This window comes from bacterium (assembly GCA_016786595.1).
In the GTDB taxonomy this organism is placed as follows: Bacteria; Bdellovibrionota_C; UBA2361; order SZUA-149; family JAEUWB01; genus JAEUWB01.
The window spans coordinates 1-45,205 of record JAEUWB010000023.1 but is presented as its reverse complement, the minus strand read 5'-3'; the positions used below and the strand labels follow the sequence as shown (position 1 = coordinate 45,205).

Below are 45,205 nucleotides of genomic sequence, written 5' to 3'. Positions count from 1 at the left end.
GTTGATTTAGACATCCTTCAACAATTTCAAAATATCTTTGTGCCTCAGTTTTCATAGATGTCATAAAATATTAGAGACTTACTTTTTTTCTATATTTTTAAATTCGAGCCACTCGTCCGCAAACTGGCGTATAGTTTTATTTTAACTTTTGGTACAGGGTTACTTTTCAGGACCCTACCCAAGCTGAAAGATTACACTTCCAGTTACATTATCGTCCAGTTTCATCTATTTGTTGCGTACAATTAGAAATATTTATGGGGGTACTGCTGCCTTGGAATATGTGCATTTGCTTAGGAAAGTAGCCCTGTACCAAAAGTATTATTATCTTAATGTAAGGGGGATGACACCAGTTAGTGCGCACTAGTTAGTTACATTTTGGTCAAGCAGGATCAAATTTGATATTCTTTTTTTCAGGTAAAGCTCGTAATTTCCTAAGAATTTTCTCGACCTCAACCTTGCCCTGTTCATTCAAATTAATTTTACCGCTACCATCATCCACCTTCACATATTGTGCCGATTCAATAATACCAACATACTCTTTTTTTATGGCATCCAGCTCCGGATAATAATATATATCAATGCAAATAAACTCGTCTTGAGTATATGAATCATCATTTCCGTTTAATGCGGCTTGCAATTGCTCTTCAACGTACCTGACGGATGGTCGATAGTAATGCTTGGTATGCCAAACATTAAAAAACAAAAACACAATAAAAGCTATCAATAATATTATTAAAAGATAATTCATTGTAACTTATTAATATTAACTTTAATCATTTACTTGTCTATTAGTGGCACTCTAAGATCGATATGTTTATTCGTCTTCCACCAGTCTGATAACTCTTGCCTATTAGGCCCAATAGAGATGCGGGGGACATTGCCGCCGGTTTTCCCGAAACGAGGTTTGATATAACCGTTGCCAATTCTGAACCACCTTTGCTTATTGAAAAATTTGCTTAAAGTCTTTGTATTTCCAAGTGCGGCCAAAGTACGTGCGGTAACAACCTGGCCAGCGCAGTCTCTAGAAATATTAAGTAACGTCATGATAGATGCAAATTCTTGTCGCTTAGCAATTTCAGATCTAGCTTCAATCCATCCAAAACTACCAGCCTCAATTGCTGCTTCGCCTGTAACATCTAGTCCATCTATTATTCCATCTAGCGCGAGGTCTTTCATTGCGTCTGAAGAGTCTCCATCTCCAGTGATAATCAAGTTCAATAAGCTCCAAAATCCCAAAGGATCCACAAACATTATTGGACTATTCCCTACATACCCATACAAATTCACCCCACCCTTATACCCAATCGGGTCCCTACTCGCCCACCTCCCAAGCTTAGGCGCAAACCACCTAAAAGTTGCAAGTTGGAGGTTTAATCGCGGCTCATGGTAGTACCCATACTTTCCACCATAACGATAAGGATTTGCAATTGCACCAGTTGAAGCCACCTGGTCGCCAAAAGCTGTATAATTATAACTAGCTAATATAGCCGTAACTCTTCGTGTAGGCGTTAGTACCTGTACGTACATCACTTGTTAACCTGTAAAGCGCGTCATAACCGTAATCAACAAGAGGACCACTTGCGTCTTCAGTCACACGGGTCAGGTTTCCTACTGTGTTCGTATTGGGAAAGTAACCCGTACCAGTTTTAAAAATCTAACTCAGTTCGTTCATTGAAATGCATAACCACTTTGATTAACTTCTTCAGAGACATTTCTCAATAATTTATCCTGAGAAGGAATTAACTTAAAGGCCTTCGCTTTGGTGCAATTGCTTTTTGCATACGTTATTTCAGCATAATTTAATGCCCGTTTTCTATTAGATATCAGTGAATCTACTCTATCCATGCATATACCAAAGTTTATGATTCCAAGTGCAAAACATACGCCTGGTTTGTCATCTAAAAGTAATTCTGAAGTTTTGGATTTTGAAGTATCAAAGCTTTTGCAAATACTATGAAATTTCTTAAACGCCCTTTGATGATTTGTAGCTACCACTAGTAGAAACTGTCTGTCCAAAAAACCACTAGGATTTTTTGTATTCACTTTATCTTTATAAGTGTAGAACAGTGCTATTTCGGCCCAAAACCAATATTGCTTTTTGTTCACTTTAGTGCCCTTGCCTTTAGTCATTTTACTTTTTTCCCTTTATCCCCGCGGGGTCCTCTACAAAAATCTTTCCATGTCTCCCTGAATGCATGAGCTCTCTTCGGATTAGGATCGCTTTGAGCAGCTTTAAGTAACCATTTACATATGTCTTTAAAATCTTTTCCAGCGCTTGATCTCGCTTCAGCCATTGGCTTCTGGTACGGGGTTACTTTCTAGCGCTCTTTTTAGAACCTGAAATTACACCTCCAACTACATTATCGTCCAGATTCGTCTATTTGTTGCGTGTAGTCCTAAATATTTTAGTTGTTACTATCGTTTGTAATGATGACAACTGCTAGTTACGGCAACCTTGCTTTACCTAGCAGAGCATGTTTTTCATAAATAAAATTCATTAGTCCTATTTCAATGCCAACAACCCAACTGTAAGTCCAAAATGGAGCGAGCAAAACTGCCTGAAAAGAGTCAGTATTTAAAAAGACTTCAAAATCCGGTCTTTTAAGATATTCCATTAATGTATAGGAAATCATCCCTACAACAATACTTAATATGAATCCCTTTACAAAAAACAATTTTTTCAATGAAAAACTAGGTATTAGCAAATACAAAACACAATATATGAAAACGAACGAGGCATTAAAATAGAGTCCGTGAAAGCTTCCTTTAAGTTGCCAAGCTGGGTAATGCAAAGGTGGTAAAGGCAAAACAATGCATATGAGCAAGAATACTACAATTCTAACAATTTTATTATATTGATTCATAATTAATATAAATTATTACTTTCGGCGTATTCGATCAACTTGTTCGTGCAATTTATTTGGAAGATTTAATTTTTTGGTACGGGGTTGCTTTCGAATTGAATCATTTAGTTTACTTGAGACTAACCATTCTTGAATTTTGTTTTCGGTTAAAGATTTCATGGGATTATCCCCACACTTGGTCGTACAAATACAATTGCAGTTCTCTTAAATGACGCCCCCAATGACACCTGAAACCGAATTGGAAATGATAAAGTGCATTTGAAATAGAAGTATTATCGGAATACCAAATAACAGCAGACAAAGCCTGAGCTATTTCAGTAACATCATCGATCGCATCACCCACATGTATCTCTGACTCACAGAACTTCTCTCCGATATCAGCAACAATATTATAATAACCCAATGAAGGAAATCGTTTACAAACTTTCTTTCTCAATTCAAGAGCATCCAGATTCGGAGCATCAGGATGCTCTGCCACATCAAATTCATATGTGACCGAATGGCTCACTAAAGCAAGCTCATCCAACGAAAGCATAAGGTTATTAATTGCTTCTTCATTTGAACAATTTGATTCGATAATAGCTAAGAATTTGCTGATCGTGTTAATTATTTCTTTCACTGATGTTTAATAGGTTGCTGCAATCTGATATGGGATTTTTAACTTTTGGTGCGTGGGTAACTTTCTAGCGCTCTTTTTAGAACCTAAAATTACACCTCCAACTACTTTATCGTCCAGTTTCATCTGTTTGTTGCGCTCAGTTCTAAATATTTTAGTTTTATTGCTGCTGGTGATTTTGCTCATTTGCTTGGAAAAGTAACCTTATACCGGCTTGAAAACCTTATACCAGCTTGAAAAGGCATCATCGGGTGCTATATAAATTGGATTTGACTCGGCCGGCGGACTTGATGTCGCACTCCCAGCTATCTCAAATAATATGTCCGGGTTCTGAGCAAAACTGAAACTTGGAGATAGAAAAATCGTAGTCGATGCTAGAATAAACTTGCTGAGCTTCATTTCAGTTGCCTCCAAGAGATCTTGACGCTCGATTTACGCCGACCATCCTAATTGTCAAGCTCATCACATCACTTTTGTGTTAGTTATCGATTCATTGCTTAGGTGGCCAGTCTTGTATACAAGTTCGATTTGCTACTAACTGAGTCATCATCCCGTGTTAATGCCCGAAATCTTTAGATAAAACTAGATAATTATCGGATTCAAGTAATAAATGCCAACCGTTTTTAAGTAAGATTTTACTAACAAAAGTCTGCCTCGGAAATAATGCGTAATCAACATGATACTTTTCTGCGAATTCCAGTATTCGTCTTGGATCAGCATTTAACTCGGCTGCTTCTTGCAGTTTTTCCTCGCCAGTCACAAGCGTGCGCCCATCCAAAACTATTCTCAGCAGCGGATCGTCTGGCATCGACCGCAAGTACTCAGCCAGTATCAACCAGCCACTGTCATTAAAGTGACTAATCACATTGCTATGACTGAGTGTGTGAACCTTGCCCCATAAACTAAGAATTGATTGAGCGCGATCTGATAAAAGAGGGGTCGATATAATTGTAATAAATAAGTTTAATGTCAGAAGCACTTTAAACCCAATCAAATAGCTAAGTCCTTTAGTGTCAACCCTAAGCTCCTTGCGATCTACTTCCTCACTAGCTAACTTGCCAAGAAGAGTCAGCGCCGCCAAAATCGCATAGAATGGCAATATTTTAACGCGCACAAATGATCCAGCAAAAAAAATAAGTAGCAATACGCGACGAAAAGAACTGAGCCTTCTAAATGTAAATGCCAAAGCCAGAGTAAAGAGTGCAAATAAACAAAGCGCTAAGCCACTACTCTCGTAAATCGGCGCAAACTCATGAATCATTAAGTATGCATTTGTATGCGCGGTTGCATAATTAAATATCACCTCCCAGAGTTTGTAGCCATATGGATTAACCAGTGAGCACAACACCAAAGAAAAACTACCTAGAGTTCTCTGTTTTAAACTCCCCTCCTCCTTAAGTAACCAAAGCAGAGGAATAAAAACCCAAAATACGTGGATATTAGCCGCTACTATTGTAAGTATGCTTAAAATTAAAAGTGAGTGCTTAGAGTGGCTATTTGCATATCTAAGAGCAATCACAAAAAAGATAAGACTTAGCATTTGCGGCCTAAGCGACCAGACTCCATACGTTGCAAGTATGGCAAGGCCTAGTAAAACAAGAAAACGGCTGTGAGCTACGCGATTAAATGCCTGATATACTAAGGCGACTAAGATCGCTGGTAATAGCGCTTGCGCTGCAATTAAGCCTTTAAAGCCTGCAAGTGAGTAAACGCTCGCAATCAATAAATCAAATAACCACGAGTAATCAATCCACGGTGTAACACTAATTGAGAAGGGGTCAGCCCATGGGACTTGTTTGTGTTTAATGATCCATAGCCCGCTTGCTAAATGCCAACCCAGGTCTAGATCAGACAAAGATTGATAGCCAAGACCTAGGGCGAGTAAAATAAATACGACGAGGACGTGCTGGGCCAGAGCTTGAGGAATAATTTTAGTTGCTGTGAGGTTCACAAAATAATCACACTTTAAGCTCTGTCTTAGTAAGCTTTCGCGCGAGCATAATACAAAATAAACCAAGACAAATCCCGGCTAAAAGATCACTGACATAATGCCATTCGAAAACTAAAGCCGCATAAAAAGTAAGCATCATAAATAGTATTGATGCTGCACCGACAATGCGATTGACTCTCAATAAATAGTAAGTAGCAAGAGTCGGCACAGCAATGTGTAAGCTCGGTAGTCCGGAGATCATATAAGCTGCATTCTGCCTGAACGGATTCTCACCCAGCAAAATCATCCAGCGATAAAGCTTCTCTTGCATGTCATGCACACCACTTGGGTAGATTAAGTGCTCAGCCGGCCAGTCATAAAAACAAGGTCCTAAGGTCGGTAGCGCATACACAACAAGAATTCCTATAAACCAAACGAGCACAAATGCCGTAACAAATTCATGCGTGATCTGCTGTCTTCCATGCAAAAGTACTATTAAAACACTTAGTCCCATATACGAATAAAAAAATGTATAGACCGTGCTCCAGTAAGATGCGGAATCAGCTGTAAGTGTTGAACCTAGCGCGGCAGTCAGTGGAAAGCCAAAGACAAAGGCCTCGAGGTCGATGATATATTGATCATAAACATTTGGATTGATCAGCGGAATTAAATCCTTAAGATTTACATAAACTGTAAAGGTGCAGGCAATTACTAGAAGTAGTCGCAGATCACATAAAATGCGTGAGTAAGAGAAGCTCGTACGTAGAGCCTGCCTAGAGAAATCATTAAATGCTAGCTGCGTTTTACTTTGCCGACACTCTTGGATTGACTTAAGTCGCGCACAAAGAAAAACTACGAAAAGGCTAAGCGCATAGTAGCAGCAAATAAAGCTAATACGCCTCAGTGCATCTTCAAGACCTAGCACAGCGGGGCGACCGACAATAAATGCGAGTAACAAGTAGATGCAGGTTGCGAAAAACAGTACAATTTCAGGAACTAGTAAATTCAGCCGCACAATTTTTCTTGGCCAGAATCTTAAGTTAGCTATTTACCCAGCCGAGAAAGATCGATAAAGACTCGCCCACCCTGCCCACGCTGGGAATTTGACGCAAGCGAACGCTCCGCTACACGTCGATCAATTTCCTGAGTCGGCAAGTAAGTTGATGGTCCCTCTTCTTTGGTTGTCGCAGCCTGATTACCACGTTGGTAAATAATAACGCTTGCTCTAGATTTCTCCATTAGCTGTGCACCCTGTAGACGTGGCTCTAAATACTTAGGGTCAACACCAAGCGCTTGTGCAGTGAGATAAAATTGTCGCATCTGACCAGCATTAGCTTGCGCCTTGGCCTGGTCTCCTAAAAATACTTGCTGCGCAGCTAAGTCGTATAAGGCGTTCTTCGCAATTGTATTTTGTGGTTGCACTTTAAGTACCTGTTGCAAAGCTTCAAGGGCATTTGCACCAGCTGGTTGCACAATTTCATTCTGATCAATATGCAGCTGAGCTTTTTTCAGAAGTTCTTCTATTTTTCCGGAAAGATCAGACAAGATGTTGCCAATTTCCTTAAGTCGCGCTTGCGCTTGCTGGTGAGTTGAGTCAATTTTTAGGACTGCCTCAAACACTTCCTTAGCGTTACGTCCTGGAGGTGAAATGTAATCTCCAGCTTGGAAGTAGCGCTCTCCATCAGCAAGCATGTTGCCAATCTTCTGATCAAGTTCTTGGCGACGTCGTTTTGATTCATCAAGTACAAGCAAGCGTTCATCAATCTCCTGCAAGCGTCGCTTGGCATAGCCATCATTCTCACTCAGTTCAAGGACTGCACGAAAGCGCTCTTTGGCATTTGCACCCGGAGGCTCAATCAGCGCGCCTTCCTTGAGGAAGGTGTCGCCTTCGGTCTTGAGCTTAGCCATTAGCTCATCGCGCTCTTTTGCCTTTTTACGGTTTTCAGCTTCTTTCTTAGATTTAGCAATATCGGCGTTATGCAAATAATAGTAAACGCCGCCGCCTGATAGTAATAAAAACACAACTCCAAGCGCTACAAATACTTGTGGTAACTTACTTGGTGGGCGATCAATTACTCGGTCTGCGACATCCTCTTTAAAAGTAAAGACTTCACCGGGTGCGACAAAGCGCAGATCAATAACGCCGACAGAGATCATGTCACCACGCTGTAACTGATGTTCCTGTTCATCCTCAAGTTGATGGCCATTCACCGTTACGCCAGTCGTGCCAAAAGAGGATAAGAAATAGTGATTATTGCGCTCGGTAATAATAAATGCGCGCATCGGCATCGCAGATTCACTAAGTGGAATAGCACAGGACTGATCGCGTCCACCGATTGACTGCTGTTGGGACAGGGTAAACTTCTTACCCTTATCTTTGCCGGTTAGCTGCACGAGACTTGCTTGCTTCTTCTGGCCAACTGCTTGCATGCCAATCGCAGTCTGTGCCATCTCGTCGCTATCAGTGACTGGCTGAGTGTCTTTAACTGCAGCTCTACCCATTAAAGTCGAGCTGCTATCATCCTCAACTTGCTCACGCTTGGGAGCATGTGTTGATAAGATTTTCTGAATAGTTTCAACCGACATTGAAACAGGCATTGTCTGAGATACATCGCCCAAACCTTCGACTAAAGTTTCAGGAGTAAGGCCAGCAAAAGGATTTTTCACCATACCTTTTCCGCCACTTAAAGCATCGATAAACTCTGCACAATTACTGAATCGTTCAGCTGGATTTTTCGACAAGGCACGCATCACAGCTGCATCAACCAATGGTGAAATATTCGCATTGATTTTCGCTGGTGACGGAATTTTATCTTGCACATGTTTCATCGCAAGCTGCAGCGGATTATTTGAAGTGAAAGGTTTCTGTCCAGTCATGATTTCAAAAGCCAAGACCCCTAAGGCATAGATATCAGCACGTGCGTCGATTTTATCCGGAGCCGTAACCTGTTCAGGTGAAATGTAGGCAGGGTCGACAATTAGTCGTGAATCTGAGGTCAGCATTTTGTGTATTTTTTCAATTACACGCGGGTAGTAGCCAGAGATCCGTGGAATCTGCGCCTTAAAAATAATCGCACGACTGTCTAGGTGCCCATGCACTGCTCCCTGCGAGTGCAATTCTGCAAGACCATCAGCAAGGTCCTTAACAATTCCTAACGCGCGCGGTAGATCGAACCCACTAGGATTATCTTTTAATAAATCCTTGAGGGTCACTCCCTCAATGTACTCCATCGCAATGAAAAACACCCCGTCTTCTGCCCCACCAGCCAGAATCGGAACTAGCGTTTCATGCGTGCAACGCTTAAGTAGTTCAACTTCGTTCTCAAACTCTTTAATTAGCGCTGGGTCATCCTGAGGTTTTTCTACATAGATCTTAATCGCAAGTTCACGCCTACCTAGCTCGCGATCATAGCCTTTATAGATATGCGCACTGGGACGCTCAACGATTAAATCGCCGGTTTCAAATCTATTTCTAAATACTTTAGGTAATGCCATAATTATTTACTCGTACAAAGCGAGCGCCTCTTTACATCCAGATAATTTCATTTCATCAAGAAATGAAGGTTTGTTGTCAGTTACAATATGTTTGCCTGAAATTTTGCCTGACTGATCTCGTCCAGTATGCTCAAATACGAACAAATCCTGCACGTTGTAACGACCTTGGTCATCTAAGGGCAAGACTTCGCTAATGTGGGTGACCTTACGTGAATGATCAGGCAAACGCGATGCCTGAACAACGATGTTTATTGCCGTTGAAACCTGCTCGCGTAGTGCACGCAGTGGAATCTCAACACCGGAAAACAAAGCCAATGTTTCTAGTCGCGTCATCGCTTGATCCGGAGAGCTGGCGTGGACGGTTGCCATCGAGCCGGAGTGACCAGTGTTCATCGCTTGAAGCAAATCAAGAGCCTCACCACCTCGTATTTCACCAACTACAATTCGGTCCGGACGCATACGTAGTGAAACCTTGACGAGGTCACGGATTGTAATTTGTCCCTTGCCGCGCTTATCCGGAGGTCGGGTTTCCATCGGCAGGACATGATCTTGGGAGAGCTGTAACTCAGCAGCGTCTTCGATTGTTAGAATTCTCTCATCAGTTGGAATTAACCCAGAGATTACGTTGAGTAATGAGGTTTTTCCTGAGCTCGTGCCCCCGGAAACAATAATATTTTTTTTCAACAAAACTGCAGCTTCAAGAAAAACGATCATCTCCTGCGAAAGACTGCCAAATTCAAATAATTTTTGAAGCGTGAGTTTTTCCTTGGAAAATTTTCGAATGGCAACTGCTGTACCTTTGCGAGAACAGGGAGGCATTAAAACAGCGACACGCGACCCGTCTGGCAACCGCGCGTCTAGGTAGGGTTCTTCTTCGCTGATGCGGCGGCCAACATACTGACTAACATTAATGACCAGCGCGTCTAGCTGACTTGGGCTAATTTCTGCATCCAGTTTCTGCAAACGTCCCTTCGACTCAATATAGATATCCTTTGGTCCATTAATCATTAACTCCGAAGTGTTGTCGTCTGTAATATAATCCCAAAGTGGACCAAAAAAGCTCCGCAAAGACTGCATGAAAAACTGATCTGAAGTCTGCGCTGGCTTCTCAACTACTGCTGAAGGTTTCTCAGCAGCTGTTTCTTCGCGCGTAAGCACCTGAGCTGCTAGAGGTTGGCGCTCACCTTGCGTCTCGGCCGTTGAATTTTGCTCCAGCCCTTCAGTCGCAACCAAATTACACGTAATTAAAACTGTACCAATTGTAATTTTATCTTTCGCAGTTACAACTTGCTTCTGAATACGCTTAGCGTTGACATAAGTACCATTCGTACTGCCCACATCTTCGATTTCAATCGTCTCTTCGTCGACCGTAATGCGCGAGTGAAAGCGTGAAACGCTCTCGTTTGAGAGCACAATATCATTCCCCGGCGCCTTACCGATCATGATCGATGTTTTATCGAAACTAAGTTCGTTTTTGTTGCCGCTTCCATCATGAACAATAATTTTTAACATACTAATTCTTGCGATATTTCTCTGGTTTTAGTCGAACTTTTTTAGGTACAATTTTATCATCAGAAAAGAGCCGCTGTGCAATCACCCAGCGCTCATCGGACTCATCGGGGATCATGGCTTTAACTGCTACTAAGTGATCATATGCATCGATGTAATTCTTCGCTTGCGATGCAAGCTTTGCCTTAATAAAACGACTCTGCGCACGTCGCCAAAGTTCAGAATCTAAATCAGCAAGGAGTGCGCTTGCTTGCTTTATAATCTGAGTGGGAGAAAGTGTTGCATTGTTGAAACCTTGTAATAAAGAATCGATCCGGGCACGGAGCTCCACAGCACTTGGCAATGTCGACTCGGTAGAAATTTTAATCAGTGAAGCATCCACACGAAAGTGCGTGAGTAGTTCAATCACGAGGCGCTGTGCCGCACGAATTGTATTAAATAATGCATGCGCACTTGTATCCATCGTATCTAGCGAAGTTCTTAGTGTAGCAAGTCGTTGTTCTACAGTGTCTGTAGGCATGCGACTCAAGGGTGTGGCCCGAGTGCTGCGCACACCATAACGCTTTGGAGTCTGTCCATCTTGCTGCTTTTTAAAGGGATAAGAAGTGTTATCAAAAACAAGCTTGCGGTCCTTACCAGTCAGTGAGTCACGAATTAGAATGGCAAGCTTGGCCCAGCCTTTAGTATTCGGGTCAATTGATTCGATTGTGCCTTCATCAAGCTTAATATCAAGAACTGCCTCATTGATGTACTCAGCTTCAACTAACAAATCTGAAGCTGGTAAAGTAAAGACTGCCTTATCTGCACGTGATTGGTCACTCTGGCCCTTTCCTCCGCCAGCATTGATAAAACCAATTACTGCGTCACTTGGAACCTGCACTGCAAGGTCACTATGTTGCGTAGGTAACGCAGATTTTTTCTCAGCAGGCATGACCAGTAAGGCCGCAAGTGCCAAGGCTGCAAGTACAATCAAGGGGTAGAGAATTTTTTTATTCTTAAATTTGATTCCTAAATTAGCACGAGCTGCACTTAAACCTTGCTGCGGGCGCTCGTCCTGAGCCTCCTTGGGGGCGTTATAACCTACGCAAAAAATAGTATCGCCAATTTTGAATTCATCGCCACTCTTTAATACGCGCCCTGATTGATCACGCGGCGGGACTTGAAAGCCCATGTGAAAAGTTCCATGTGAACTGCCCACATCGACAAGCACAAGCTTATTCTCAAGTAAACGCACTTCGGCGTGTTTACGTGAGACGGCTTGGTCGTCTAGCACTACGTCATTATCCTGAGCGCGGCCGATCTTGACACTGCTTCCTGAATCGAGGTTAAAACGGAAAATATCCCCGCTACTTACTCCTGAGACTACTTTGATTTGAACTTCAGCCACGCATTACCTCCTATTCACCTGAGAACCATTGAATCAGTAGTGGCGTAAAAAGAATAATAAAAGACGCTGGGAAAATAAAAACAACAAGTGGTCCAAGCATCTTCATTGGTAATTTATTGACAACCGTCTCAGCAATTTGCCAACGACGCTTACGCGCCATTTCACTTTGCACTTTCAGGATCGGTCCAATACTTGCGCCGAGCTGATCGGCTTGGATCAAGGCTAAAACAAAAGTATTAATATCGGGCATTTGCAAACGAGTCGCAAAATCGCGCAAGGCCTCCTGGCGTGTGCGCCCTAAGCTCATATCACGCTCCACCCGCTCGAGTTCATACAATAATGGACCGGGTCGACCTTTTTCCACTACCACTCCCATCGCAGAGCCAAAATCCATTCCGGCATCAACCGCAAGCCTGAGCGTGTCCAATGTGTCAGGTAAGTCTCTAAATATCCTACGTTTCCGTTTTTCAATATAGCCACGTAGCCAAATATCAGGATAAAAAATTCCCAAAACTGAAAGTCCAAGCATTAATGCAGGAGTGAGATCCATTTCGAAATCGATGTAAGCACCAGATAAGCCCAGTACCACTACTGCAATAATTCGTGCGGCATGGAATTCATCAACTGACAAACCGCCCGGGCTGCCAGCTTGAATCAACTTCTTGCGTAACTCCTCTCGGTTCTTCTCGATCGGTAGCGTCGCAATCACTTCGCCCAGAGTTTTAATCGGCCCTGCAAAAATTCTCAGTAAGATTCCGCGATTAGCTCTACGCTCCTGGGCATCACGTTCAGAAATAAAGGCTGAAAAGTCGTCGGTTCTCCCAAACAGCGACGAATAAAGTAATCCTGCGGCGGCGGCAAGCGGGAGCGAGACTAATAGCGTTTGTGGTTCCATTGATCTTACCCTCTAGACATCGATTGCTAATAACTTGCGGATCCACAGTTGAGCTAAACAAACCATCACGATCACAGCAAAAAATGCAATCAGTCCAAGTTTAAAGCCAAACAAGATCTCAACATGTCCACGGTCGACAAAATATAAAATTACAATCAAGGCAAAGGGCATAATACTTAAAATTAATCCCTGAAAGCGTCCTTGAGCTGTCACAGCATTGAGTTTGCCTTCAATTAATGCCTGTTCACGAATCGTAGCAGCGATATTTTGAAAAATTTCAGTTAAGTCTCCTCCGCAACGCTTAGTAATTGAAATACCTGCAACTAAGATCGAAACAATTGTAGAATTTAGTCGCGTTGCCATGTTATGCAGCGCGTCTACTAAATCTACCCCGAGGCGAGTTTCAGCTAAAACCATGCCAAATTCTTGCGTGATCGGTGGCGGAAACTCTCGCATTAGTAATTCTAGTGCTTGCTGCAAAGTTAATCCAGATTTCAGTCCGTTACCAAGTAACTCCAGCCCATCGACAAGCTGTTCCTCGATTTTTTTCAGGCGCTTTTCTTTGAGCCTTTTTAAGTACATTGCAGGCACGAACCAACCTGCAACTGCCGCAGTTATCGCTGGAACAATGTGCAAGGGCATGACCAAGAAAAAAGCAATCAAGGCAACTAATGCTCGGCCGAAGAAAAATAGCTCAGGAGGAATGCTTAAGTACAAATCAGAGAACGTCTTAGCGCCCTGCTCCGCTTGGGCCTGAGAAACTTCTTGTGCGGCTGATTGAATGCGATCAACAAAGAGGTAGGCTACAAGTGCTACAGCACTGAAAATTAAAAGGCCATGTAATAATTCTAATTGTAACATCTAATTTCCCCTAAGCATCTGGTGCGAAGATCGATCCATCAAGTTGCTTTCCTTCCTGCTGCATGCGGCGGAAAAATTTAGGAACATAACCGGTAGCTTGATGTTTGCCTCGAGTTTTACCCTGATCATCAAAGCCATCCTGTCTAAATACAAAAATATCCTGCAGTTGGATACGCCCATCATCTGGGTCAAGTCCAACGATTTCAGCAATTGCTGTAACTTTTCGTGAACCACAGCCTAAACGTGACTGTTGAACAATCACATGTACCGCACTAGAAATTTGCTCACGAATAGCTCGCACTGGAAGGTCCATTCCAGCCATTAAGACCATTGTCTCTAAACGAGAAATCATATCGACTGGCGAGTTGGCGTGACCAGTAGTCATTGAACCATCATGGCCTGTATTCATCGCCTGCAACATATCTAAAGCTTCTGCACCACGACATTCGCCGACGACGATTCGATCCGGTCGCATCCGAAGGGCATTGCGCACCAGGTCACGTATCGCAATTGCACCCTTACCTTCTAAGTTAGGTGGGCGGGTCTCAAAAGAGACAATATGTTCACGACCAAGTTGCAGTTCTGCAGCATCTTCAACAGTAATTACGCGCTCACCTTCGGGAATAAATCGCGCCAGCACGTTAAGTAAAGTTGTTTTACCAGAACCTGTGCCACCAGAGATCACAACATTTAGACGTTGGGTTACGACGAGGCTTAAAAAGTCTGCCATTCCACGAGACATTGATCCAAAATTAACAAGGTGGTCGATGGTTAAAGGGGTTTTTGCGAATTTACGGATCGTTATGCACGGGCCCTTAAGCGCAAGTGGCCTGATTACGGCATTCACTCGCGAGCCGTCTTTTAAACGCGCATCAACAAGCGGTGAACTCTCATCGATTCTTCTGCCGATTGGCGAAATAATTCGCTCAATCGCCGAAAGCACAGTTGCCTCAGAAGAAAATCTAAGTGGAGTTAAGGCTAACCTGCCACCACGTTCAGCAAAAATTCGGTCATAACTATTGACCATAATTTCTGAGACTTTTTCATCGGCAAGTAGCTCTTCAAGCGGCCCGAGACCAAGTGCTTCATCCAAGACGTGCTTAATTAATAGTGCTCGATCGAGTCCAGCTGGAATTTCCCAGCGCATTTCATCCAAAATACGCTCGACCATTTCTGCTGTCTTGGCGCGCAGCTCGAAATCCGTGAGTTTAAGAATATCCTTGCGGCGTAAGTCAAGGCGATCAATCAACTGTACGTGAATTTTTGCGCGTAGCGTGAATTCTTCGTTATCAACAGGCCCCTTTACCTTGCTTTCAGCCCGTTCAGTCTGACTTGTCTGTAGCGCTGCCCTAATCACAAAGCGTCCAATTACGATGCGCTGATTATGCTTAATCTCATGCTCAACATTTGCAGTAAGCCGACGGTCCTCTAAATATGTGCCGTTAGAGCTACCAACATCAGACACGGAAAGTTTAACTTGCCCCTGGGAGTCCTTGCCGAGGCGTATTTCTGCATGCTTACTAGAGACGTCTCGTTCTGCTAATACAATGTCATTCTCGGCAATTCGCCCGATTGTGCAAGTTGCATCATGAAACAGCTTGGTCTCAAGCACCTTACCATCGGACTCAACTACGACTTTATACTCCATGCCCATCCTCGTTTTGCTAACTTACCATTGAACGTTACTAGCTTTTTGGAACTGAAAGGCCTTGGCGTTTCTGGCTTTCCATCAACTCACGCATTGAATTTTTTAGGTCCTCCGGGTTTGGCCGTTGAATGCGTGACTCAGCAATTAAGCGAGCAAACTTTTCGCGCTCTTCTGCGGAAAGTAAATCCAACACATTAGAGATCGCAGGAATTTCTTGAATTGCGTCATTACCACTATTACGTAATAAAATATCAATCTTTCCAGTCTGCCGAGCATAGGTTAGGCGAGCAGCATCGGGAGCTGTCAGTAATAATGTGAGCGAATTATAGCGCTGAGTACGAGTTACAGTCGCTCCAGTTTCTTGCTCAACTACGGAATAACTTCCTGTGGCGATTACCTGGACATTCTGCAATAGCGCTGTAGAAAATTTGCCGCTTAGTCCTGGAACGCCAAAAGTTAACAAGATATCAATGCGGTCGCCAGAAACAATCGAGCCAGAGAGCGAACTTGTCTGATCTACCGGAATTGTAACGGCACGAAAGTTCTGTCCTGTTACGAGATCTGATAATTTATTTCCAACTGCGCGCCTGAGCGTGAAATAACTTTGCAAGATGTAGTCGCCTGGTAAGACGTCGACAGCGAGTTCTTGTCCAAAATATTGACTGATTTCAGCGTCAGAAATCGCAACTTTGGGCTTGTAATTTTCGGGAACCTGCACTGTCTCAACATGTTTACTGGAGAGACGTTCTCCACTCGGGATCGCGCTCTTGGCACGCACTACTTTGATTGCGCGCTTAGGTGTCACTTGTGCGATACGCTCCTGAATGTACCAGTTATTCAAGAACAACGCGCCACCAGCAATCAGAATCGCAATTAGTAATTGTTTTCTTTTATTATCCACGTCGACTCTAGCTCCTCATAAAAAATAAATAAAAAATGTCCTAAAATCAGGGCAGCGGCCGGGAAATACAATAGTAAAACGGCCGCACATATCCTCGTATCGCTTCCGGAAAAACTTTGAAAAACGGAATTAACGCAAGCGAAACAATCACAACTAAAATTATATACTCTGCCAGTGCCTGTCCTTGCTCTGAGCGTACTCGAGCATAGCCTAATCTGATTTTTTTTTGCGAATTACGCATAGCTTTACGTGTTATTTCCTTCGCCTATACCAATTGACCCGGCTACTCTGGTTACCAGTGCTGAAACTCGACCAGAAAGTTTGCTCTGCTGAAAAAGTAAGGTTACATGCTCAGAATCGGAGATAAATTCAATCATCGCCCCTGATTCATCTGCAGCCAAGTATGAACCTGTTTTCTCCCTATAGCCATTTCCTATTAATTCCCTACGATAGAAATCTAAGTTCTCACTAATGTTTCCAGGCAAAGTGTAGGTAGAGTGATAACTAGTATTACCTAAATCCTGAGAAACCATTACAGCTCCACCCTGACCACCAGTTGGAATTGGAACATTCGGCACAGCGCCTTGCAGCTCAAAGTCCTGTGTTACTGCACTAATTTCTGCTGCGCCCTTAGACACAAAGCCAGTTGTGCGATAGCCACTTGAATATTCTTGGCGCATTTTAGGAATTACAGTCCAAAGCATAAACGCGTAGCGTTCATTAGTCGCTAGATCTCTAGCAACTAACACCCCGCGTTGCCGATCCACAATTCCAGCGGTTTGAAAGCCAAGTTGTTTCCAGCGCTCCTCCTGTTGGCGGAGAATCATCGCTGGGTTTCTTTCAGATAACACGCGATATAATTCTACCGGCTTGCCATTGATGCGCGTTGCTCCTGAACCGACACGCTCGAGCTCTATTCCAGACACTAGGTCTGAAATTTCTACCTCGTCATTAGTCACTGGATAGTACTCTCGTGCCAAAGCAACTTGCGGCGCGCGTAAACCCCGCACCAAGCCATAAGCAAAAGACAAGCAGATGACGCTTAAGACTAGCGTTAAGCCATAGATTTTAGCTGCGCGGGAATAATTTAAACGCTTAGTCATAAAACTCCGGCTTCGGTGGCGGATTATGATCCTTTTGCTCTTGAATAAAGTCGTTAAAGTCTCGCGTATATGTCGATGACTTACTCCCAGTTGATCGATCTCCTGTTAATTCTGAAGTGTGTGGATAGGCTGCAGGCCTGACAGCTGGTAAACGTGGGAATGTAAAGTCTACGCTATCGAAACCAGGAATTCCATTCATCCAATCGAGCACATCGAGAAGTGGATTATCGAAGACAAAATCCTTTACCCAAGAAAGCACGTCATCTACTGGAGAAAGCAGATCAACAATCGGTTCAAGCTCTGGGACTACAGCCGTCAATGGATCAAACAGTGCAGTTAATGGAGTTGGCAATACGAAATAACCAAAAGTGCGGCGTCTTAACATTGCCTCATCAGACTCATCATCCATTTGGTCATCATCACTACCAAGTCCACGGTAAGGCCCAAGTCCACCGCTACGCCGCTGGATGTGCCAAGGCTCGGTGACGAGAAAATAGCTCGAGCTTAATACCTTATTTGAAGTGCTCCAACGCGCACGTGCCGCAGAAAAAAGGCCCTTCTCTGCGGTATATTCCACTGTAACTTGCACATTTGAGTCATCGATCAAAGGTGATTCTAAACTGTCTTCTTGGTCGAGCGCTAAACGCATCGCTCCATTAAATAGTCCCGGAGCAAGTGGACGAAAGACTTCAGTAATAAATGGAAAGTGATCAATTGAGAGCTCAAAGCCATCCCAAAGCAGTAAATATCCTCCAGGGATTACGCCATTCTCAGTCGCATCGTAGTGCAGCATTTCATTCAAATCACGCTCAGCGTTTCTCTCATTTTGCCAATTCCGACTCGAGCTGCTCGAGTCACGAATATCGTCTGCGACGTCTTCGAGCACGTCGAGAGCCACACTCGAGCCTAGGTAGCGCCCCTTATTCTCCAAGCGTGTAAGATCGCTGTCATTGTTCCAAAGTTGTTCTTGCGACTCAAAGCCATCATTAATTTGGCCAACAGTCTGGTTAAAAGCTGACTTCACCTTAGTATCAAAAAATGAATAAAACTCTCTGGCCACAAAACCCTGCATGGTTTGCTCCAGCGCATCAGCAGTCTTTTGTCCATTCTCCACTCGTTCAGAAATCGCTCGAAATATTTCCTGTGGCTTAAAGCCCTTGGCTAACTGAAAGGCAAAGTATGAGCTGTAAATTTCAGGGCAGTCTTCAGCCGTAAAAGGCGTAGCAAAGGCTTGATACTTAACGTTACTTTCAAATAAATCTCGCATCGTTACACAGAATTTTTCGCCAAATTGGTGCTTCTTAACTAACTCCAGGATTTTTTCAGTTGCCATGAACTTCGGGCGCTCAGGTAAAGCCGGAGGTAAAAGCTTAGTCTCGCGACTTACGCGCACGTCTGTAAACTGTGAGGCTAATGCCGTCTCCACAGCGTTCAGTGACTCCTTCCAGGCGAGCATGAAGTTTGGAGCAGGCTCGGTCCAAGTTTTGCGATCAAATTTTTCAGACCAGTTACTGCCCAGCCAGGCAAATAAATCGTCAAAGCCGCCAAGTTCAATATCAGTGCGCTCAACATCAAGCTTATTTACTTCCTTGGGACGGTGAAATGTTGCTGGAGTATCAAGGTCAGTCAGCGGATCGCTATTCCAAGTTTTACCAACCCATGTGCGTTCGAATGCAATATAGCGTGCTTCTTGTTCAGCCCAGTAATCGAAGTTAAGCAGGCGGTTAACGTAAAGCATGCCTGCGCCTAGAGTTAGGAAAACAAGTAGCAAGATGGTAAATTCTACCATCGATTGTCCTAGCTCAGAATTTTTACGCTTACGCTCTCCTGACATAGTTCCTTAGTTCGTAGGCTTTATTGGAATTCCATAACTACCAACAAATGGAATGACTTCTTTAAGCATTGCTTGTGTATCTTCACTATCAACCGGTGCAAGCCTTGCAACCCAGTAAGGATTAAACAAATTAGGTTTTTCGTCAGGTCGATTAGGATTGCGTTGATAGTAAACCTGCGACCGTGCAAGTGCCGATAACGGGTATGTATTTCCAATACCTAGACCTGAGATCGTGCGCACATCTTGTTGATCCTTAACTCCATAAACTGCGATTGATGGCCCAGCTAAGAGATTATTATTATCCCCACCTTTGGTCCCAGTCGGACGCTGCTCAGCGCCAGTTTGATCGTAAATATAAGTTGAAAACCCGACGTTATTTAAATCTGTTTTCCAGTCGTAGCGTGGAACACCATCTTCAAATCCCTGGTCACAGGTATCTGTAAAGTAACTAAAAGCATCGCCCCAACAAACATTTGCCAGATAATTAAAATAACGCACTCCGCATGCAGCAGTGTAATCAAACGAGCCATCCCAGTGATCGTCCACCCAAGCTCCGCCTGAAAAAGCGCCGCACAGTGCAGAAACTCCCCCTAAGACAAGACCACTTTTTTGTGACAGTGCTGAATTGATTTCATTGAGCGAACATTGACCAGAGTTCATTTGACATTCCCAGAAGCGATCCCAGTCAAAGTCTTCAAAATCCGCGCGGTTTGCATAATTGCCAATGTCAGCAAATTTTTCACCGCTAGTGTGCCCCCAGACAGCTGGAATTCCAAGCAGGCCAGTCATATTACCGAGACTTAAATCTAAGCCGAAGAAATTTACTTCGCGCATGCGCTGTCTTGCTATGACTGGAACTCGCGCTTGATCGAAGTCATCCTCCTGGCCGTACTGGGCCTGCGCGCCAAGAATAGCGTGTGACTCAAAGTCACAATCACATTCTGTAAAAAAACTTCCTAAACAACTCTCAATACACTTCTCAACTTGAAAAATAACTAGAGCGTCTGTAATCCAACCAGGCAGGATCTCACCAAAGTTGAAACTACGAATTAAATTCTGTTGGCCCTCACGATTACGTCCGATTGTAAAACGATCCAATGATGCTTCCGTTAAAGCGCCAAGTAAGACTGGATGATCATCTGTGTTCGACTCCTCACCCATGACTTTATTGAACGTGGAATTAAATGTATCAAATGGAGCTTCACGCTTATCTGGGTCGTCAATCACCCAGTCTACAGCAGTCATTAATTCATCCCCACTCATTGTTTCACTTGCAAGCCCCAAGACAGTCGTGGTCTTAACCTTAGGGTCCATTTTCTCGGCAACTTTCTTTACCACTTCAGCACGTGATGCTTGCATCGCCACAAAAAGTAAACCCTGATAGGTCGAAAGTGCGTCAGTGTTATAAATTTCGATATATTTATTAATATCTGAATTGGGATCTCCATTATCTTGGTCGAGTAGATCGTTTAACTCGTGGTTAAAAGTATGGAAAAATCCATGCACTTGATCTAAGCCGGCACCGATTTGGTCGACCGCGTTAGCCACTCCATAGAGTGGTGGGAATAATTGAATAATGCCTGCTGCTATATAAAGCGTGCCCACCAAGGAAGCCAAGCCATGATCGTAAGCATCAGTTGTTGCCCAAAGTGCGGTGTTGAAAGCCATCATATCGTAATTGGCAATAATCGCCCGATTAATGTAGGCAGCTAAATTCATGTAGCGTGCTTCAATCACAGCAGCCGAATACGCTGAAGCATCCACCGTATTTTGCAGGCGGATTTTCTGCGAGACCATCATGCCCACGTTAGCCACGGTAATAGCGATCATTACCAAAGAAATTGCCATGATTAGGCCGATGACAAGCACCTGCCCGCGCTGATTGACACGCTTATTGTTCCTCGCAGAATGTCTCCGCAGTGCTAATAGCATTTAGTCCTCATGCACGTAGTCAGATTGAAGTCGCATGGTGTAATGCGAAACTAAGGGAATGCGATACTCAATATCTTGGTAACTGCCGCTGCGACGCAATTTATTAGTCTGTGCCGAATAATAATCTAAATTGTCGGCTTGATAACTATTACTCTGAAAAAGGTTATAAAGGTGAAAAATCATCCGATTAACGAGTGGGATCACCAGTTGATACCAGTGCGTTACTTGAATAGTGAGGATTGCCTTTTTCTGTTCAATCGGATCATCGAAAGTGACAACTTGGCCAGTCGTTAAGCCTTGTTTATTTAAAATCTTAACTTCAGTGATTGCCTTGTTTGCATAAGTTAGACTTGGATCATTATCAGTTTCTCGTGCAGCCAAATAATTGTCCATTAAGCCACGACGATGATCGGCTCGACCGTGCTTAGGAAAAACCGCAAGCAAGGAAATACGCGCAGCTTCACGCATTTTATCGAGGTCACCACCATGCACAATCCCTGAGCGTGCTGCATTAAAAGCAGCGTAGCGAACTAATGATTGTGTATTCAAAATCATTGCTAACTGAATTAGACCTAATAAAACAAAGAGAAAAGTAATACTGATCAGCACAAACTCAACCATCGCCTGTCCAGCTTCCTTTTTTGCAGCCTTACCGCGCTTAGTAGTTTTATGCTTCTTGTCTTTTCCATCCTGGTCACGAAAAACAATGGCGACCGCAATCAAGCCCGCAATTACGCCAATCACAACTAATCCAATCCAGGACAAACCAGTGTCAGGAAAGAAATTCTGTCCAGAAAGTCCGACTCCTTCAGGACGAAGTTTTGCTACTGGGTCTGCCGCTTGATCGGTTCCACCCCCTGCAGCTGTGCCCGAATCAAGCGTATTCACATCAATTTTCTCAGCACCGCCTCCGGGACGAACTTCACGCTCTGCAGAGGTAGAGGTTTTATCAGCATCTTTCATCGTGCTTAGTTCTGCTGATGCATTTTTGAATTTATTGCCGACGCTACTGCCGAAAAGTTTAATTCCGGCAAGAATAATCAACGCCACTAGAATCGTGACAATAATATATTCTGCAAGGCCCTGGCCTCGTGCATTGAAATACCTGACGTGGTACGGCTTACGAACCACGAAGCACCTGGTAAGCAAAATCAGACTACGCAAAAAAGCCGACTGATTGAGAGTCGGCTTTGATAGTGTTTGCGTAATCTATCCTTTCAATTCGTCGATTTCGTTTGTAGCATTCGAGAATTGATTCGTAATACTCTTTCCAAATAATCGCACTGCTACAAGCACGATAATCGCAACAAGAATGACGATAATGATGTATTCGGCCATACCTTGGCCACGTTGGCCGCAGAGACGATTACGAAGAGATTTAAGCATACACTATACTCCTTAGAGCAAACGACTGAAGTAGTAAGGCTACGTGAACACTGTCTCGTAGCTACCAATAAGTAACTGTTATATTCCGAGTGAAATTATATCTCAAGCTAAAGAAGATATTTACTCTCTATAATGCTCGTAAAATCTCAAGGGCAATTATATCAGTAGGCTGTGACAAGTCTGACACGAGCTGGCGAATCGAAGTTGAAAGAAACTCTTCAGCTGATGTGAATGAGCAAAGTGCGCGATTATCAGTGTAATCTTGAACTATCAGGGCAGAGCTTAAATTGCGACTAGCATTGTAGGTAATTCTCTCGATTAAGCTGAGTTTTTTTACAAAATCCAGAGACTTGCCTTCTACTAGCACTTCAAATCCTGTTAACTGCGAGAGCTGATCGCCTAAAAATTCACGCTGTTTTGCTTCAATCGCCGATATAAGTAGTAATCGGCCATGAACGGGCAACGCTCTGCACGATTTGATAATTTTAAAGAGCGCAACTTCAAGCTTTAGTAATTCACTTTCTGATAGCGTACCAGTGCGAACTCGATCATTTCCAAGTTCAGCAATATATTTCAATGCGGTAAAATAACGTAGCAGCTTGAGACTGCCTTCACCACCGATGGCCTGCAAATATTCCTCAGCAGATTCTTGAAATAATTGTCTAAACTGGCGATTGTCAGTTGCCTGCTCACTACTAACAAGCAGACTAGCGATCATCTCCTCAAAATAACCAAGTGGCAATAGCTTTGAATGCAGATCGTGCTTAAGCACAAAGAGCTTATCAGGCTGATCTTCAGGAAGTTCGAACCAAATATCTTGAATCTGCAACTCACTGTAAACAGCACGTGGCTGCAGTTCTTTACGAGCTAGTCGTTGCTCAACTAAGACAAAAGCCTCTTGGTATTTGCGTGCGAAAGCTTGCCTAGCTTCCTGCGCAAGTCGCTGCACCGAGGTAGTCTGACCGAAGTTACTGAGCTGGCTAAGCACACTCATGGCCTGATGCTGCGCCGAACAAAATCGAGTCAGAAATTCAGTTCTTAAATCTGATCGCTTGGAAGCAACATCAATTACAGATGTTCTATGTTGCCAGTCATAGAGTGCGTTAATCAAATTAGGCACAACAAAATCAAGCTCTGCTGTTGCTGTAATTTCAATCTGGTCAATGAAATTCGTTGCAAATCCTCGCTCAGCAAGGCGCTCTAACTCAATCGCCAGAAAATCAGGCGGGTTGCCTAGCAAGGCACGACGTGCTTGGTTTGCACTTAAGCTCATCGTCCACTGTGGTAAACCATCGACTAGATATCCTGCCCGGATGCCACGATATAATCCAGGATTAAATTTAGACTGAATTTTGTAGGAGTTGAAGATTGACTCAAGAAATTCACGCGTAATCTCGGTATCAAAGAACTTTAATACACTGGTGTCAGCGTAGATTAGATAGCCTTGATTAATTCGTTTCCAGAAAGAAGATTTGAAGTCCGGTGGATAAAACCAGGACACATCGAGCCATTGCCGAAGCGATAAATCTGCGGTTTGAAAGCCAATTGAACGTCTTTGTCTAAAAGTATTGGCAAGCATTGTTATTCTCTGTTATATTGCAGCGCTTTTTTTAATTACAGTGTAAAACAATTTTGCGTTCAAATCATCATCAAATCTTCGGTAACAAGAGTTCGATCTCTTCTTTATTTAACTTAAAATATTCAGCTGGGCTGTATTTTCATGCTTGAAGCAACAATTTTAACTGATGGGTCGTGCTTTTTCTGGTCCAGAGATCTCGACTGTTCGCAATTTAATAGCATCAGCGTCAACCCTGAGGAATCATCTGCTACGATACAAAGTATTAAATTATGGTTGCCTCAGCACAAAACTCCAGGCACAGGTACGCTAGAGCTTTACTCAGAGCTTACAGTCAGCACAATCACCGGCTTAGTGATTAACCCAGAAGAGTTAATCAATTCAGGACTGCCAACTACACTTGCTGGATTTAAACTTGCACCATCTGCAAACTTTATCTTTTCTCTACTCGAGCTTACGATTCAAACCATCAGTGAGGGACACTTTCTACCTGAATACAAAACAGGTTACTCGACACAGTGGAAGACTGACCCTGAAATCACTACGGCCTTATTGCGTCAAATTGATCTTAACGATCTACCGCTCAGTTTATTTGCTCAGTCCGCTGAAGCCGTTACCCACTTTAGTGATAGCGCAATCTCCATATTTAACGGTGCTTTTTCTTCAATCCTTGATCGCATCATTCGCGATCTTTCGCACTCGCGGCTGGAAAATACTACAACGACCTTGCATCAGTACATCGATCCGAAGTACCGCTCTAAAAATTACCTTCCAGCGGGTTTAGGCGCTACGGTCAGTGGAGTTATCCGTGACGACATTCGAGTGATCTTTTTCCTTGAAGCGCCTGCTAAAAATCAAAAACTCTGGAGCTTAAAACCAGGCATCGCGCACCCCAATGCGCTGCCGTGCTATTTCGGAAAGAATAATCGTGAACTTGTAGAAATTCTGACCGCATTTTTCAATAATGATTGGAATGAGTTCGATCAATATATCAGCCAACAAATCCTTAGCGCGCAACAAATCTTCAGTCCGCTCTCGCAAATGCTCGTAAGTACTGTGCCGCAAGCAATTACTCTTAGCGAAGCGGAGGTAATTGATTTTGTAACCCGTGCATTAGTCGAACTAGAACGCAATGGCTTTGCCATTGAAATCCCCAAAACCTTGGCACAAAACGCGCTACGTCCTGAGATTGTTGTAAATATCCAAGCGCCAGAAGAGCTAAATAACCTTAAGCTCACTGGGAGAAGCAAGGATTTATTTGATTTCTCTTGGAAAATTGCACTGGGTGAAACTGAAATGTCGCCACAAGAGTTTCGCGAACTAGTCAAAGAAAATGAACGTTTGCTCTATGTAAACGACCGCTGGTTTCTACTGCCTGGATCGCAATTTCTTAATTCAGAAGCACAGCTACAAAAACGCTTTCAAGATCCGAATACTGACTTACTAGAACTATTAAAGTTAAGTCTTGGCAATGAACAGCTCGACCCCTTACTGGGCGGTATCCGACTCTCTACCCGTTCCTGGCTAGAAAAGTTGATTGACGGCAATTTGCAGCTCAGCGCTGTTGATGAGCCCGGTAATTTCGTGGGAAGCCTGAGAGAATACCAGAAGCAAGGTCTGGGCTGGCTCTACTCTCTCTATAAGCTACAAATTGGTGCCTGTCTTGCTGATGACATGGGCTTAGGAAAGACTATTCAATTCTTGGCCTTGATTGCAATGACACAAAAAGACCGTAAGGGACCTGTGCTGCTTGTCGTCCCGATGTCAATTCTTGAAAACTGGCGTAGAGAGGCTGCCAAGTTTACTCCTGAATCAAAACTCTATGTGCATCATGGACAGCAACGCCTGACTGGGGCAACACTACTCAAGCGCATCAATGCAATCGACATCGTTTTAACAACATATGCGATGGCTGTGCGTGAGGAAGATCAGTTATCGAAGATTGGTTGGTCGATTATCGCCCTTGATGAAGCACAGAATATTAAGAATATTTCAACCAAGCAGACAAAGGCGATTCGTCGCATTGCCGAGACTAGCAAGGCCACAAACCGCCTCGCCCTCACAGGAACTCCACTAGAAAATCGCCTCGAAGAACTCTGGTCGATTATGGATTTTCTTAATCCGGGATATTTGGGGACAAAGCGTCAATTTAGTTCGCGCTTTGTTAACCCAATTGAGAAAAGTAAAGACCAGAAATCAACTGAAACACTAGCTCGTTTAATTAAACCCTTTCTGCTGCGTCGCTTAAAGAGTGACCCGCGCGTAATCCAGGATTTACCTGAAAAAATCCTCATCCCAGTTTATACTTCTTTAACAACCGAACAAGCAGCATTGTATCAAAGTATTTTACGCCAAGAACTTAGTGAGCTTCAAGGTAAAGCAGGCATTGAGCGCAAAGGCATCATTTTGCGAACGATCACGCGACTCAAGCAAGTCTGCGATCATCCAGCGCTCTTAACAGGAAGTCAAAAAACACTCCGAGCACGTTCCGGGAAAATGGAGCTACTACTCGAATTACTGGAAACGATTCTCGAGGAAAACGACAGTGCGCTAATCTTTACTCAATATGTCTCAATGGGTAAGCTTTTAAAACAAACCTTGGAGGAAACTTTTAAGATTAAGGTTGCCTTTTTACATGGCGAGCTCTCCAGGACTGAGCGTCAAAAAATTGTTGATAATTTTCAGCAAAGCACTGAACCTCAACTCTTAATTCTTTCATTAAAGGTGGGCGGAATCGGTTTAAATTTAACTAAAGCCAATCAAGTAATACACTTTGACCAATGGTGGAATCCGGCAGTTGAAGATCAAGCTACCGACCGCGCCTTTCGCATTGGACAATCGAAAACTGTTTACGTCCGCAAACTAATTTCCCGGGGCACACTTGAAGAAAGTATTGCCGACAGACTTGAAGAGAAGCGTAAATTAACAGCCTCAATTGTTTCAACGTCATCTGATTTCTTAACTGAGTTAAGTGATGATGAGCTTGTCGACCTCTTACAGCTCTCTGATAGCGTTGAACAATTTGATAGTAAGGAGGTCCTGAGTGATATCTGAAGCAATCGCAGTTAGATTATTCGAGAGCGCAGCAAGTCAAGCGATCGATCTCGCTCGTCTGAAGACAGACGTCCTCGCAGAGCCAGGACTGATTAGTATGAACCTGAGCGATCTAACGCATGGCGTTGTTAATACTAAAATCACCGTTGACCCACTAGCTGCGGATCAGTGGAACCTTGTAGTCGATGCAATTGCCAAAAACTCATTTATAGCTCATGCAATTAGGAATTCACAAATCGAACTCGAATCAATTCAACTAATTAACGTAATCTGCGAGAGTCAGGTCGGCTTTAAACCAACTGGTGCTAACTTTCTATGCTCATGCACAGTCGAACACTGCACACATCTACAGACACTATTTCAATACTTGAGAGCCAATTTGCACTTAATTTTTAAACTCTATGGCCAAGACTTCCATGAGTTGCAAGCAGCCGTGCTACTCCGTAGGAAGCATATTTTGTCCGAATATTTTACTAGACCAGAAGATCAGAACCAACCTGCCCCACCTACTCAAAATGCCCTTGTAGAAATCTCCCGATTCTGGGGCAAGGACAGAATTTTCATCGACTCTACAAAATTAAGTGCCGGAGTTGAAATTCCCGGGTCGATTTTACACCGAATCGATGCGAAGTTAATGCCTGATACCGAGCGCAGTGAATTTGAAGAGCTCTATCAAGAACTGTCACGACGCTCTCAAAGTGCTCAATTCCTATACAAGCGAGCACTGAGCAAGCTCCCCATCACTAACTAATGCAGCTTGCCAGATCCTAGGCTATGCCCGATAATGTCAGCAAGTATCATGGCACATCGACTGCATTATGGGCTCAAACGATAGTAGTAATTCTAGTTCAATTTTTACAGCGGGTGACGTGCCTAGCCTGAGGTCATCCACTCAGGGGCAAATCCACGTTGAACGCTTGATGTCTGTGATCGAAAACTATCTTCGCTATTACGCTCAAGGCGACTCACATACTGCCAAGGCAAAGCGTTACGATCTACAGCATTTTCTTTTATTTGTAGCTGGCAGTCGGAATAAAGTTGAGACTGTCACCATTGCTGACTGGACCTACGAAAGAACACAAGCTTTTGTTGATGATCGGATTCGCATTGGCGAGTCTCCGGCAACTGTTTCTCGACGCTTAGCAACAATTAAGCATTTCGGCAGGACACTGGCTGAGCGCGTTCCAGGTTATATTAACCCAGCCCGCGAGGTAAAAGGACCGCAACAACGCGCTACACGTCCTAAAGGCTTAGAACCGGAAGAATTAGCTGCTTTATCGAGTGTCAGTGAGCCTACTACACTAGACGACTTTACTAATCTGCGTAATTGCCTTTTATTGCAACTCTTACTTGAAACTGGGCTACGCGCAGATGAAGTACGACTGCTTACACGGCAACAAGTCAGTGATGATTTATGTTGGTTAAAAAATGTTCGCACAAAGGGGCGTAAATTCCGTAACGTCTACATCAATACAAAATTACGTAATCTACTCGAAACATATCTCAAGCTACGCCAGCAGCAAGTTGTTAAACATCTACCCGATGTTGATCAAAACTATCTCACACGCGCACCATTAATTGTTAGCTTTCGGGCAGCTCACCCTGCCGATGCAAGTTCCCTTGGACTTGCACCCAAGACAGTCTGGCGAATTATTCGTGCATTTGGCAACAAAGCCCAGCAGCAAATCAATGACAATCTCGGGAGCTTGCATCCACACCGCTTAAGACATACCTTTGCCTTGGGACTATTAAATAGTTCAAAGGACGTGCGTTTAGTCGCGCAAGCCTTAGGTCATAGTGATGTACGCACTACAATGCGCTACACCGAACGGACAGAAGAGGAAATTGCCAAAGCAATTGAGTCTAGTCTTGGCGAAAAAAAGTGATCCTATTGCAGTGAGCAATTACAAAACAGCAAAATTTAGTTTTAACTCTGCAACTCTCAATCAACTGCTAATCGAAATTGCTCTCGATTTTGGGATCTGTGCGATTTGGGAGAGTTCTGCTGCGCGAAACGAAGCGCTGGAGACTAGCTCATCATTCAAAGCCGCGCGTTACACATATTGCATTCTTGAAACTGAAAAACGTATTCTGGTTGATGCCGAGTGCAAGCTCTCAGAGCAAGAGTATCAGCGTTATTTTGAGCAATTACCTGACTTTTCAGATCTCGATTTCCCCTGTGGCTCAATTGGCGTGATTGCCTATGATTTACTTGCCCAGTTTGACCGCATTCGCAATTTTTCCAGTAATAAGAAAACGCCACTGTTCGAAGTTATAACGCCAGCTATTGCACTGGTAATCGACAAGCAAAATCAAGAGATTCGATTACTAGTACAGTCGGATTTAGATCTCGGCAAGCTTAGTGCTAAATTGCAGGCAAGCATTTTACATGCTGAGTCAATAATTGATCGGCAAGAAGGTAGGTGCAATAACTTAAGCCCTCTTACGATCGACCCAAAAGCGCCTGCATTTATTGAAAAAGTCCTCAAGCTTAAGGATTACATTGCTGCAGGAGATGCTTATCAAATAGTTTTAAGCTTAATCCTCAGTACAAAGTTTAACTCATCCAGACGACCAGATACACTCCAGGCCTATTTGCGATTACGTGAAAGCAATCCTTCACCGTTTCATTTTTACATGCGCATGCAGCAACTAGAATTACTTGGCGCATCGCCTGAGCTGATGCTGAGGTTTACGCGACAAAATTCTGGGCAGGCAGGGTTTCAACTGGAAATGCGCCCTGTCGCAGGAACAATTCCACGTGGCAACACAAGCGAGCTCGATCAACTGCAGGCACTAACTCTCAAAGAACACTTAAAAGAACGAGCAGAACATGTGATGTTAGTCGATCACGTCCGTAACGACATCGGCCGCGTTGCTAAATTTGGCAGTGTGAAAGTTACCGATCTCTTAAGCGTTGAAAGTTATCAGAATGTTCATCATCTTGTTTCAGGAGTGTCTGGTGAATTGCTGCAAAGTAAGAACTTATTCGATGCAATTTTGTCTTGCCTACCAATTGCGACCTTAACTGGCACACCTAAATTACGAGCGATGGAAATCATTTCTGAACTTGAAGAGCAACCGCGAGGAATTTGGGGTGGAATGTTCTTCCGTGCCCAGTCAGCAAGCGATCTTGAAGCAGCTGTAATTATTCGAGCGGCTGAAATTTATGAAAATGAAATTCAAATACGTGCAGGTGCAGGCATCGTCTATGACTCCGTGCCGGAACGTGAGTACGAGGAGTGTCTTTGGAAAGCACAAGCTGTGGTTAATGCATTTGGTTTTAAAATTTGCAAGTGAGTAGTATGTTTTTAGTGATCGATAATTATGATTCTTATACATTCAACCTCGTGCACGCATTCGCTGAGTTAGGGATGAGCGAGTCCGAAATTAAAGTTATTAAGAACGATGAGCTGTCGCTAGCTGAAATTATTGAGCTCGCACCTAAGCGCCTATTGATTTCACCAGGCCCCTGCACGCCGAAGGAAAGTGGTGTTTGCCTAGAAGTTGTAAGATATTTTATTGGACGCATTCCAATTCTTGGAGTCTGCCTGGGACATCAAATTATTGGTCAAGTTTGCGGCGGCAGGATCGTCCGTGACACTCACCCACTCCATGGCAAAACTGTTGAAATTATGCACAATCAAAAAAGTATTTTTAGGGGATTACCGTCACCTCTACTGATGACGAGATACAATTCCTTGCTTGTTGACCCAAACACTCTACCTGAAGAATTAGAAGTTTTAGCTGTTTCCAGGCCTACTGACCCTAGCCCTGTTCAAGGCCCAAGTTTAAGACCAATTATGGCTTTAAGACATAAGATCCACCAGAGCGTGATCGGCATACAATTTCACCCAGAATCGATCACATCCGAACAGGGTTCTCAATTATTCCAGGCATTTATTTCCCTCTAGAGGCAACTATTCCGTACTTATTAGCATAACTTTTTGTGAATTATGTGAAGCAATTCAGCCGTGGCTAGTGATATATAGGTAGGAGCTGTGAAAGATTACACAGATAGGAAGAATATGGACAGAATGATTTATATTCAGTCAGTTAAAAACAATAATTTGAAACGAATTTTTAGCCGTCAACGCGGCAATGCTGCACTTGCTGCGCTAGTTGGCATTGTGTCAGTACTTGCATACTTCAAGTATGGCTATAGTTTGATTTCACAAGATTTGCACCCGATTGTCGCCACTGCCACAGTAGCAATTATTTTTGTATTTTTTGCGGGATTAACCGGATATTTCGTTCACCGTGAGAAATTGGGCTTAGCTACTTCGGATTCTACACGTAGTGAAGTCAGTCATCGAGTTTCGCAACTTGAAGCTTTGGTTGATTCTGTATACCAAAAAATCCGTAGCCAAGAGGAAGTTGCCCTACACCGCACATATATCGTCTCACGACGTGCACTGGAAAATATCAGCAAACTCAAAAGAATCTTAAGAGCTTTAAGCATCCGTACTTCTGAAGTTCGTGATTTACTTGATAATGGATCAGCTGTAGCGCTAATCGATGCTCATGAGCTACTCAATCGTAAGCTATTTTTAGAAGAAAGTGCGCTTGATGCCGTAATTGATTCGGATCCAGTGCCTCCGCTTAGTCCACTAGAGTGGGATTTAGTTGTGCAAAAATTATCCTACGAAGTAGATGAAGAATTAGAACGTCTTGAAAGAATGGTTGCCTAAAGTTAGAACGACTCGCTAAGTCTCAGCAAATCCTGGCCTTTCTAAAATCAGGAATCTCCCAGCTCAGGCACAGCCTCTAAAGATCGGAGGCTGTGTTATGAATACCAGGGAAACAGAAAATACTATTGAAAGACAATTTGTCAGTGTCGCTGATGCTCTCTCAGAGCGTTTCCCAGATTTAGACCTGCGTTTTACCTTACTAGATAGTGCCTGTATGCTCAGGCTTAATCTCGCAGACGATATTTTGGAATCGGTTAAAATTGAGCTGGGCAAGAATAATGTTAATCAAATTATCGAATCTGCCATTCTCTCAGTCCGAAGAATTACCAAACAATTTGATGCTTAGAGCTAGCTGCGCTGCTGACATAATTAGTTTTGATTTGTGCGGCTTTTCTCTTCCGCTAAGAGCTGTAGCGCTGGCTTAACAATCGCCTGTCCATCGAAGCGCAGATCGACTGACTGGGCACGTTCATTTCGAGTTTTAAGATCAGTAAGAATTTTAGAGAGATTAGATTTTAGTTGCACAGCAGCAAGATGTGAGTCTGCATTAAAATAGATTGCAGGCGTGTTAATCAAATGTGGACGCGCAAGTATTGAGCCATCTTGCTGAATTTCGTAAGTCTCAATTGGCACCCCAAGTCCCTCGACATTAAGGATGTAAGCGATTGAGCGTAATGCTTTACTGATCAGTGGGTGTTCTAAATCTTGTCTACTTCCTTGGTAATGATTTGCCTCAAGGCGAGTCAATTCAGCAGTTTTGAGTAAAAGTTCTTGATCATTAATTGCAGAAAGTGCCGTTAGCGGCCGTTCAGTTCTAGAAATAAGCCATGATTCTTCTCTACAGGCGATCACTAACCAGGGTTCAGCCTCAGAGATATTAACTTTTAAAGTCCCTGAGCCCGGTGAGCGTAAGATCTGAACTCGCTCAATCCAGGGATTAGCCTCTAAGCGCGACTTCAAATCTGCTAAACTAAACTCCCACGTCCATATTGGAAGTTGCAGATTAAGAAGATTAATAATTTCCTGGCTTGAGAGATAATGATTGCCGTTGACTACAATCGCTTTAACCTGCGTGGCATTAGTAGAAATGTCAGTTGCCCTGTCTGCTACATTGGAGATTAACTCCCCAGCCTGGCTGGCAGCGTACTCGAGTTTTTCACCGGCTACATCAAGGTACTGCTCAAAACTTGAGTCTGAAGCTCCCTGCCTACGTCTAGACTCACTGCTAATTTCTTCTGGCAAGCGCTCAATCTGATTAGCAGTATCCGCCAACGCTAGATTTAGTCCAAGCACAAGTTGCAAGAGTATACTTAGTCGACCAAAAATTCTAATTAGAGCAAATTTGGCATTCATTTGTAGCGTCACTGGATTAGATTTCGAGTCGCTTCAAGCTTTCCTGTCGTTCAAGCGCAAGCTGAATTAATTCTTCGATTAAACCCGCATAAGTGTAGCCGCCCTGAAGCATTAAACTCGGGTACTGACTAATCGAAGTAAATCCGGGAATTGTATTAATCTCATTAAGCACAATTTCGTTAGTATTTTCATTGAAGAAAAAATCAATTCGCGCCATGCCTGCCCCATCAATCGCGCGAAATGCTTGAATCGCATAGGCTTGAATGCGCTTGAAGCAGTCTTCTGTTAATGGCGCAGGGCATACTGTTTCCGTGGAATCATCCTGATACTTAGCAATATAGTCATAGAATTCTCGCTTAGGAATGATTTCCGAAGTACACGGCGAAGTCACAATCCTTTGATTTCCGAGCACTGCAATTTCTAATTCTCTACCCTTAAAAGCTTGTTCGACTAAGATCCTCCGATCGTAACGAGCCGCTTCCCTAAGTGCTGGAAGTAATTCAGTTCTGCTCTTAACTTTGATAATGCCAATACTTGAACCGGTATTGGCGGGCTTGGTAAATACCGGATAACCGCCAAAATCGCTGGCGATAATAGTTTCAATCCGCGTATAATCGCTCTCAAGAATTTCACTATTCGTCCAGGTCCACTTTACTTGCGGAATACCTGCCGCATCCAAGCACTGCTTTGTTAAAATCTTATCCATGGCGACAGCTGATGCAGCTACTCCGCAGCCAACGCAAGCAACATCGATCATACGAATTAGCGCTTGAATTACACCGTCTTCACCAAATGTTCCATGTAGCACAGGAAAAATTACATCGAGCTTAGAGAGCAGCCCAGCTTGCGAAACTTGCTCGTGCACAGCATCAGGAAGCGTAGTTCGAGAAATTAAAAGCTCATGCTCCAACTTCTGAATTGCAGTTTGACCATTTTCGACCTTTAAGGCCTGAAGTCCTGCTTGATAGACGCTGAGCATGCTATTTGGCAGCATCTCTTGTCGCGCTGAAAAAAGCGCATAATTCAGGACACTCTCTTCTGCTCCGGTCACAAATCGACCGTCGCGAGTGATTGCTATCGCAGTTACTGCATATTTACTGCGATCCAGTGCTGCGAGAATATTTTTTGCTGAAGTAATCGAGACCTCATGCTCCGCTGAGCGTCCCCCAAAGATTAGGCCGATTTTGATTTTATTCATGATTAATTCTTTCTGCGCTACCAATTGTCTAAAGTTTTTCGGTCAAAGAAACTTTCGGCAACGGGTAATATTATTTTGGCATTCAGTCTAGTAAACTACCAGAATTGTATCTCGGTCTCTAAAGTTACGTCAAAGGAATCTTTCACTCGACGCTTAGCGACTTCGACTAATATTTCGGCATGGCTAGCTTGAGCTGAATCATCAACTTTAACAAGCCAGTTGGCATGCATTTCAGAAAACATCACGCCACCTTCTTGATAACCCTTCAGTCCAACTTTCTCTAATAATTCGCCTGCAGAATAGTTCGGTGGATTTTTAAAGACTGACCCGGCTGAAGCCAATGTGAGTGGTTGCGTGCGCGATCTATAGTTAAGGTATTCACGGCGTTTCTCCTGAATTTGAGAAATTTCTCCCTTTTGCACTGAAAGATGACAGGCTACCGCAACCTGATCCTTAGTCAGTGCAGACGAGCGGTAAGCAAACTTTAAATCTTTAGCAGCTACCCAGTTCAAACCAGTTGTGGCAGAAGCGACAAGCACGGATTCAATCACATCGCCAAAGGCGCGATTATGCGCACCGGCATTCATTCGTATTGCACCACCAATCGAAGCCGGAATGCCGCTAGCAAACTCCAAGCCCGCATATCCTGCTGCACAAAGCTTGCGGCTCAGAGACATTAAAGCAACACCAGAAAAAGCAGTAAATGTGAATTTATCGCTGTTTGGTAGATGCTCAATGTCTGCTTGGGGCATTTCATTGGCAGGTTGCTCGCAGGGAACTGACATAGCAAAAGCCCTCCCAAGGTGCAGCAGTGGAAACTTCAGAGGCTGATCGGGAAGCACTACGTTAGATCCTGCACCCAGGACTCGCACTGGAACATTCTCACTTGCGTAGACACTTAATGCCTTAATTAGGCCAGGCAGGCTCTGTGGCTCGAGAAGATCAACTGCGGCCCCGAGGCGCAACGTTGTAATTCTCTCACTCGGAACTTGCGTGATAAATTTAACATCTTCAATCTCACTGAATACTTTCTTGTTCATGGTCATTATTTATTTTCTTTAAATGCTCGGCAATTGCCAACCCTACAGATCGCACATTCCCTGCCCCCATCGTCACAACGATATCACCGGGTTGAACTAAATTTGTGGCCACACGCGCCGCTGAATTCAAATCACTAACAAACTGACAAGCATTGTGATCGAGCGCCTTGGCTAACGCCTCAGAATTAATGTCATTTAGGGGTGTCTCGCCTGCCGCGTATATATCAGTGATTAAAACAATATCACTGGCAGCAAAGGCACTGAGAAATTCCGAAAAAAGCTCGTTGGTCCTCGAGTAGCGGTGCGGTTGAAAAATAGTAATAATTTTAGCTTCGTTATAAGTCTGCTGACGCGCCTTAAGCATGCCTTTGCGGAAGGCATTTAGCGTAGCTCTGATTTCCGTTGGATGGTGGCCATAATCATCGAGGATGAGCACTTTACCCACTTCCGCGATACATTCGCTCCGACGTGTAACTCCAGGAAAAGTTTTTAAAAGTGCGCGGATTGTATCAACGGGCACGCCCAGTTCGATGGCGACAGCAATTGCAGCCAGTGCGTTACTGGCCATATGCATTCCTGGCAATGGCAACAAGAATTCACCGTGACAGGTCTCATTCGATCGCACCTGAAACTTCATTGTATTATCAATTTCTTCGACATCCGAAATATGAATTTGATTATTGGGCGACAGGCCATAAGTAATCACTCTGCGACCGCTGGCCGCAGCAATGCGCCTTACAACTGGGTCATCGCCACACGCAACCACTAGTCCATAAAATGGAACGGCCTGCATAAACTGATGAAAAGCTTCTTCGAGTTTCGCAAATGATCCGTAATAGCCTAAATGTTCAGCGTCAATATTCGTGACGATCGAAATCGCTGGACGAAGCAAATTAAAGCTACCATCGCTTTCATCAGCTTCTGCAATTAAGAAGTCGCCTGCTCCGACAATTGCGCCGGAAGCTGCAGTTTGAACCTTACCACCGATAATTACCGTAGGATTCATTGCTGCACCGCTGACAAGCCAAGCAATCAGTGACGTCGTGGTAGTTTTCCCGTGAGAGCCTGCAACCGCAATGCCGTATTTCATGCGCATCAGTTCAGCTAACATTTGCGCACGTGGAATTACAGGAATTCCTAGCTGACGTGCCGTAACAACTTCGATATTATCTTCAGAGACAGCAGAAGATGTAACAATCACACTCGCAGTTTTAGTAGGCGAAGTTGTTTGCTGATCAGAGCCATTCGTAATATTCGCAGCAGCGTGACCAATAAAAATTTTAATCCCGACACTTTCAAGGTGTTCAACTGCAGTAGATCGAGTCAAATCTGATCCGCTGACTTGATAGCCTAAGTTTGATAGAACTTCAGCAATACCGGACATGCCGATGCCACCAATCCCTACAAAATGAACATGAAACGCTTTGTGAAACACAGAATTACCTTCGCCGATGCAAGTTTTGATTTATATCACAAACAAGAGCGAGTCGAAATATCTGTATTATTCAGCCGAAATCAGGTTAACCAGCATGTCGACAACTAGAGTCGCTGGGCGATCATCAGGGTCTTCGGCCAAATCAAGTAATCTTAATCTTACTTGTTCCAATTGCGACGGCGCAGCATAAATTTCCCTGAGTAGTTCTCCGAGCCGTGGAGTTAATTGAGCATTGTCTTCGAGGCAAAAACAAGCTTGACGCTCGAGTAAGTCGCGCACATTTTCTAGTTGATGTCCTTGAGCAATATTCAAGGGAATAAAAATAGCAGGACAACAGGCCACGGCGCTTTCAGCTACGGTCATTGCTCCTGCACGGGCAATCAGTAAATCTGCTTGCGCGTAGGCGCGATCAAGATCGGTAATAAATTCCTTAACACTCGCTGGATTTAAATTTGCATTCAGATAGGCCTGCACCACGCGCTGATAGTCCTCACGGCCTGTTTGATGCTCAAGATCGATATTAAACTTAGAAAAAAAATCTAGGTTATCAAGAATCGCCGAATTAATGCTGCGCGCACCTTGACTACCTCCACAGATTAAGACCCGCAGTCTTTGCTGACCCTGCCTAGCGCGCTCTCTTTTTTGCTCGCCAACTAGATAAAATTTACGACGAACTGGGTTTGCAATTGTGAAATGATGCTCTGCTCGGTAAAGCAAAGGGTGTTTACCCGGGACTTGAAAAATAATTTGAACAAAACGTGAAAGAATCCGATTGGCTACACCAGGAGCAGCATTTTGTTCTTGAATTGCACGTGGAATACCCAAGCACCATGCTGCTAATACAGGGAAAAAAGCGGGGTACCCTCCGCAGCCAAGAATAAAAGTTGGCTTCAATTCGCGCAATAATCCGATAGCCCTGAGTAAAAAGAACGGGGCCTTGAGGATTGTTAAAATTTTGGCGACAAGTCCCTTACCTAAAAATGCTCGAGCTTGTAAGTTCACCATCTTCAGATTTTCGCGTTCGAGAATTTCTTGTTCTAACTTTTTACCCGTAATAATAAAAGTCACCCGTCCCGCTGGATAGCGAGCAATAAATTCCTCAGCGACAGCGACACCAGGGTAAATGTGTCCACCTGTCCCACCGGCTGCAATTACAAGGTGATAATTTTCATTCATGTTTAAGCCAGACACTTAAATAAATTACTCGTGATTGTCCGCACTATGGATTAATAGCGAAAGCTTTAATAAAAGTCCCACAGCTAATAAATTCATAATCATTGCGCTACCACCATAACTAATTAACGGCAGCACCATCCCCTTAGTGGGCAGCAGTCCTGTCACTACTGCAATATTTAAAAATGCTGGAAGACAAATTAGTAACGTCAGCCCCCCTGCAAGAATTGAAGCAAAGGGCCATGACTTCGTGTGACGACAAACCCGCATACCGCGTATTAAAATCAGCAGATAAAGTAGCAGCACGCCAAGCGCACCGATAAACCCTAATTCCTCAGCAATCACCGCATAGATGAAATCAGTGTGTGCTGCAGGAAGATAAAATAATTTTTGCTCACTTGCACCCAGACCAACTCCCGTGATACCGCCCGAGCCCACAGCAATCAGTGACTGGATCAACTGATATCCTGATTTGCTGGGATCCTGAAAGGGATCGAGGAAAGCAGTGAAACGCTTCAAGCGATACGGTGAAAGAGCAATTAAGGTTGCTAGTAGACAACTTACCACTGCCCCTAAGCCTAGGAGGTAGAGCAAGCTTACCCCTCCTAGCAGTAAAATGGCGATGACCAAGAGCAAAATAACAGATGTGCTGCCAAAGTCTGGCTCTAATAACAATAATAAAACGGTAATTGCAGTCAATCCAAGCGGAATAAAAATTCCACGTACCAACTCATTCACGCGATCTTGATGTTTAGCCATGTAAGCAGAAATAAAGACCACAATAGCTAATTTCATAAACTCTCCCGGCTGAAAACGTAGAACCTTTAAATCGATCCAGCGGCGAGCTCCACCTGCCACCACGCCTACTCCAGGGACCAAGACAATTACTAACATCAAGAGTAACCCGGCAAAGAGATAAGGTGCATATTTTTCAATTTTATCTAAGGGCAAGAGCATTACTAGATAGGCAGCAACTAAACCAAGAATCATGTGAAATAGATGCGACCGAATATACACATTCGCACTCTTAACTAGCGCTGCCGGAGCCGAACTAGAAGTCAGCATAGCCGTTGTAGAAAAAACCATTAAAACACTAACAGCAAGCAAAAGAATCACCGGGAAAAGAATTCCGAGATCAATGCCTTGAACTTTTACTTTCATTGCTTTGCCCAATCGATCAGCAATCGGCGAAAATGTTCCCCACGCTCTTCAAAGCCTGAGTAAGCATCAAAACTCGCGCATCCAGGGCTAAGTAAAACTATGTCACCAGGTTCGGCAATGCTTTGCGCTGCGTGCAAGGCCTGTTCCAAATCAACTTCAACGCGCACTGCTCGTTTAAAAAAATCTGGCGTGCAATTTTCAATAATTTTAGCGATCAACTCACGATCGCCACCAAACAAAATTGCTTGACGTACACGTCCGCCAAAAAAATCAGTCAATTCCTTCCAGCTTTGTTGCTTATTTTTTCCGCCAAGCAGTAAGACTACGGGGCGTCGAGGGTATTTCGCGCCCAATCCCTCCAGCGCGGCAATGACTGAGGCAGTATTTGTTCCCTTGGAATCATTGATATAAAGGATTCCTGCATTTTCGAGAATCGGTTCAATGCGATGTGGAAGCGTTTCAAATTCATTGATTACAGCTTGAATCGCCTCTGGGCGAGCACCCGCAAGTAAAGCTGCTGCACTACTTGCGGCAATATTTAAATAATTGTGTTTACCAATTAATTTAAAATCTCTAAGTGAAAAGCTTTGCTCAAGCGTATTCGTTTTAATCGTTAAACTTTGATAATCGTCACTGACAAGTGACGCGGGGCCCTGGCTAACAGAGCCAATTCCAAAAAACATTTCCTGAGCATTCAGATATTGTCGGTAAATTTTATAAAAAGGATCGTCTTTCCAGATTAAGGACCAACTTTGCGAATCTGACTTTTGATTTGCAAAAATTCGAGCTTTAATTTTGGCATACTCATTAATTGTGCCGTGACGTTCCAGATGATCATCCTGCACATTCAAACAAACTGAAATTTGCGGCGAAAAGTCAAAGGCCCCCTCAAGCTGATAACTCGATACTTCTGCCACCATTAACGGATCAAGATTGCGCGTGCCTTTACCCTTAAGTTCATCCGCTTGAATTAAGTCAACGAAAGGATTGCCGACATTACCCACCAAGTGGACTGGTAATTCGGATTTTTTTAACATTTGAAAGATTAGATTTGCACAAGTCGTTTTCCCATTTGTGCCTGTCACGGCAACAAGCGGGCTACCTAAAAACGCAACGGCAATATCAATTTCAGTTAAAATTGGTATGCGTGCTGAACGAATTAGCGTCACCAACTGTCCTTCTAAAGAAATGCCTGGACTAACCACAGCAAAACTCGGGTCGACTCCACGTAACCAGGCTAAGTCCGAAGTGCCACCCTTAAACTGCTCTTTTAAGTTACAACCAAACTGCTCAATCTGCTCGCGTTTGCCGCTATGCACCAATTTTTCATCAATCACATAAACTTGATAACCCGCTTGTGCGAGTAAACGCATGACCGCACGTCCCGTCACGCCTGCCCCAAGAACTGCCACACTTTTTCCTGCAGAACGGCTTAAAATATCCCTGACACGTGTATTGTTGTCCATAAACTTATCTAATTTTTAGTGAAGCGATCGAAATAATTGCTAGGATAATGGAAACAATCCAGCAACGAACGATAATCTTCGGCTCCACCAAACCACCAAGTTCAAAATGATGATGAATCGGCGCCATGCGAAACACTCTTTTACCCGTCATTTTAAACCAAAATACTTGGATCATTACCGACAGCGCCTCGATCACAAAAATCCCGCCCGCAAGAATCAACACCAGTTCATGCTTGGTGATTACAGCCAGGGTTCCAAGTGCTCCCCCAAGCGCTAGCGCTCCAACGTCCCCCATGAAAACACTCGCCGGGAAACTATTATACCAAAGAAAGGCAAGCCCTGCGGCAATAATTGCCGCAGCAATCACAGCCAGTTCTCCCGAGCCCGCAACGTGCGAAATTCCAAGATAAGCGGCATAATCTTCGCGCCCAGCAGCATATGCAAATATTCCATACGCAAAGGCAGTACTCATCACTGGTCCAATCATTAGGCCATCGAGACCATCTGTTAAGTTTACTGCATTGGAAGTGCCTACAATCACTAGGGCAGCAAAGAGTAAATAAAACCAACCCAAATCAACTCCCCAATCCTTGGTAAAGGGTACTGTCACAACTGTTGAAAACTGTGGGTTTGCTACAAACAAGATCAGCAATGCAAAAAAGGCAATCCCAAACTGCCAGTATAATTTTCCACGGGCAGACAAGCCCTTGTAAGAATTGTTTTGACTAACTTTCTTATAATCATCGACAAACCCGAGCACGCCATAGCCTGCAGTGACGATGATCATTAGCCACACTAAAATTGACGACAAGTCACAAAATAGTAAGGCCACTAGCAGGATCGATAAAACAACTACTAGTCCACCCATCGTTGGTGTTCCCTGCTTAACCTTATGTGATTCGGGGCCATCGTCACGAATCGGCTGGCCAAATTGTCGAAATTTAACCCAGCGAATAAACCACGGCTGCACAATCAGAACGATCAAAAAAGCCAAGAGGAATGCGACGATTGCACGGAAAGTCTGATAACGAAACAAGTTAAGAACTGAATAATGTTCACGTAGCAAACTAAGCAGATGGTAGAGCATAAATTATCTTTTCAATTTCCTTACAAACATGCTCAAGTGCCATGCCTCTTGAGCCTTTAATGAGAATAATTTGTGGCCGCGGACTACTCAAGACAAATTCTGCTGCTTGCCTCACGCCATCTGCCCAGACTGCATCAGTATGGCCCACAAGTTGAGCCGCGAGAATTAAATTTTTTGACTCCACTCCAATCCCCACAATCCGCTTAATCACTTGACTGCTGCCGGCGAGTTTTCCAATTTCTTCATGAAATCTACTGGACTCATCTCCAAGCTCACGCATATCGCCAAGCACCACTGCTACACTTTTTCCATGCGCAAGATCTTCAAGTGTGCTTAAGGCAGCGCGCATTGACCCGGGGTTAGCGTTATAGCAATCCTCAATCAGCGTTATTCCCTCTGGCAACTCTCTTACAGCAAGCCGCAATTCAGGCTGAGGTGAGTGACTTAAGGCTTGCGCAAAGACTTCGGCTTTAAAGTCAGGAAAAGCCGTCACTGCTGCGCTAAACGCAGCAAGGGCATTTTTCACATTGTGTCTTCCTAAGTGCGGAATGCTGGCGGGAAGTCCCGCGCCATGATCGCTAAGAATCTCAAACTCAAAACCAGAAAAACTTTTAGATTTTATATTCTTGGCATGAAAACCACGCTCTGGCTTTAGGTCTACTTGATCAATTTCAGCCCGCTCAGATCTTTCAGATGAATATGTCACGTAACGAGGAGTTAGTTTTAGACTAGCAGCTTGAGCCTTGATCGCTGTTATTAAATTCGCGTCATCACTTGGATAAATCACAACTCCCGGCTGCCTTAGACCCGCCAATAACTCTGCTTTGGCTTGGGCAATCTCCGCTAGCGAAGCGAAATGTCCAATATGTGCAGGGGCAACATTGAGCATCAATAGATGGGTGGGTTCTGCAATCTTACTTAAATATGTCAGCTCCCCGGGATGATTCATCCCAGCCTCAAGCACAATAAATTTATCCTTGCGGCTCGCTCCGAGGAGCGTCAACGGCAGGCCCCAATGATTATTTAGAGACTTTTTCGAATATGTGCCTGCGCCTACAACTTGGCTTAACAGCTGACGTAGAATTTCTTTTGTTGTGGTCTTACCGTTAGAACCTGTAATCGCAAAAACTGGGCAATCAATTTGCGAGCGCCAATATTTGGCTAAGTCTCCCAAGGCAACAGTTGTATCAGCTACAGCAATAATTGCGCCTCGATATTTTGTCTTTTCTAAAAGAGCGGTAATTTCATCGCCTGGCCACAAATTTGAGACGATCACTGCCGCTGCTTGCGCGGCAAAAACACTTTCTAAAAATAAATGACCATCAGTAGTATCGCCGCGAATTGCGATAAATAAATTTCCGGTGACAATAGAACGTGAGTCAGTTGAAACTCCCGTAACTTGCTCACTTAGATCACTTGCGACAAGGCAGCTTCCAGTTGTGATTTGTAGAATTTGTTGAAGGGTGGCAGTAAACGACATGTTGCATTTATATTGTTTATAATTGCAACAGCTTACGACAGATCTCTTGATCAGAAAAATGATGTTTTTTACCCCTTATTTCTTGGTAAGTTTCATGCCCCTTTCCGGCAATCAAGAGCACATCCCCTGGAGTGCAAAATTCAACCGCTTTCTTTATTGCCAATTCGCGGCATACTTCTGTTTCAAATCGCCCGCTAGCATCCTCCCCCAACCCAGCTAAGCAATCAGCGATAATCTGCTCTGGGTCCTCATCGCGAGGATTGTCGGAGGTGATAAAAAAGTAATCGGCATAACGTAGCACAGCTTGAGTCATTAACGGCCTTTTGCCTCTGTCGCGGTTCCCGCCACAACCAAAAACTGTCACCAAGCGTTTAGGCTTTAATCTGCGCAAAGCATCCTGAGCGCGTTCAAGAGCATCTGGCGTATGTGCATAATCAACAAATATTTTCGGTTCAGCTTGACTGGAAATTAATTCCAAACGTCCTGGAACGCAAGGAACAAGGGCAAGCGCGCGAACAATTTGCGTGATTTCATACCCCGCAGCAAGCAAGAGCGCTACAGCGGCTAGCATGTTCTCTACATTATAGTGCCCAAGCAGCATGGACTTAATCGTAAAGCTTGAATCAGCAAACTTGGCGTGAATCTCAGTTCCATCAGTACGCTCTTCAGCAGTTTCAAGCGTCACATCGGCCTGCCCATCAAGCGCATAACTTACAAGCTTGATGTTCTTAGAAATTCGCGAAGCCAGAGTTTGTCCAAAACTATCGGCTATATTAAGCGCCGCAAATTTCTTGGCTTTACTACTCTCAAGTAGCTCCTCGAGAAAGAGCTTAGCTTTAGCCGCGCCATAAGCTTCCATGGTTTGATGGTAATCTAAGTGATCACGAGTCAGATTTGTAAAAACACAACCATCCCATTGAATTGCATGCGCACGGTATTGATCGAGACCATGCGAAGATACTTCCATCACCAGACTCTTTGCGCCGCGCTCAAAATTCTCTCTCAGGATGCGCTGAGTGCTAATCGCATCGGGCGTAGTATTGGCGATTTCTTGAAGTTTAAAGGCCGAACTTTGTGCTGTAAAATTAGCGTAGCCCAGTGTGCCTAGATAAAGCGCGGGGCCCGAATTGAGCACTTTCAAGGCGTGCGCGAGAATCCAGGCTACAGAAGTTTTCCCATTCGTTCCTGTGACCCCGACAGCAAACATCCCTTGCGATGGTTCGGCATTAAATCGATGGGCAGTTTGCCCCAAAATTGCGCGAACATTTTTGACCTGTATTAAATTCAGCTCTTGCTGAGCAAACGCAGCGTTACCCTCGACAACGCAAAACTTAGCACCACGCGCGAAAGCCATAGAAATAAAGCTGCGATCCAGGTCTGGATTTTGGGCGACCGAGAAAAATAATTCGCCTGGATTGACTTGCCGTGAATCAGAGCAGATACCAGTCACTTGACTAGTTCTGATTTGCAGCGGCAACTGACTAGCTACAGAATTTGGTAAAATTTCCTCGAGGCTGAACGACATACGCTTAGAATGCTACAAAAATTGAACTTTGCGAAGTAAGCTTAATTTACGCACTTGTTAAGGCTGCTACTCGGGTCAATACGATTAAATTTAAATCGTTTTTCGCGGCGAATGAGTCCGTAAATTAGGCTCATTCGTAACTAAATTGCTCAAAATTCGTTCGATTGAACGCTTAAAAATTGGGCCGGCAAGAGTGCCTCCCCAACGTGGGCGCACATTTGGTTCATCAACAACCACGACCATCACAAGTCGACGCTTCGCGCCAATTTCCCGCGTATCAACAAAGCCCACAAAAGACGCCAGCACTGCCTCGGGATCATAACCACGCCGCCCTTCGGCAGCTTTTTGCGCAGTCCCAGTTTTTCCACTGACACGCACACCTTGAATTCGCGCCGCAGGAGCAGTTCCGTGCTCAGATTCAGTGACCCCATATAAAATATCGCGCACCACGTCTGATGCTTCTGGAGAAAAGACTCGCAGTGCTGGGGTTGATTTTTTGACCAATAATTTCGGAGCGACGAGCATTCCACCATTCATTAAAGCAGCATATGCACGGGCCAGCTGTAAGGCGGTTACCGTCAAGCCTTGTCCGAATGAATGCGTTG

General features: G+C 43.9%; 39 protein-coding genes. 7 read left to right on the top strand and 32 right to left on the bottom strand.

The annotated features are described in order from the left end of the window. Window positions 1–379 precede the first annotated feature (379 nt). From JNK13_04185 to JNK13_04085, 21 genes are all read right to left on the bottom strand, one after another. Window positions 380–748 (bottom strand): hypothetical protein, encoded by a 369-nt coding sequence (locus JNK13_04185; GenBank protein MBL7661934.1) that lies wholly within the window; start codon window positions 746–748, stop codon window positions 380–382. A 29-nt stretch (window positions 749–777) separates the two neighbouring features. Further along, window positions 778–1,446 (bottom strand): hypothetical protein, encoded by a 669-nt coding sequence (locus JNK13_04180; GenBank protein ID MBL7661933.1) that lies wholly within the window; start codon window positions 1,444–1,446, stop codon window positions 778–780. Window positions 1,447–1,474: 28 nt separating this feature from the next. Then, window positions 1,475–1,594 (bottom strand): hypothetical protein, encoded by a 120-nt coding sequence (locus JNK13_04175; protein ID MBL7661932.1) that lies wholly within the window; start codon window positions 1,592–1,594, stop codon window positions 1,475–1,477. Window positions 1,595–1,668: 74 nt separating this feature from the next. Further along, on the bottom strand, window positions 1,669–2,130 hold the full coding sequence (locus JNK13_04170) for a hypothetical protein (GenBank protein MBL7661931.1): 462 nt from the start codon (window positions 2,128–2,130) through the stop codon (window positions 1,669–1,671). Between the two features lie 897 nt (window positions 2,131–3,027). Continuing rightward, window positions 3,028–3,483 carry a DUF5063 domain-containing protein gene (locus JNK13_04165; GenBank protein MBL7661930.1) on the bottom strand — a complete coding sequence of 152 codons (456 nt, stop codon included), beginning with the start codon at window positions 3,481–3,483 and terminating at the stop codon, window positions 3,028–3,030. A gap of 6 nt (window positions 3,484–3,489) precedes the next feature. Further along, complete coding sequence (locus JNK13_04160) at window positions 3,490–3,666, bottom strand: hypothetical protein (protein ID MBL7661929.1); 177 nt, start codon at window positions 3,664–3,666, stop codon at window positions 3,490–3,492. Between the two features lie 370 nt (window positions 3,667–4,036). Then, entirely contained in the window at window positions 4,037–5,431 is a 1,395-nt protein-coding gene (locus JNK13_04155) for a hypothetical protein (protein MBL7661928.1), read from the bottom strand. Between the two features lie 7 nt (window positions 5,432–5,438). Further along, complete coding sequence (locus tag JNK13_04150) at window positions 5,439–6,425, bottom strand: phosphatase PAP2 family protein (GenBank protein MBL7661927.1); 987 nt, start codon at window positions 6,423–6,425, stop codon at window positions 5,439–5,441. Between the two features lie 29 nt (window positions 6,426–6,454). Continuing rightward, window positions 6,455–8,905 carry a protein kinase gene (locus JNK13_04145; GenBank protein MBL7661926.1) on the bottom strand — a complete coding sequence of 817 codons (2,451 nt, stop codon included), beginning with the start codon at window positions 8,903–8,905 and terminating at the stop codon, window positions 6,455–6,457. 6 nt (window positions 8,906–8,911) lie between these two features. Then, window positions 8,912–10,417 carry a Flp pilus assembly complex ATPase component TadA gene (tadA, locus tag JNK13_04140; GenBank protein ID MBL7661925.1) on the bottom strand — a complete coding sequence of 502 codons (1,506 nt, stop codon included), beginning with the start codon at window positions 10,415–10,417 and terminating at the stop codon, window positions 8,912–8,914. 1 nt (window position 10,418) lies between these two features. Next, window positions 10,419–11,801 (bottom strand): FHA domain-containing protein, encoded by a 1,383-nt coding sequence (locus JNK13_04135; protein MBL7661924.1) that lies wholly within the window; start codon window positions 11,799–11,801, stop codon window positions 10,419–10,421. A gap of 10 nt (window positions 11,802–11,811) precedes the next feature. Further along, window positions 11,812–12,696 (bottom strand): type II secretion system F family protein, encoded by an 885-nt coding sequence (locus tag JNK13_04130; protein MBL7661923.1) that lies wholly within the window; start codon window positions 12,694–12,696, stop codon window positions 11,812–11,814. Window positions 12,697–12,708: 12 nt separating this feature from the next. Continuing rightward, window positions 12,709–13,557: a type II secretion system F family protein gene (locus JNK13_04125; protein MBL7661922.1), complete on the bottom strand. Its 849-nt coding sequence runs from the start codon at window positions 13,555–13,557 to the stop codon at window positions 12,709–12,711. Between the two features lie 10 nt (window positions 13,558–13,567). Further along, entirely contained in the window at window positions 13,568–15,022 is a 1,455-nt protein-coding gene (tadA, locus tag JNK13_04120) for a Flp pilus assembly complex ATPase component TadA (GenBank protein ID MBL7661921.1), read from the bottom strand. Between the two features lie 220 nt (window positions 15,023–15,242). Continuing rightward, window positions 15,243–16,106 carry a Flp pilus assembly protein CpaB gene (gene cpaB / locus JNK13_04115; GenBank protein MBL7661920.1) on the bottom strand — a complete coding sequence of 288 codons (864 nt, stop codon included), beginning with the start codon at window positions 16,104–16,106 and terminating at the stop codon, window positions 15,243–15,245. 245 nt (window positions 16,107–16,351) lie between these two features. Next, complete coding sequence (locus JNK13_04110) at window positions 16,352–17,209, bottom strand: hypothetical protein (protein MBL7661919.1); 858 nt, start codon at window positions 17,207–17,209, stop codon at window positions 16,352–16,354. Then, window positions 17,202–19,043: a hypothetical protein gene (locus JNK13_04105; GenBank protein MBL7661918.1), complete on the bottom strand. Its 1,842-nt coding sequence runs from the start codon at window positions 19,041–19,043 to the stop codon at window positions 17,202–17,204. The genes JNK13_04110 and JNK13_04105 overlap by 8 nt, the downstream gene beginning before the upstream one ends. 6 nt (window positions 19,044–19,049) lie before the next feature. Then, window positions 19,050–20,975: a Tad domain-containing protein gene (locus JNK13_04100; protein MBL7661917.1), complete on the bottom strand. Its 1,926-nt coding sequence runs from the start codon at window positions 20,973–20,975 to the stop codon at window positions 19,050–19,052. Then, on the bottom strand, window positions 20,976–22,106 hold the full coding sequence (locus JNK13_04095; protein ID MBL7661916.1) for a pilus assembly protein: 1,131 nt from the start codon (window positions 22,104–22,106) through the stop codon (window positions 20,976–20,978). A 78-nt stretch (window positions 22,107–22,184) separates the two neighbouring features. Continuing rightward, window positions 22,185–22,361: a pilus assembly protein gene (locus tag JNK13_04090; GenBank protein ID MBL7661915.1), complete on the bottom strand. Its 177-nt coding sequence runs from the start codon at window positions 22,359–22,361 to the stop codon at window positions 22,185–22,187. A gap of 127 nt (window positions 22,362–22,488) precedes the next feature. Beyond that, window positions 22,489–23,940 carry a hypothetical protein gene (locus tag JNK13_04085; protein MBL7661914.1) on the bottom strand — a complete coding sequence of 484 codons (1,452 nt, stop codon included), beginning with the start codon at window positions 23,938–23,940 and terminating at the stop codon, window positions 22,489–22,491. Between the two features lie 141 nt (window positions 23,941–24,081). Between JNK13_04085 and JNK13_04080 the strand changes: the two genes are divergently transcribed. The 7 genes from JNK13_04080 (at window position 24,082) to JNK13_04050 (ending at window position 32,028) form a co-directional block, all read left to right on the top strand. Continuing rightward, window positions 24,082–26,991, top strand: coding sequence for a DEAD/DEAH box helicase (locus JNK13_04080; protein ID MBL7661913.1), 2,910 nt, complete (start codon window positions 24,082–24,084; stop codon window positions 26,989–26,991). Beyond that, window positions 26,981–27,742 carry a hypothetical protein gene (locus JNK13_04075; GenBank protein ID MBL7661912.1) on the top strand — a complete coding sequence of 254 codons (762 nt, stop codon included), beginning with the start codon at window positions 26,981–26,983 and terminating at the stop codon, window positions 27,740–27,742. Before JNK13_04080 ends, JNK13_04075 begins: the two co-directional genes overlap by 11 nt. 67 nt (window positions 27,743–27,809) lie before the next feature. After that, window positions 27,810–28,877: a tyrosine-type recombinase/integrase gene (locus tag JNK13_04070; GenBank protein ID MBL7661911.1), complete on the top strand. Its 1,068-nt coding sequence runs from the start codon at window positions 27,810–27,812 to the stop codon at window positions 28,875–28,877. Between the two features lie 10 nt (window positions 28,878–28,887). Further along, window positions 28,888–30,291, top strand: a complete 1,404-nt coding sequence (locus tag JNK13_04065) for an anthranilate synthase component I family protein (protein MBL7661910.1) — start codon at window positions 28,888–28,890, stop codon at window positions 30,289–30,291. Window positions 30,292–30,296: 5 nt separating this feature from the next. Then, complete coding sequence (locus JNK13_04060) at window positions 30,297–30,905, top strand: aminodeoxychorismate/anthranilate synthase component II (protein MBL7661909.1); 609 nt, start codon at window positions 30,297–30,299, stop codon at window positions 30,903–30,905. 114 nt (window positions 30,906–31,019) lie between these two features. Further along, the gene (locus JNK13_04055; GenBank protein MBL7661908.1) at window positions 31,020–31,682 is read left to right on the top strand and encodes a hypothetical protein; all 663 of its coding nucleotides are present in this window, start codon (window positions 31,020–31,022) and stop codon (window positions 31,680–31,682) included. A gap of 97 nt (window positions 31,683–31,779) precedes the next feature. Beyond that, window positions 31,780–32,028 (top strand): hypothetical protein, encoded by a 249-nt coding sequence (locus JNK13_04050; protein MBL7661907.1) that lies wholly within the window; start codon window positions 31,780–31,782, stop codon window positions 32,026–32,028. A gap of 23 nt (window positions 32,029–32,051) precedes the next feature. On the opposite strand, the gene JNK13_04045 is transcribed toward JNK13_04050, so the two are convergent. The 11 genes from JNK13_04045 to JNK13_03995 form a co-directional block, all read right to left on the bottom strand. Further along, a complete protein-coding gene (locus JNK13_04045) occupies window positions 32,052–33,035 on the bottom strand; it encodes an FtsQ-type POTRA domain-containing protein (protein ID MBL7661906.1) in 984 nt (327 codons plus the stop codon). A gap of 16 nt (window positions 33,036–33,051) precedes the next feature. Continuing rightward, window positions 33,052–34,236: a D-alanine--D-alanine ligase gene (locus tag JNK13_04040; GenBank protein ID MBL7661905.1), complete on the bottom strand. Its 1,185-nt coding sequence runs from the start codon at window positions 34,234–34,236 to the stop codon at window positions 33,052–33,054. A 92-nt stretch (window positions 34,237–34,328) separates the two neighbouring features. Further along, window positions 34,329–35,273 (bottom strand): UDP-N-acetylmuramate dehydrogenase, encoded by a 945-nt coding sequence (gene murB, locus JNK13_04035; GenBank protein MBL7661904.1) that lies wholly within the window; start codon window positions 35,271–35,273, stop codon window positions 34,329–34,331. Continuing rightward, window positions 35,251–36,657 (bottom strand): UDP-N-acetylmuramate--L-alanine ligase, encoded by a 1,407-nt coding sequence (locus tag JNK13_04030; GenBank protein ID MBL7661903.1) that lies wholly within the window; start codon window positions 36,655–36,657, stop codon window positions 35,251–35,253. Before JNK13_04030 ends, murB begins: the two co-directional genes overlap by 23 nt. A gap of 117 nt (window positions 36,658–36,774) precedes the next feature. After that, a complete protein-coding gene (murG, locus tag JNK13_04025) occupies window positions 36,775–37,899 on the bottom strand; it encodes an undecaprenyldiphospho-muramoylpentapeptide beta-N-acetylglucosaminyltransferase (GenBank protein ID MBL7661902.1) in 1,125 nt (374 codons plus the stop codon). A gap of 9 nt (window positions 37,900–37,908) precedes the next feature. Then, on the bottom strand, window positions 37,909–39,042 hold the full coding sequence (ftsW, locus tag JNK13_04020; protein MBL7661901.1) for a putative lipid II flippase FtsW: 1,134 nt from the start codon (window positions 39,040–39,042) through the stop codon (window positions 37,909–37,911). Beyond that, window positions 39,039–40,508: a UDP-N-acetylmuramoyl-L-alanine--D-glutamate ligase gene (gene murD, locus JNK13_04015; protein MBL7661900.1), complete on the bottom strand. Its 1,470-nt coding sequence runs from the start codon at window positions 40,506–40,508 to the stop codon at window positions 39,039–39,041. The genes ftsW and murD overlap by 4 nt, the downstream gene beginning before the upstream one ends. A gap of 4 nt (window positions 40,509–40,512) precedes the next feature. Then, complete coding sequence (locus tag JNK13_04010; GenBank protein MBL7661899.1) at window positions 40,513–41,595, bottom strand: phospho-N-acetylmuramoyl-pentapeptide-transferase; 1,083 nt, start codon at window positions 41,593–41,595, stop codon at window positions 40,513–40,515. Then, complete coding sequence (locus JNK13_04005; protein ID MBL7661898.1) at window positions 41,576–43,075, bottom strand: UDP-N-acetylmuramoyl-tripeptide--D-alanyl-D-alanine ligase; 1,500 nt, start codon at window positions 43,073–43,075, stop codon at window positions 41,576–41,578. The genes JNK13_04010 and JNK13_04005 overlap by 20 nt, the downstream gene beginning before the upstream one ends. 16 nt (window positions 43,076–43,091) lie before the next feature. Next, window positions 43,092–44,600: a UDP-N-acetylmuramoyl-L-alanyl-D-glutamate--2,6-diaminopimelate ligase gene (locus tag JNK13_04000; GenBank protein MBL7661897.1), complete on the bottom strand. Its 1,509-nt coding sequence runs from the start codon at window positions 44,598–44,600 to the stop codon at window positions 43,092–43,094. A 90-nt stretch (window positions 44,601–44,690) separates the two neighbouring features. Continuing rightward, window positions 44,691–45,205: hypothetical protein (locus JNK13_03995; GenBank protein MBL7661896.1), on the bottom strand; the 515-nt coding region annotated here is incomplete at its 5' end.

Excerpts from the sequence above, each read along its gene's own strand:
- JNK13_04185 (MBL7661934.1), bottom strand. The coding sequence starts at position 748 with ATGAATTATCTTTTAATAATATTATTGATAGCTTTTATTGTGTTTTTG.
- JNK13_04170 (MBL7661931.1), bottom strand. The coding sequence starts at position 2,130 with ATGACTAAAGGCAAGGGCACTAAAGTGAACAAAAAGCAATATTGGTTT.
- JNK13_04160 (MBL7661929.1), bottom strand. The coding sequence starts at position 3,666 with ATGAGCAAAATCACCAGCAGCAATAAAACTAAAATATTTAGAACTGAG.
- JNK13_04145 (MBL7661926.1), bottom strand. The coding sequence starts at position 8,905 with ATGGCATTACCTAAAGTATTTAGAAATAGATTTGAAACCGGCGATTTA.
- tadA (MBL7661925.1), bottom strand. The coding sequence starts at position 10,417 with ATGTTAAAAATTATTGTTCATGATGGAAGCGGCAACAAAAACGAACTT.
- JNK13_04130 (MBL7661923.1), bottom strand. The coding sequence starts at position 12,696 with ATGGAACCACAAACGCTATTAGTCTCGCTCCCGCTTGCCGCCGCCGCA.
- JNK13_04125 (MBL7661922.1), bottom strand. The coding sequence starts at position 13,557 with ATGTTACAATTAGAATTATTACATGGCCTTTTAATTTTCAGTGCTGTA.
- JNK13_04110 (MBL7661919.1), bottom strand. The coding sequence starts at position 17,209 with ATGACTAAGCGTTTAAATTATTCCCGCGCAGCTAAAATCTATGGCTTA.
- JNK13_04105 (MBL7661918.1), bottom strand. The coding sequence starts at position 19,043 with ATGTCAGGAGAGCGTAAGCGTAAAAATTCTGAGCTAGGACAATCGATG.
- JNK13_04100 (MBL7661917.1), bottom strand. The coding sequence starts at position 20,975 with ATGCTATTAGCACTGCGGAGACATTCTGCGAGGAACAATAAGCGTGTC.
- JNK13_04090 (MBL7661915.1), bottom strand. The coding sequence starts at position 22,361 with ATGCTTAAATCTCTTCGTAATCGTCTCTGCGGCCAACGTGGCCAAGGT.
- JNK13_04085 (MBL7661914.1), bottom strand. The coding sequence starts at position 23,940 with ATGCTTGCCAATACTTTTAGACAAAGACGTTCAATTGGCTTTCAAACC.
- JNK13_04080 (MBL7661913.1), top strand. The coding sequence starts at position 24,082 with ATGCTTGAAGCAACAATTTTAACTGATGGGTCGTGCTTTTTCTGGTCC.
- JNK13_04070 (MBL7661911.1), top strand. The coding sequence starts at position 27,810 with ATGGGCTCAAACGATAGTAGTAATTCTAGTTCAATTTTTACAGCGGGT.
- JNK13_04060 (MBL7661909.1), top strand. The coding sequence starts at position 30,297 with ATGTTTTTAGTGATCGATAATTATGATTCTTATACATTCAACCTCGTG.
- JNK13_04055 (MBL7661908.1), top strand. The coding sequence starts at position 31,020 with ATGGACAGAATGATTTATATTCAGTCAGTTAAAAACAATAATTTGAAA.
- JNK13_04050 (MBL7661907.1), top strand. The coding sequence starts at position 31,780 with ATGAATACCAGGGAAACAGAAAATACTATTGAAAGACAATTTGTCAGT.
- JNK13_04045 (MBL7661906.1), bottom strand. The coding sequence starts at position 33,035 with ATGAATGCCAAATTTGCTCTAATTAGAATTTTTGGTCGACTAAGTATA.
- murB (MBL7661904.1), bottom strand. The coding sequence starts at position 35,273 with ATGAACAAGAAAGTATTCAGTGAGATTGAAGATGTTAAATTTATCACG.
- JNK13_04030 (MBL7661903.1), bottom strand. The coding sequence starts at position 36,657 with ATGTCCGGTATTGCTGAAGTTCTATCAAACTTAGGCTATCAAGTCAGC.
- ftsW (MBL7661901.1), bottom strand. The coding sequence starts at position 39,042 with ATGAAAGTAAAAGTTCAAGGCATTGATCTCGGAATTCTTTTCCCGGTG.
- murD (MBL7661900.1), bottom strand. The coding sequence starts at position 40,508 with ATGGACAACAATACACGTGTCAGGGATATTTTAAGCCGTTCTGCAGGA.
- JNK13_04010 (MBL7661899.1), bottom strand. The coding sequence starts at position 41,595 with ATGCTCTACCATCTGCTTAGTTTGCTACGTGAACATTATTCAGTTCTT.
- JNK13_04005 (MBL7661898.1), bottom strand. The coding sequence starts at position 43,075 with ATGTCGTTTACTGCCACCCTTCAACAAATTCTACAAATCACAACTGGA.
- JNK13_04000 (MBL7661897.1), bottom strand. The coding sequence starts at position 44,600 with ATGTCGTTCAGCCTCGAGGAAATTTTACCAAATTCTGTAGCTAGTCAG.